The following is a 48,529-nucleotide window of genomic DNA, read 5'->3' as shown; positions in this document are numbered from 1 at the left end:
GCCGTGCCGATCGTCGCCTTGGCGCCGCTGTTGAATTCGATGTATTCCACCACCACCGACACCCCGCGCCGCATGGTCGTGGCCATCGTCGTGTTCTTCCCGATGTTCGTCAGCACCGCCCGCGGCCTGCGTCAGGTGCCACAGGTGCACGCCGATCTGATGACCTCGTATGCGGCGGGCGGCTGGCAGGTCACCCGCACGGTGCGGCTGCCCGCGGCACTGCCCTACCTGTTCACCGGTCTGCGCATCGCGGCGCCGGGCGCGGTGATCGCGGCCGTGATCGCCGAATACTTCGGCGGTCTGCAGAACGGCCTCGGCAGCCGAATCACCTCCGCGGCGGCGAATACGGCCTATCCGCGGGCGTGGGCGTATGTGGTCGGCGCGATGATCGTCGGCCTGCTCTTCCTCGCCGTCGTCCTGATTTTCGAACAACTGACCCGCCGACCCCGGACCATCCTGATCCGCGACATCTTTGGGAGATCGAAATGAGAACTGCCACAGGGCGTTTACGCGCTTGTCTCGCGCTGGCGGCGTTGGCGGCGGCCGCGCTGACCGGCTGCAGCACCACCGACAACGGCTCCGGAACCACCGCGGACGGCCTGACCAAGGTCCGCCTGCAATTGCAGTGGTTCAAGCAGGGACAGTTCGCCGGTTATCTGGCCGCCGTGGACCAGGGCTTCTACAAGGAGCAGGGACTGTCGGTCGAAATCCTCGATGGCGGAACCGATATCGTGCCGCAGACGGTACTGGCCCAGGGGCAGGCCGATTACGCGATCGCCTGGGTACCCAAGGCGCTGGCATCCCGCGAGGCCGGGGCGGGTATCACCGATGTGGCGCAGGTGTTCCAGCGCTCGGGCACCAAACAGGTCTCGTTCAAGTCCGACAACATCACGGGCCCGGCCGCACTGCGCGGTAAGACCGTCGGAAACTGGGGCTACGGCAATGAATTCGAGCTGTTCGCGGGCATGACCAAGGCGGGCATCGACCCGTCGAGGGATGTCAAGCTGGTCCAGCAGCAGTTCGATATGAACGCCTTCCTCGCCAAGGACATCACGGCCGCCCAAGCCATGTCCTACAACGAATACGCCCAGCTGTTGGAGACGAAGAATCCCGCCACCGGAAAGCTCTACAGCGCAGATGATTTCGCCACCATCGACTGGAACGACGAGGGCGTGGCCATGCTGCAGGACGCGATCTGGGCGAATTCAGAGAAGCTGAAGGATGCGAAATACCAGGACCAGACCGTCAAATTCATCGCCGCCTCGCTGAAGGGCTGGGCGTTCTGCCGCGACAATGTCGACAAATGCCGCGATATCACCGTCGCCGCGGGCAGCACGCTCGGCGCCGGCCACCAGCAGTGGCAGATCAACGAGGTCAACAAGCTGATCTGGCCCTCGCCCAACGGTATCGGCATGATCGACAAGTCGGCATGGGATCGCACCGTGAAGATCGCCAAGGAGACCAAGAACCAGGAGGGAGTCACGGTGCTGAAGCAGGATCCCGATGCGGGCGCGTTCACCAACGAATACGTCACGAAGGCACTGGACCTACTGAAATCCGGTGGAATCGACGTCACCGGAACGGGATTCGCGCCACAGCAGGTGACACTGACCGAAGGCGGTAAATAGGTGGTCGATCACGTCTTCTATCCATGGAGCGCGCAGGCGAGCCTGAATCCGGTGCCGATCGTCGGTGCGTCGGGCTCGTGGTTCTGGGAGGAGAGCGGCAAACGGTACCTCGATTTCTCCTCCCAACTGGTGAATGTCAATATCGGCCACCAGCATCCGGATATTGTCGCGGCCATTATCGGTCAGGCACAGAAACTCGCGACCATCTCGCCGACCGTCGGCAACGAGGCGCGCAGCGAACTGGCCCGGTTGATCGTGGAACGCGCGCCGGGCGAGCTGAATCGGATTCTGTTCACCACCGGCGGTGCGGAGGCCGTCGAACATGCGGTGCGGCTGGCCCGCAGCTATACCGGCCGCACCAAGATGCTCGCCGCCTATCGCTCCTATCACGGCGGCACCGGCGTCGCGATCGGGCTCACCGGTGAGCCGCGACGCTGGGGCGCCGAGCCGACCAATGTCGACGTCGTCCGCTTCTTCGGGCCGTATCCCTACCGATCGCCCTGGGGTACGAGCACGCCCGAGGCAGAGACGACAGCGGCGCTGCAACATTTGCGTCAGGTCATCGAATTGGAAGGCCCGCAACACATTGCGGGTCTGATCCTGGAGACAGTGGTCGGCACCAACGGTGTGCTCGTGCCGCCGCCTGGCTATCTGGCCGGTGTCCGGGAACTGTGCGACGAATTCGGCATCGTCTACATTGCCGACGAGGTGATGGTCGGATTCGGCCGGGTCGGTGAGTGGTTCGCGGTCCAAGCCTTCGATGTCGCACCCGATATCATCACCTTCGCCAAGGGTGTGAACTCCGGCTATGTTCCGCTCGGCGGCGTACTGATGGCCGAACGGATCGCGCAACGCTACGACAATACGGTGTATCCCGGCGGACTCACCTATGCCGGACATCCACTCGCCTGTGCCGCGGGCATCGCCTCCATCAATGTCTTCGAACGCGACGGCATTCTCGACCATGTGCGGACCGTCGGCGCGGACGTACTCGGAAAAGGGTTGGCGGAGTTGGCTTCTCGGCATCCGAGCGTCGGCGAGGCGCGCGGGCTCGGCTTCTTCTGGGCACTGGAGTTGGTGCGCGATCCACACACTCGCGAGCCGCTGATCCCGTTCGCGGCCGCCGGTCCAGCCGCCGAACCGATGAACCGGGTCACCGCTGCCGCCAAGGAGCGCGGGCTGTGGCCGTTCAATGCGGGCAACCGCTTCCAGATCGCGCCGCCGCTGACCACCTCGGCCGACGAACTGCGCACAGGGCTGGAGATCGTCGACGAGGTGTTGGAGGTTGCCGACGAATACGTGGGCTGAATCGCCCGCCACCGGCGCGCGCCCGCCAGTGGCGACACGGGGTATCGGTGTCATCGCCGCCGTGGCCGTGCCCGTGTTGGTGTTCTCCACCAGCCGCGACGACTACTTCGGCGATGAGCTCTCGGCGTGAATGATGCCTTCCTGCATTGGGATTTCGAGCACGTCGAGCCAGTTGCCAAGGCGGACAGTCGAATCGGGTATCCGGGCAATACCCGGAACGTCACCGTGTGGAAGTGCACCGGCCTGCGCCACCCGTGGTCGCAGGTATGGCCGACCTGGATGCACCTGTAGGTACGCTGCGACCATGACATCTGGGCAAACCGAGATCTGGCACAACCCGCAGTGCAGCAAGAGCCGCACTGCCACCACGCACCTGGACGAGGCGGGCGTCGAGTACACGGTACGGCGCTACCTCGACGATCCGCCGACCGCCGCGGAATTGCGGACGGTGCTGCAGCGGTTGGGCGCCGAGCCGTGGGATATCACCCGCACCGGTGAACAGATCGCCAAGGACCTGGGCATATCCAGCTGGGGACGCACCGAGGCCGACCGCGAGCGCTGGATCGAGGCATTGGCGGCGAACCCGAAGCTGATTCAGCGGCCGATCGTGCTCACTCCCGACGGCGGTGCGGTCGTCGCGCGCGATGCGAAGACCCTGGAATCGCTGGACCCTTCGTAGCCGAAATAGCCGGTAGGGTCGGCATTTATGAAGGTACAACTGCGTCATAGTCCGGCCTCCGCGGTCGCGCGGTGCTTCCTGGCCGGCGGCGAGCCGATGCGGGTCGAGAGCGGCGCCATGGTCGCGCATTCGGCGGGAGTTTCGTTGCAGGCCAAGGCCGAAGGCGGCATTCTCGCCGGGCTGAAGCGTTCGGTGCTCGCGGGCGAATCATTCTTCGTCTCGACCTTCACCGCACCGCCGCAGGGCGGCTGGGTGGACGTGGCGCCAGCGCTGCCCGGCGACATGCTGAACCTGCAGATCACTCCCGATCGACCGTTCTTCATCAGCCGCGGCGGCTGGATCGCGAACTCGCACGGCGTGCAGGTGGAGGGCAAGTGGGGCGGCTTCGCGAATCTGTTCGGTGGCGAGGGCGGCTTCGGGCTGCGCGCGCACGGCGAGGGTGAGGTGGTCGTCGGTGTATTCGGCGCGATCGATGTGATCGATCTGCAGCCGGGTGAGCCGATCACCATCGATACCGGCCATGTGGTGGCCTATGACCTGGCCATGAACTTCACCATCCGGCGCGCGGTATCCGGGCGGTCCATCCAATCGCTGAAGTCGGGCGAGGGCTTCGTCTTCGACTTCACCGGACCCGGCCGGGTGCTGCTGCAGACCCGCAATCCGGGCGCCTTCGCCGCATGGGCGGGCTCGGCGGCGTCCTCGGGGTAGTCACCCGTTTTCACGACCCTCTTACCTGCTGGACACCTAGCCCGTGCAGAATGCAAATTTCATATCGGGTCCAGCAAGGGAATGTACATGGAGCTCCTCGAAGTCGTCGCGAACCTCTTCACCCAGGTCATGGGTGCTATGAGCGGTAGCGCCGCCTGACAGATCGCAGGCTGATCGGCCCATCAGGTCCTCGACCTGATGGGCCGATGGCCTTTCAGTCCAGTAGCTGGTCGGTGAGGATGCGGGTGTCCGGGACGAACGGCCAGGTCGGGTCGGCCAGATGTGCGCGCAGTTCGGCATCGGTCCACCACCAGCCGTCCACGATTTCCTCCGGCTGATGGCGGATGGGCCCGTCGTAGCGCAGCTCGTAGGCGAACAAATGACAGCGCATCGGTGCGCCAAGCCAGCTGCCGTCCCAGGACGCGCTGGCCCGCAGCGGCAGCGGTGCCGCATCGGCGGGCAGCACGATGCCGAGTTCCTCGGCGAGTTCCCGGACCGCGGTCTGAGCCGGAGTCTCGCCGGGATCGACGACACCACCGGCCAGGCAGTCGTGCATACCGGCGAAGACCATCTTGGTATCGGTGCGGCGGTGCACATAGACGCGTTCACCGTCGCCGGAGCGGACGAGTACGCCCGCACTGGCGTGCCAGCTGCCGTCGCGATAGACGGTGGCGCGGTCGGCCGCGCCGATTTCACGGCCCGCGGCGTCATAGACCGCGATCATCTCCGACTGAGGGTGCACGGACACCGGTCGAGGGTAACCTGATCTCCGCACGCCACCCTGAGAGAGGACCGCCCAGATGGTGCTTCCGCGCACACTGGCGAAATTGAACCGGCACGTGACAAACCCGATCCTCGGCCGGTTGGCCGGGAAAGTGCCCCCGATGAGCATGGTTGTCCACAAAGGACGAAAATCCGGGCGGCCCTACAGAACTCCGGTGTGGGCATTCGAATCCGAAGGTGTGTATCGGATCGCCCTCACCTACGGTCGTGACGTGGACTGGGTCAAGAACGTAACGGCCGCAGGAGGTTTCGAGCTCGAGACCAAGGGCACCGTGGTGCTGCTCATCGATCCGGTAGTAGTGCACGATGCGTCGGCGGCGTGGGCGCCGGTCGGTGTCCGGCAGGCGCTGAAGGTGCTGTCGGCGACGGATCACCTGCAGGCGCGTCCTGCATAGCAGTCCGCATTCCATGCTGAAACCCCTTGTCCGCATGGACAAAGGGGTTCAGCTCATGCGCGTTCGCGTATCGTGTGCTCACTGTTACCGATCGGAATAGTTGAGGAGAACCGATATGGGACGAAGTGTCCCTCGTTCGTTGACTGCCGCGATGTGTGTGGGATTGGGCGGTATCGGTGTGGTCGGCCTCGCGCCGACGGCCGCGGCCGCGCCCTCGATCTACGAACCGAGCATCACCCCGTGCAGTCACCTGTTCACGCCACCGCTCGCACCCGGCCGCCTGGGTGCAAGCACTTATTGGAGCCCGTTTGGCATCGCCGACATCGTCTGCTACGACGACGGTTTGTCGCCGGTGAGTTACTACCAGCGCGACCCGGCGGGGCAGTGGCACGCGATGAACCAACTGATCCCGGGCAACTACTTCATCAACATTTTCGGCTACGGTCACCTGCCCGCGTAGCGGCGAACACCACGCGGCCCGAGGACGACGGCATTTCGGTCGAGATGCCTTCTATGCCAACGGGAATGGTGACACCGCAGGTCGAGCCTACTTGCCGTCGGGGTGGCCGACGTCGACCAGGGCCGTGGTCCAGTCGGCGGCTATGGCGTTCTGGGCGTCGGTCAAGGCGACCTTGCCGGAACATACCAGCGCATGCAACCTGTTCTCGACGGCGTCTTTCGGATTGTTCGGCCCCGCGCCCGCCTTGTGATCGGGTGACGGTGGCTCCACCCACAGGTTGCGCGGATCGTTCGGGTCGCCGCCGAGCTCCAGCGACACCAAGTGGTCGTACTCGGCGTCGTGCAATGGGCCGGTATAGGCGTAGGACTTCGCGTCGGCGTCCTTTTCCCGGTTGGTGATATTGGCAGGCGGGCGGATCGAGGAGGTATATCCGCCCTTGCAGATGGTGTCGCCGAGGTTGTCCGCGGCCACCTTCGGATTGACCGCTCCCGGGGTGCACGCGGGATCGGGCAGTGGTTGCCCGTCGCCCGACTTGCGGTAGTGGCAGCTGCCCGGACCCGGTTGCGCCTGTACCGTGTACGTGCCGGAGGGGCCGGGACCGACCGGCACTTGCAAAGTCTGTCTCGCGGCAGGTGGTTGAATCACCGCCTGCGCAACGCTTTTCGAGCCCTCATGTGCGCAGCTGGCGACCGACAACGGTGCCAGTACCGAAACCAGCAGCGTTTTGCGAATATTCATGACTTACCTCTGCCCGAAACTTCATCCGTGTCCAATTGTGCGACACAGCAGGCATACCGCTGGCATGCGGCACGAAAACATCGCAGGCATAAATGATGTGGCTCCGAGCGGCGAGGCGGCGGCGAGTAGCCGCCCGTCCTTTCGCCGTCTGTTTTCGATCGGGAGTTATGACTCCTCGCAATGTGGACTTTCCAGTGTGTTCCGCGCGCGTTCCAGTACCTGTCGCGGCTCGAAGTGGTCGGCCTGCCACGAGTCGGTACCGATGCCCACCTTGCCGCGCCATGCCCGCACGATCTTGGCGTGCACCGGCCATCGCACGAATCGGCGCATGTCCGCTTCCGATTCCCACACCGTGATGGATCCGCCGCGTCGCGCGGCGGGCCTGCCCCACAGCCACAGTCCCACCGCGCCCTGCATGACCGGCCAGGTGTTCCCCAGCTCGAGCCCGATCTCGTAGATGCTGCGGACTTCCTCCTCGGACCGGGCCAGGAAGTCGGTCACGCTGACGAACACATGCCCGGAAATGTCCTGGCGTGGACCGGGTTTCCACGGCATGAGGACGATGCCGTCCGCGAACGGCTGTTCGGGAATCTCAATAATACGCACATGCGTATAGTACGCACACGCGTACTATTATGGAAAGAGCGCCGCCTCAGCCGTTGCCGTAGATGCGATCGGGGACGACGAGAACGACTGCGCGTCGCTCGGCAGCCATGACCCGGTCATATTCGTCCCAGTCGTCGTGGGTGCCACCCGCCGCGGTGAAAACCTCGCGCAGCAACTGCCGCATCCGTTCGGCGTCGATGTCCGGCATCGGGTCGTCGGGACCCACAATCCACACCGATCCCTCGACGGCCGCCCACGCCCACCCGACACGGACGACAACCGTCATGCGGGCCCGAACACGGAGATTGTCCAATTTGCGCGTACCACCGCGGATCACCATGCCCACCACGGGCTCGCCGGTCTGCGGGTGCGCCAACACACCTGCGTTGACGAGCGAGGACTGAACAGTGCCATCGGCCCGCGAGGTCGAGACGACGCAAAGGCCATGATCGCCAACGATGAGCCGAGCAAAGTCCGCCATATCGGTCACGGCCGAAGTCTATGGATCGAAGAGCGTCGACAACACCCACAGCCGATGTTCGCCGCGTCGGCCGTGAACATGGCCGGACGTGGCGAAGTCGAGATTGCGCGAGGACACTGAAGGCGTAGTACCGAATCCGACTCCAGGAGCAATGTGATGGCACCCGACCGGCCTTTCGGGTTCGATCCGGAAGAATTCGAACGTGCGTTGCGGGAGGCGGGGATCGAATTCCGTGACCTCCTCGGAAAGGCCAGCACGTACATCGATCGCACAAGCATGAATACGGTGGCGTCGCTGCTGGGTCAGTTCGTTCAGCCGGAGCGCACGCGGCCGCCGAAACCGGAGGGCGAGACCACCGGCGAGACCGGCAGTGGAGTGTGGGTCATCTACAGCATCGATGACGCCGGTGAGGCCAGGGTCGAGCAGGTTTTTCCGAGCGAGCTCGAGGCCTTGCGTGCGCATCGCGACAACACCGACACACGCCGTCGCGTGCGGTTCCTGCCTTACGGTGTCCCCGCAACCGTGCTGGACGCCCAAGTGCAGAGCTCTGATTGATCGCTGTACTGGTCACGGTGTATCGGCACGGTAGTCAGCGCTTGTGCTCCGGACTGCCGGACAGAGTGCGCTGGAATGCGCGCAGGTCATCCTCGAGTTTTCGATGCAGCCAATAGTTGCCGACGAAGCCGAAGACGCCAGCGATGGCGAGCCAGCGGATCGAATCGGTGACCAGCGCGACCTCTTCCGGTTTCAGGAACATCAGACTGTGGACGACGCCGATCAATGGAATCGATGCGGCGACTGCGAGGTAGCGGGTGCTGCGGCGGCTGAGGGCGCGCAGGTTGTCATGGTCCTCGGGGGTGGTGCCGTGTAGGAGAAGACGGGGGTAGATGACGCGGACGACGAACAGGGTGACGAGAAAGAACGGGTAGGCGACGGCGATGGCGCCGCAGACGAGCAGTGACGCGGCCAAGTGCACCACTTGGCCGAGGGACAGGTCGGTGTCGCTGTGCAGCGCCAGTGCGGTCACGATCCCGCTGACACTCCATCCGGCGAATGCGACCCAGGCGACTCGGTCACCGACCGACAGGGTGTCCCTTCGCGCCAGCGCCAGCATCTCAGGGGTGAACGTCCTGCCCTTTCTCAGTCCGCGCCACACCACCAGGAAGACCCTGCGGCACAGGTAGTTCGTCACGATCAGGACCAACAGGGGGACGATCAGCTCGAGTACCGGGTTGATGGCCCGCAGGGACTGTCGCTGGTCGTCCGGAATCCACGCCTCGATCAAGGGTCTGTTGTGCACGTTGCCGTACAGCACGCCGAGGAAGCCGCCGGTCGTGCTGGCCAGGGTGACGATCGCTGCCAGCGACCAGGGACCGACTTTCGAACGCAGACTGCTTCCCTGCGGGTCCACGAGATCGCGGGCGCGACGGTCCAGGCACAGTTCGAACTGCTGTGCCAGCTCGTCGCCGCTGCTCCAGCGGTTGTCCCGCTGTGGCGCAAGGCATTTCAACAACACGCGGCGCAGGGTCGGTGGGCAGTCCGGCGGCAGTTCGGACAGGTACCGTGGTTCGATGTCTTGCTGGCGCAGCTCCAGCATGCGTGCCAGCGAGGTTTCGGATTCGCCTGCCAGTGGTTCGTCGTCGAAGGGCCTGCGGCCGGTCAGCAGTTCCCACAGCATGACGCCGAGCGCATAGATATCGCTGCGCAGATCGAGATCTTCGGCGGTGGTCGGCAGCTCCGGATGGCAGGCGGCGAGTTGTTCGGGGGACATGTAGGCCAGTGACCCGCCGAAGTATGCCATCGGATTCGTCCCGGCCACGTGGTTGCTGAAGCTGACATTGAAGTCGGCGAGCTTCGGAACGCCTTCCGCGGTCAGCAGCACATTGGCGGGTTTGATATCGCGATGCAACACCCCGCTGCGCGCGGCATAGTCGAGTGCTTCGGCGAGTCGGCTGCCCAGCCACGCCACCGTTTCCGGCCAGGAATATCCGGTGATATCGCCACGGATACCGGTATCACTCGGGACGATGCCGCCCCGGTCCTGAATGGCGTTATCGACGGCGTCGAGCAGCAGGGCGCCGCTGCGCAGATCCGGTGACCGGGCGCGCACCAGCTTCAGCACCCCGAGCAGCGTGCCGCCCGGAAGGTACTGCATGTACATCAATTTGAGCTCGCCGTTCTCGATCAGCCGATGATCGAAGACCCGCACGATGTACTCGTGATCCAGCTGCGCCAGCGTCTCCGGCTCGGTGCCGCGGTTGTAGGAGATCTTCACCGCGACCAGCCGCTGCATCGACCGTTGCCGCGCCAGGAAAACCCGCGCGAAGGCGCCGCTGCCAACTGCGACGAGCAGGTCGAAATCGTCCACACTCGCACCGGCGCTGATGCCGTTGAGTGATTCCAGAGATCGCGGCGGGGCGATCAGCGTGCTGCGGTAGTTGATCTCGGACCCGGTCGGCGCGGTGGTAGGCACCTCGGTCGGCTGGGTGCCGAGATCCTGGTCGCGTCCGGACCGGCGCCGCACATGGAATTCCTCGTAGGCCAGATCGGGTGGCGTCGGCCCGGTGCGCAACTCGGCGTATTCGGCGCAGTACTGGGCGAGCCGCTTCGGATGGTCGTAGCGCAGCCACCGGTACTCCAGATCGACCTTGATCAGCTCGATCAGGCACATCCGCCGCAATCCCGGCGCATCCGGCAGATACTCCGCGAGGTCCGGCGGCGCACCGGTCTTATCCCAGGTGTCGGCGAACCGCCTGACAGCCGATGCCAGCACGGTGCGAGTTCGGTGGACGGCGTCCGACTCATCCGTCGTCGGTTCCAACTCCGCTCCGATCCTCCGATCATTCCAGAAGGCATCCCCGAGGTGCAGTCTGTCATGGCGGCGAGGCCGCGAACAGGGATTTCCTGCCGTGACAGCGCACGCGGCGGGTCTGGGTGTGCGGTATGTGTCGTGCCCGGCGCCCATGCCGACGGCGGCTCGAACGATGGCCACCGAAGGCAACGGCACCAGCTAGCCTCGCGTCGAATCCTCGACTTTCATTGGTTTACGACGCTCTTGGCGCCCACCATGCGCACCATGCTGAGGATCGGGACCCCGATCACCAAATGTTCGACCGCGGTGGAGATCCCCACCCAGAGGTGGCTCGACAGCGCGAGTGGAATGATCACCGCCGCGGCGGTGAGGATTCCGACGATCCAGCTGAAGAACAATTCCGGTGACGGAGTGCCCAGGCGCAGCAGATACCAGAGCACCCCGGCCAGCAGCGTGCAGATGAAGGCAACGGCCGCGAACCAGTACGCGTCCTGGGCCATCGGGTTCCACACCCCGAAATTGCCGCTCTCGGTCACCCGGGTGGCGATGATCTCGATAATCCAGGCGCACAGCCAGGCCGCGAGCGCGGTCACCACCGCCGCCGCGAACACACCACCAACGAACATGCCGATATTGACGTCCGGTCCCTGCTGTGGCCGAGACTGCCGGTCCGGATAATCGGACTGCTGATATGTGCCGTATCCGTGGTCTCCGCCGTATCCGTGATCCTGGCTATACGCGGGGTCACGGTAGTTCCCCGGCTGATAACCGGCTTCGTAATGCGCAGTGTGCTGGTCGCGCGGATCCCTGGGGTTCAACCGCCGATCACCTCCGTCGAGAGCATCCATGTGCGTCGAGTGTAGGGTGGCCGCGAACAGGCCGCTGCTCGCTTGTCGATTCCGGCGCTCGATTGCGTCGATTCGACCCGATCGGAAGACACACGGACGCTTGACGATTCGTCATGTCGCAGCTTGTGTGTGCCGGTGGGTGAGCGACGGTTATCAGATCGGTTGGGCCTCGATCTCATCGGCGAGCGGTGCCAAGGTGACCAAAGGAATTGTTCGGGTCGTCATTTTTTGATAGTCGGCGTAGCCGGGGTGGGCTGCGATGACGTCGGGCCAGAGTTCGTCCCGCTCGGTCGCTGACAGGATGCGAGCGGTCATCGGCCGGTTCGGGCCATGCTCGAGTGAAACCTGGACTTCGGGGTTCGCGCGCAGGTTGTGCAGCCATGCCGGGTTGGTGGGAGCACCGCCGCGGGACGCGACGATGATGATCGCGTCGCCGTCGATGATCGGTGCGGTGAGGACGACGGTGTGTGGTCGGCCGGATTTGCGGCCGATGGTGGTCAGCATGAGCGTCGGCATGCCTTTGAAGGTTGTGCCGAAGATGCCGCCGCTGAGCTTTATCACCGTGCGGTGGATGGTGTTCAAGGTCTTGAGCTGTCGGTCGGTCGGCATGGCGGCGCTCCTTCTGCTGGCTGAGGCGTGATCTGCTACCCAGCTTCCTGGCGCGACTAGTAGTCGACTTGTAAACCGATGCGGTTGTGCACGGTGGTGATCCACTCTCGGCATCCGCAGCGGCGGGCGAGGCGTGCCGCGGTGGTGTAGTGCTCGGCCGCCTGGTCGGGTTTGCCGAGCATCGCCGCGAGGTCCCCGAGTACGGTGTCCACCGGTCCCGCGGCGTGCGCGCCGGTGTCCGCGCCGGCGATCTGACCGGTATAGGTGCGCAGCTGCTGGTACACCTGCGCTGCTTCGGCGCGTTGTTCGAGAGCCGCGACGGCCATGCCGCGCACGGTGAGGAACAGCGAGCGAAAGAAGTCGGTACGCAGCGGGCGGCGAGCCTGCGTCGCCGCTCGCGCGCCGCGCCGGTCACCGGTTGCCAGCAGCGCCAACGCAAGCGGGTCGACGACGAGGTCGTTGCCCGAAGTTCCGAGTTGGTCGAACATTTCGGTCAACAGCGGTGCGAATTCGCCGATCTGGCCTTGCGTGAGACGGATGGTGAAGAGGGCGATCAGCAGGTTGCCGTCCGAATCGAAGACTTTGTGGCGCGTGAAGAATTCGTGGGCCTGCTGATAATGCTGTTCCGCCGCTTCGAGATTCCCCGTCAGATGGGCCATCATCGCGCGGCCCATGGTGTTCGCGGCTTGGGCCTGACGCCACTGATAGCGGTCGGCCAGCAGCGTCGCGGCCGCGAGTTCGGCATTCGCGCGGTCTATGTCGCCGCGGGCTGCGGCAACTTGGAATGCGGCATTACGTCCGATCAGCGCGAAGGCGGGAAGATCGTTGTCCTCGCCGAGACGGATCAACTCGGTGGCGAGCCGTTCACGATCGGCGAGCGGAATTGATGTGTCGTACACAGAGGTTCGCGCCTGCAATGCCAGCCCGAGCAGTCCAGGATCGCTCAGTCCACGTGCCAGCGCTTCGGCTTCCTCGGCCGCCTCGCGCGCTCGTTCGTGCAGCTCGCCGCCGATCTCGCGGACGAGCGCGACGAGGAGCCGACAGCGTGCCTGCGTTGTCAGCCCGGGAGTCCGCAGCGCCTCCTCGATGGCGGCAACCGCGCGCTGGTCGACGGACCCGTATGCGCGGTTGAGCCAGGGCGTCGGCGTGTCCCACGCGGTGAGCGCCTCGACCAGCAATTCAGGCGTATCGGCCACCGACACCGCGCGGTCGCGCGCATCGCGAGCCGGTAGTCCGGCGCCGGCGGCGAGGTGGCTCCTGCTCATACGCGAAAGCGCGGCGACCCGCTCGGCTGTCGTGTCCGCGCCGGTGATCCGTTCGAGCGCGATGACGGCGCGACCGTAGCTTTCGGCCGCGACATCGTGGGCGAATCGGCGTTCGGCCTGTTCACCCGCCGCGCGAGCGTAGTCGGCGGCCCGCCGTGCCGTCGCAACGGTGAGCGCCTCCCCGAAATGGTGTGCTAGCGCGGACAGGTCGTCCGGGCGGGCCCGCTCGATCGACTCGGCGATGCGCAGATGCCAGCGGCGTCGCCGTATGCGGGGCAGGTCGCCGAGCAAGGTGTCGCGGACGAGCGCGTGTGTGAAGCGAGCGTGGTCGGGACCTGGTTCCTCGAGGAGTCCGGCGAGCACGCCCGCCTCCACGGCATCGAGGACCTCGTCCTCGTCGATTTCGGCCGCGCCGATCAGCACCTCGATGTCGAATGCACGCCCGATCACCGCGGCGAGGCGCAGCACCGACACGCTGACCTCGGGTAGCCGTGCAAAGCGTCGGCGCAGCACGTCGCGGACACCTTCCGGTACCTCCGAAGTCGCCACCAGCGCGCCCTCACTGGCGAGTAGACGAGCGCTTTCGGTGAGGTAGAAGGGATTTCCGTCGGTGCGTTCGGTCAGTGCCTCGATCGTCGCCCGATCGGGATCCTGTCCCGATACCGACCGGATGAGAACCGCCGCATCGTCGAAACCCAGGCCGCGCAGGCGTATCCGCGCCGTGGTCGCGGTGGCGAGCGAGGCGAGCGCGTCTTCGAGAGGCATCCCGATCTCGTCGGGACGGTAGGTGATCACGATCAGGATCGCGGCCGATTTCGCCACGCTGCCGAGCAGGGTGACCGTCTCGGAGTCGCCACGGTGCAGGTCGTCGAGAAATACCGCGAGCGGTTGCTGCCGTGCCGACTCGTCCAGGTACGCACCGACCGCGCGATGCAGCAGGAATCGCCCGACTGCGGCATCGGTGCCGAATTCGCGGTGCCGATCGGCGAGCAACGGCTCCAGCGGTTCGGCGTATCGGCCGGGATCCACTGTGCTCGCGAGCTCGCGCAGCGCCTCCACCCAGGCCCACGCCGGTGGTGCGCCGTCCTCCTCGGGACAGCGGCCGGTGACCACGCGCCAGCCGCCCGCAGCCAGCTCGGCCCGAAACCGCTGCAGCAAGAGAGATTTGCCGCTGCCAGCCTCCCCGATCACGGCCGCGACACGAGGTGCGCCGCCCGCCCGCGCGGCCCGCCGCAGCTCATCGAGTTCCCTTGTCCGGCCGACGAATTCGCTCTGCACCGCAGAGGGCTCGGCGGTCGGCGACGGAAACGAAACCGGTGCGGGTTGCTCGACGGGGATGCGTTGCGCCAGCAAATCGGCCTCGAGTTGGACCAGAGCAGGGCCTGGGTCGATGCCGAGCTGGTCCGCGAGTACGTCGCGGGCGGCACGCAGTGCGGCGAGCGCGTCGGCTTGTCGCCCCGCATGGAACCGCGCCAGCGCCGAAATACGCCACGCCTCCTCGCGCAGCGGATGCGTACTCGTCAACGCATCCGCTTCCGCGGCCGCGGCGGTGTGATCACCCAATTCGACCAGTGTCGCGGCCAGTCGCTCGCGCGCGGCCAGGCGTAGTTCCTCGAGTCGGTTCGCTTCGGGCTGTGCCCACGATTCGTCGCTGAACTCGGCGAATGCCGGGCCGTGCCATCGGCTGAGCGCCTGTTCGAGATTGCGTCGTCGTCCTGCGGGATCCGTTGGCGCGCTGCGTAGTTCGGCCTCGAACTGCCAGGCGTCCACCGCCTCCGGGGAAAGCCGCAAGGCGTATCCCGGCGCCTGGCTCACCAATACGGTAGCCGGCGAGCGCGGCAGCCGATCCGGCTCGAGGAGCTTGCGCAAGTGCGAAATGTAGGCCTGCAACGCGCCGAGTGCGCGCGGCGGCGGCTCCCCGCGCCAGAGATCGTCGATCAGCCGGTCGATCGGCACGACCGCACCGCGGGCCACCACCAGGAGGGCGAGCACGCCGCGCTGGCGTGGGCCGCCCAGATCGACGCTGCCGCGCTCGGTCTTCGCGGCCAGCGAGCCGAGCACCTGAATCCGCACCATGACCGGCCAAGTCTATTGCAAGTGCGCTACAAGCGGATCGACACACAGTGAGGACCATGAACACCGCGACCCGGACCACCGAATGCCCCGATACCACTGACATGGTGCTCGTACACCGCGCCTTCCGCCGCCATTTCGACGCGCTGCCCGGCCTCGTCGGCGGTGTCGCCGATGGTGACACCGCCCGCGCGCGCCGCATCGTCGAGTTCCTCACCGAACTCGATACCGGCCTGCATCACCACCACTCCGCCGAGGACGAGCTGATGTGGCCACTGCTGCTCGACCGGGCGAAGACCGATGGCGCACTGATTCTGCGGATGGAGGAACAGCATGAGCGAATCGCCGAACTGATGGCCCGCGCGGATCGGCAGGCCGAGGAATTCGCGGCCACGGCGCATACCGAGGTGCGCGAGCATCTCGCCGTCACGCTGACATCGCTCGCCGCCGCTCTCGACCAGCATATGGCCGAGGAGGAGGCAATCATCCTGCCGCTCGCCGAACGTGTCATGACCGCCCGCGAATGGGCGGCGCTCGGCGAACGGGGACGCGCCGCCGTGCCGAAGGACCGGCAATTGGTATTCCTTGGCTTCATCCTGCAGGGGGTACCGCACGCCGAACGCCGCAAGTTTCTCGCCGACATGCCGTTCGCCGCCAGACTCGCCTGGCGCTTGCTCGGCCGCCGCGCCTTCGCCAAGGAGTACCGCTCGATCTATGGGACAGATCCCGAATAGATCTTCGCGCAGAGCGCTGAAACCCCTTGTCCGCGTGGACAAGGGGTTTCAGCTCATGCGCGTTCTCGTGGGTCGAGCACTACCTGCGTGCCCGGGGCGGTCGCGACCTGCAGAGTGCGCAGCCGCAGCAGTGCCGGGTGTTCCTCGAGCAGCCGCGCGGTATTGGCCAGCGACCGTAGCGCCGCGGCTTCCGCGCGGGCCCGTTCGAGCTCGGCCCGGCCGCGTTCCTTGGCGAGCACGGTTTCCAGTGCGGCCCTGCGCAGTTCGCCGGGCAGCATCAGGTCGCGGGCGTTCAGTGTGTCGACGCGGATGCCGAGACCCGCTACAGCCGTGGCGATTTCGGCCATATCGCCGACGAGCAGCGTGCGGTCGGTGATGAGTTCGTCGAGGGAATGGCTGGCGACTGCCCGGCGTGCGGCGTCCTGCACCGCCGCGTACAGCACGCTTTCCGGGTACTGCGCACCGGTGGTGAATGCCTCGGGATCGGTGACCTGCCAGTTCAGTGCGTAGCTGACCCGCAGCGACAGCCCATCGCGGGTGAGCAGTTCCTGACCGCTGACATTCAGCAGTCGGGGCCGCATGTCGACGACGATCAGCGTGCAGCGCTTGGCGTCGAAGCGGTGGCGTCCGGGTTCGAGCACTCGCTCGAGTGTGCCGTCGCGGTACAGCAGCGTGCGCTGCCACTCCATGACCGTCGTGTACATGTTTCACTCCTCCCGTGCCTGTGTCGTTGGCTGCCTTGTGGTTTCGGATGTCACCCGGTTCCGGTCACGGGGTCGCGGCGGGGGCGTCCCGCGGCAGTAGCCGCGGAGCCCGCAGAGCCGTTTGCCGTATCCGGCCGGAACCGGGTGCCATCGCGTCGGGAATCGAACCCATCCAGGCTTGGAGCCCTTCACCAGGTGCGAGACCGAGCCCGACACGGGGAACGCGGCTGCGGAGATTCCGCTGCGCCCCTTGACTCGACCTGGAACCACCATAGAGTTCGCGGCTGGCGTGCGCGAATGATTTACCGTCGCTTCGGTTTCACGCCGGGTTTGGGGGCGGCGTCGGCCCGGGCAGCGGCGACACGCCTTGCCTCGGTTGCTGTTTCGACATCGAGGCGGCGGTAGACGAAATGCTGTTGCGCGAGGGTCCAGGCATTGTTCGTGACGAAGTACAGCAGGATCGCCACCGGCAGTAATGCGCCGCCGAGAACCGCGGTCGCCGGGAAGACCCACAGGCTGAGTGTGCGCATGAAGGGCAATTGCGTCGTCGTCCCGGTCTGCCGATCCAGTGCCGCGCGCGCCGTGAAATGCGTTGCGACCGCGGCGATCAGCATGAGCGGCAGCGCGACGAGCGCCACGGTCGAGAGCAGTTCGCCCGCCCCGGCCAGCGTTGCCGACAGCGGTGCCCCGAACAGTTCGGCATGCAGGAAGGACTGCACATCGCCCGGGCCGAACAGATAATTCGCGGTCGCGGCATTCTGTTCGGCCGTCATAGGCGCGGTGCGCCCTAACGGCAGGTAATCGAAGGTCCCGGTGCGGTCGAACGAACGCAGCACATGGAACAGTCCGACGAACACGAAGACCTGGGCGATCATCGGAATCAGGCTGGCGAAGAGATTGACGCCGTTGTCCTTGTACAACTGCTGCATTTCGGTATTCCTGCGAACCGGATCGTCTTTGTACTTCTGCCGTAGGGCTTTGACGCGCGGTTGCAGTCGCTGCATCACCGCTTGGGCGCGCGCCTGTTTCAGGAATGGCAGCAATAGCGCGGCGCGGAGAGTGATCACGAGAAATATGACCGCGACCACCCACGCGAGTCCGCTCGCGGGGCCGAGGACGGCGGCAAAGGCGGTGTGCCACAACCAGAGAATGGCGGATACCGGGTAATAGATGAAGTCGAGCATGAGAGCACCTCACTGTGCAAACGTGCGTACACGCACGTCGATGGGAATGGTCAACCGAATCGCCTGGAAACCAGGCGGCGAGTGATCGCTAGGCGGTGACCGATCCGGGTGCTCGAGGGCGCGGACGTCCGGCGGTATCCGGATTGCTCTGCCGCAGGAAGGAACCCCGGCGGCGCCGCTGCGCCGAGGGCGGCGGACCCGAGTGGGCCAGCGCGATCGGCAGATGTTGTGTGCTCTGCAGCGCGAGCAGCGTCAAGGTCAGCGACGCCGCGATGACACCGAAAACGGCCAGTGCCGCCGGTTCATTCGACGGTGCCGCGACCAGGGCGAGGGCGGGTACGACGAGTGCGAAGACCGCAATCGCCAGCAGATGTACCCGCGAGAACATGCCAAGAGCATACCGATGACGGCACCCGATTGCCGGACACCATCGCTCGTCCCTTGATCACCGAGTTCCTCGATCGCGTCACTGTTACCCTGACAGCGGCCGTGCGGCCGGGATAGTCTCCGTGAGGGATCCGATTCGGGATTCGCAGTCACCCGGGAGCATCCGATGATGAAGGCTCTGGTTACCGACGGGGCATCCACCTCGCCCCGTTCCGTGCACTATGTCTCCGGGTCGCCCGGTGAATTGCCTTGGGAGGGAACGGCATTGCTGCGCGCGGGCGTACTCGCCTTCGGCGGAAGCATCGGCCCCACCGCATTGCACGCCCATCACGCCGTCCGGGTGGTCTCCGCGACTACGCCGGTGGTTGTGGTGGATGCGAGCGGGATTCGGCATCGCGGGACACATGTCATCGTGCCCGCCGACGCACCGCATCGCATTGCCACCGGCGCAGAGCGCGGTACTGCGATCTACCTCGATCCGGAATCCGTCGCGGGCGCGGCCGCCGACCGCAGAGCCCACACCTACGGGTGGGCCGACTGCGAACATTCCCTGCCCATCGATCCGGAGCGGGAACCACTCGCCGAACTGGTCGCCGAGGTCGTCGACGATCTCGAACGCGACAATTCGCACAACATCGAGGACGAGCGTCACGACGCGGTGACCGAGGTGCTGCGCTTGCTGCCGTCCATCGTCGGCGACGGACCGATCCGCGGCGCGGATGTCGCGCGCCGGGTCGGCATTTCGGCGACCCGACTGACCCATCTGTTCACCGAGCAGGTCGGAATTCCGTTGCGGCCCTATATTCTCTGGCTCCGACTACATGTGGCGATCACCCGCGTCCGCTCCGGCGACGATCTCACCGCCGCCGCCCACGCCGCCGGTTTCGCCGATAGTTCCCACCTGACCCGCACCTGCCGCCGCACCTTCGGACTGCCACCCTCGGCGCTGAATCGCCGCGTCGATTGGGATCTCGGCGACGCACCCTAGCTCCAGCCGAATCGTTCAAATCATTCCGGGCACTGTCGACCAGGCTTGCCCATATGACCACAGACCAATGATGGCCAGCGGGTCGACAGCGACGCGGTCAGGGTGCGAAGGCGGCGGATTCGAGACGGCGGGCGAGTCGGGCCGCGGACAGGGTCATGGCATCGGCAGGACGATGCGGGTCGAGGCCGGTGAGTTCGTGTACGCGGGACAGGCGATAGGTGACCGTATTTCGATGCACGTTGAGCTGGCGCGCCGTCGCCAATTGGTTGAAACCGCTGTCGACGAACACCTCGAGGGTTTCCGCGAGCATCGGCTGCGTATCGAGAGGCGCGAGTACCGAGGCCAGTCCGGGCCGCGCCGCATCGCTGACCCCCACCGTGTATTCGAATTGCAAATCCGTTCTGCGACACAGAATTTCGCGGCGTGTCAGGCACCGGCCCAGTTCGGCCAGCACCCGCGCCTCGGCGAAGATCGTCGGGATCTCCGTCCTGCTCGTCGCCGCACCGACACCGATCCAGTAGGGCGGCGCCTGGTCGGGTTGCTGTGCCGGTAGTCGCGCGGTGAGACCGGTGATCGCGGCCGCACCATCGTCGCCGGGTTGCAGCGGGATCAATGCGGTCCACCCGCCCGCGTCCAGTCGCAGGAAGACGCCCGCAATCGCCTCGACCCGGTGCCGCAGCGCCGATGGGTGCCCGCCGCGGGTGCCGCACAGGCGAAATACCGCGACGAGGAACGCGTCCGTGACCGGAATGACCGGATCATTGGCCCACTCCACCGGATCGCGCCCGGTGAGCAGCGCGTCGGCGATGCCGCGACGACGTTCCAGCAGTTCCCAGCGCGGATCGTGGGAGCGCTGGGTGGCCGCGCCCGCGATGCGGGTCATGACCAGCGTGATGTACTTCAGCAGTACCAGCGAGGCGTCGAGCAGCAGCTCCTGCTCGGCGGCGGTGGCCGATTCGCGCAGCCGCTCCCAGAGGAAGGCCGAGCCGAGCCGATATCGGTCCAGCACCTCGGGCAGTGGCGTGCCGTCGCGGAGGCGGTCCATGGCCAGCTCGACGAGCTCTCTGGTGTCCTCTTCGGAGGGGTCGGTACCGCGGCGCAGATATTCGAAGAACAGGTCGACATTGAGTTTCGTGCCGCGCGCGAAATCGGTTTCCACCAGTGACTGCGGTATCCGCGTGTACGGCGGCAGGCTCCGGTAGAAGCCGTCGACCAGCGATGCGGCTCTTCGGTGCAGATCTTCGACGACCCGGGTCCGCGTTGGCGTCACCCGGGAGAGTTTGCCATTGGCGGCGGCCGCACCTTGCTCGATTGCGGCCAAGACCTCCGGATTCTTCGCGAATTCGGCGATCGTGGTCACGGTGCGCCGGTTGCGCCGCGCGAAGGTGCGCACTCTTCATGGTGCGCAGCGCGACCATGTCCGGATACGTCGGGTTCTCGCCCGGATTCGGGTCCGCCATTGATGTCGAAGTCGTATCGTGAGACTCGGCGAGCGGAAGCTGCCGTGACTCCATCGGCGGGGTCCGGTGGTCAGGGGACGGTCGCCTCGCCAGCCGCGGATAGACCTGCGCCGCGAAAGCGAGGAGCAAGCCGTGTTGGACGAGCGCGCAGCCTTGACTGCCACCACCGACGGAATTCTGGAATACATCTGCGCCGAGGAAGTCGAATACGTCGACATTCGATTCTGCGACGTCCCCGGTGTGCAACAACACTTTTCGATACCGGCCGTCGCATTCGGCGCGGATCTGGTCGACAACGGGATTGCCTTCGACGGCTCGTCGGTGCGCGGATTCCAGTCGATCCACGAATCGGATATGTTGCTGCTCCCGGATCTGCGCACCGCGAAGTTGGACCCCTTCCGCGCCGCGAAAACGCTGAATCTGAACTGTTTCGTGCACGATCCGCATACACACGAGGCCTATAGCCGCGATCCGCGCAATATCGCGCGCAAGGCCGAGGAGTATCTGAAGAGCACCGGCATCGCCGATACCGCCTACTTCGGACCGGAGGCGGAGTTCTACATTTTCGAGGCGGTGCGCTACGACACCACGATGAACGGCGCCTTCTACGAGGTGGACTCGTCCTCCGCCGACTGGAACACCGGTGTCAAATACAATCCGGACGGCACGATCAACCGCGGGTACAAGGTGCGTCCGAAGGGCGGCTATTTCCCGGTGGCGCCGTACGACGCCGACGTCGATGTGCGCGATCGGATGTGCACGAATCTGCAGAACGCCGGGTTCGAATTGGAGAAGGGCCATCACGAGGTCGGTACGGCGGGCCAAGCCGAGATCAACTACAAATTCAATACCCTGCTGGCCGCCGCCGACGACCTGCAGCTGTACAAGTACATCATCAAGAACACCGCGTGGGCCGAGGGCAAGACCGTCACCTTCATGCCCAAACCATTGTTCGGGGATAACGGCTCCGGTATGCACGTGCACCAGTCCCTGTGGTTGAACGGCACACCGCTGTTCTACGACGAATCCGGATACGCGGGACTGTCCGATCTGGCCCGGCACTATATCGGGGGACTGTTACTGCACGCGTCATCGTTGCTGGCATTCACCAATCCGACCGTGAACTCGTACAAGCGCCTGGTTCCCGGCTTCGAGGCCCCGGTCAATCTCGTCTACAGTCAGCGCAATCGCTCAGCGGCCGTGCGCATTCCGGTCACCGGCGCGAATCCGAAGGCCAAGCGTCTGGAATTCCGCTGCCCCGATTCCTCGGGTAATCCGTACCTGGCCTTCGCCGCCATGATGATGGCCGGTCTGGATGGCATTCGCCGCAAGATCGAACCGCCCGTCCCGATCGACAAGGACCTGTACGAACTCACCCCGGAGGAGTCCGCCGAGGTCACCCAGACCCCACCGAGCCTCGAAAGCGTGATCGACCGCCTGGAAGCCGATAACGACTACCTGACCGAAGGCAATGTCTTCACCGACGATCTACTCGAAACCTGGATCCGGCTCAAGCGCGATACCGAGATCTCCGAAATCAATGTCCGCCCGCATCCTTACGAATTCGAGCTCTATTTCGACGTATAGGTCAATCGATGTGGAGTTCGCCATTGATGGTGAGGAATGCGGTGGGGGTGAGACCGAACATGGCGCGGAAGGTATCGCTGAAATGTGAAGGGGACGCGAAGCCCGCGTCGACGGCGGCCCGGGTGAGGTCGTGGCCCGCGGCATAGGCCCTGCCGACGCGCAGCATCCGCGCCCATTGCACGTAACGGCGGAAACTGGTGCCGGTCTGTTCGGCGAAGGTGCGCAGGAAGTAGGAGGTCGATAGCCCTGCGGCGCTTGCCTTTTCGGCGGCGCGCTGCTGCTTGGTCGGGTCGGCGCGGATGGCCGTGGCGACGGCGGCGATGCGCGGATCGCGAATGGTCGGCACCGGGATGCTGGCGAGTTCGAGGAGACGGTCGATATCAGGCGCCGGGTCGGCGCACATCGCGATCAACTGTTCCTCGTTGCGGTGCTCGGCGCTGTATCCGTTGACGGTGCGGCGCATACCGCCGAGGCAGCGAGCCATATTTTCCGACGTCGGATCGAAGAAGCAGAAGAGCTTGGGCACATCGGTGTCCAGGATGTGGTGCGTGACCCGCGCGCGAAACAGGAAGCTGCGGGCGGTGATATCCGGCGCATCGGCGACCCGAACCCGGAACGGGCCGTCGAGTCCGACCCCGAGACCGGCGATCGCGGTGGAGTGCGCGCCGAGGGGCATCCCGGGCCCGATATAGACCGCGTGTCCGAGGCGCAGCCAGAGCCGGGCGGAGGCCACCGCCGTTTCGGGAGCGCACGTTTCTGGAAGTGCCGACCGCGCCATATCCGCGACGATACAGAAATTCGCAGGACAGACGGGAGATCAGGGATGAAGCTGGATGGGCAGGCGGAATCGACCTTCGAGCTGCGGGAGGTGACGGTCGACGGCGCGCGGTTGCGCTATGTCGATGTCGGGCAGGGTGATCCGCTGGTACTGCTGCACGGCTGGCCGGAGAGCCATGCCGCATGGCGGCACCAGATCGGGCCGCTCGCGCTATCGCGGCGGGTCATCGCACCGGACTGGCTCGGGTGGGGTGCTTCCGATCGGGATATGGCGCTGAGTTGTGACTACGACAGTGAGGTCGAGCGGATCGGCCGCATGTTGGATGCGCTCGGCCTGGAGCGCGTCGATATGGCGTGTCACGACTACGGCGGGTTCCTCGGATTGGGGTTTGTGCAGCGTCATCCGGAGCGGGTGCGCCGCTTCGCGATCCTGAATTCGCGGGCCCAGGGCATTTTCACACCGCCGTACTACGTGCTGTTCGGCCTGCTGACCGTGCTGGCACGAATCGCACCGCTGCGCCCGCTGATCACCGCGCGGGCCATCCGGTGGGTGCATCGCGTCGGTCTCGCGCCGTACGTGCGCAACGGATCCTTCGACAGCGAACAGCTGCGCCGATACCTCGCCGTACTGGACACGGCGGCGGGTCGCCGCTGGAACGCGCACTTCTGGTCGGGCTATCGCGTCCGGATCCGCCCGGAATTGGCTGCCGGACTGGGGTCCATCAGCTGCCCGACAACCGTCATCTGGGGCGACCGCGACCCGGCCATTCCGTTCCGCACCGCCCAGGAACTGGCCGCGGGAATCCCCTACGCCACGCTGGTCCGCATCGACGGCGGCAATCACTTCATCATGGAAGAACGCCCCGACGAGGTCACCGCGGCGTTGCGCGCGTGGCTGCTGCGCCCGGCCAGTGAATAGTCGAGCGACGAAAATTGTTATCTGAGCCGCGGGCCAGCAGAAACGCCGACGCTGCCAGCTCGTGGTCGCGGTCAGGCAACCCGTCGGTGAGACGCGCAGTCGCGCCGCTGTCGGCGTTCGCGATCATCTGGGGAGTTACCGATGTATCGCACCTACCTATGACGCGATGATCTCCATGGAACACGGCGTGGTGGGCTTCTAATGCGCCATACATGAGGGAACAGTCGGGGGAAGAATGAACGACAGGCCGCCTGGGGCAACGACCGTATTGCCAGGCGTACCACTGCATTCCACCGTGTCGACCGCGTTGCGGGCTGCGGGCGGACGGGCGGCCACGGGACCGGTGGACACGAGGGAGCTGCTGGTCGCGTTGATGCGTGCCGACGCCCCCGTGGCATGGCATCGCATCTGGCTCCATGTCGGAGACGCCGATGCCGTGACGGGCAAGGTAGTCGTCGATCCCAACACCTGCGGCGAACAGAGCTGGGAGGACATCCAGCTGACGCAGACGTGCTCGGTGGCTCTCGATGTCGCTTGGCGCTTGACGTGTCGGTACAACATGTGGCCGCTACCGGTGGGAATTCTGGCAATCGGTCTGGTCGCCGATGATTCCAGCGCTGCGGCACAGGCCTTGCGCGACGGCGGACTGTCACGCGAGGAGTTGCTCGACTTGCTGCAGTCGGACATCCTCGGCGTGCCGTTGATCGGACTGGACACGATCCTGCCGACTGTATCGGCCGAGTCGCATGCGGCACATGCGGCTCGGAGCGGGCCACCGGCCGGGCCGCCGCCCAGCGCCCCGATGATCGCGCCCACCGACGTAGACCCCGAATACTGGCGCCGGAGAAGGCAAGTGGATATCGCGGTACTCGTCGCCGCGGTGTTGATGATCGTCGTGTTATCGGTGGCATACGCGATCAGGCACGATCGGGGATCCCACCGGTCATCGGGCATGCAGACCTCGACGTCCGTTCCGGCAGCGAAATTCGACCTTTTACAACCCATGGATTGAAAGGACAAATTCACATGGTCGCACGCAGAACAGTTCGAGGGTTTGTCGTCGCATCATCGGCCGCAGCGGCCATCATCGCCGTCCCTGCGCTCGCCGAGGCGACCATCATTCCGCCCAGCAGTGCAACCCTGACCATCGCGGGCGACACGGTCACCGCGACATTGCGCCAGATCAGTACCGATCTCGCCGACGGCACCGTGCAATGCACTCTGATGATAGACGGTGACCCACAGCAGAATTCGCTGTCCGCGCGCGAGGCCGCCCCAGCGGATTTCACGCTCAATCGAGCTGTGACCACGGGCGACCATCTCGCCATCACCTACTGCGCCGACTTCCCCGCTGGCTCCGATACGCCCAGCTCGTACCCAACGCTGGCCTGCGCCAAAGTCACCCTTCCCGCCGGAACAGTCGAATCCCTGCCGAACGACCGCTGCTTCCTGACCAACTGACGACCACCGCACATCGACCCGAAACCCTTTCCGGACGAAGGGGTTTCGGGCCGTCGAAGCACCGACTCTGGGCGTCACCATTCTAAATCGCCCGCCGGGCGGTCATCCCACTGAACTGGACAGCGCGCGCAAAGTGGTCGCCAGCGAAAACGTAACTTCGCGATATTTCATGTAGTGCGATTATCACCTAGGGATCATCGAATGCATCGGTATCTGATCGGTAGATAATAGGTACCCTACCGAATTCTCGACAATGGGAACCCGGTTCATGAATTTGTGGCATTAGGCTGCTGTGCGTGAACATCACAACACCGTCCTACGCCGACGTGCAGGCACATTACGATCTCTCCGATGATTTCTTTGCCCTGTTCCTGGATGAGTCCCGCACGTACAGCTGCGCATATTTCGAAAGTGACAGCTATACGCTGGAGCAGGCCCAGGCGGCAAAGATCGACCTTGCGTTGGGGAAACTCGATCTGCGCCCGGGAATGAAACTGCTCGATATCGGATGCGGGTGGGGCTCACTGATGGCGCGTGCCCAGGATCACTTCAGCGTTGATGTAATCGGTCTCACGCTCAGCCGTAACCAGCACGAATATGTTGCCACCCAGCTCGCCCGACGCGCCGAAACCGGCGGCGAGGTCCGGTTACAGGGGTGGGAGGAGTTCGAGGGCCGAGCGGACCGCATCGTGAGCATCGGTGCCTTCGAACATTTCAGGCAGGAGCGCTACGAGGCATTTTTCGAGTTCGCTTACAACATTCTCCCGACGAGCGGACGTATGCTGCTACACACGATTGTCGTGAGCGGTCGGGACAAGCTGCACGAACGGGGTGACAGGTTGTCGCGCGACGATCTGGCATTCATGCGCTTCATCCGTGACGTGATATTTCCCGGTGGCCAGCTCCCCCTCGCAACCGGCAGCGGGCCGCTCCGGGGCGTGCGCGAATATGCGGAGAACGGCGGCTTCACGGTGGAGCGAATGCATTCTCTGCAGCAGCACTACGCCAAGACGCTGGACGAGTGGGCCAACCGGCTCGCCGATAACCGGGTTCGCGCTGTCGAACTCTGCGGTGAAGATATTTACGACACTTACATGCGGTATTTGACCGGATGTGCGAACGGATTCCGCCGCGGCATCTTCGATGTTATGCAGTTCACTTGTGTCAAGAATTGACGGTGCCCCTGACCGTCGACCGACGCCGCGATGCGGCGCGCACCACACGGAATGCCCTGCAGGCACAGCTGGATCGGTACCTTCCGGACGAGGCCTATCGCAACTACTTCCGTTGGGCGCTGTCGGCGCGTAATCCCGAGCGGGCGTTGTTCTGCCGCATCATCGCGCTGACGCAGCTCGGCAACCTGACCGCGGCCATGCTCTCGGGGCTGCCCGGCAAGGATGATTGGCACACCAGGCTGCGCTGCGCGGTGCCGGTGAACCTTTATCAGATATTCGAGGTGGTCTCGGACAATCTGGGGCTCGGGCTGGCCACCGTGCCGCCGGGCGCGGACAGCGAATTACGCGACCTGCTCCTGGATTTCAATGCCATCGCCGTCGCCGATCTGTGTCGGCCCACCGACCGGCCCGCTGCGGATCTGCTTGCCGAGCTGGCTCCTCGATGCGCGCGACTCGGCGGCGCCGAACGGAATCTGGTGCCGCATTTCCACGCCGCGGTCGCGCGCCGGTACGCGGGCGAGGGGATCGGGCCGAGCAGCGATGCCACGACCGCGGCGCTCTGGAGTGGGTTGGCCGCCAACCTCGAATCCGGCCGCGACGTCCTCGCTTCGATCGCGGGCACCCGGACCGAGGCCCTCGTTCGCGCCAGGACGGTGCAACGATATTCGGCCGTCGGGCGCACGCTCACCGCGCCCGATCTCACGCGTGCGGACCTGGTCGCCTCCGGCCGAGATGCGATCCTGGTCGTCCCGACGCTCGGATATTTCGGCGCGGTGTTCAACGAAATCTCCCTGTCGGACAGGGGATATCGCACCGCGCTGGATTCCGGCCTGCTGGAGCGGGCGTTCGATACCGCGGCGCTGCTGGTACGGCTGCAGAACGACATCGGCACGACACTATTGCGACAGTCGGCTGGTCAGCGCGCCGAGTTCGTCGCCAAGTGCCGCGCGACCTACCCGAGCGAGTCCCATGGCACGGCCATCGACCTGCTGGTCCGGGCGGCAGCGGAGCCCGAGCTGAATCGGTTCCGGAAGGATCTGCGCCACGGCGAGTTCAACATTTGCCTGTACGAGGTGCACCGCTGCCGATTCGCTGGACGAGGGGCTGGCGGTGTTTGTCGACGCACTCGACTACTATGCCGACCTCTATCGGTCGCAGAGTGAAACTCTGGCACAACGCCTTTCCGACCTCGAGGCAATTCTGTCCGATCGCCGGATCATCGAGGTGACCCGGCGATTCGTGCGCTTCCACCAAACCCTCTACTCGCACCGATACGACGATCTGGCCGGTGACTATGCGATCTGAAACGACTGAGCGCTGGGCCGACGTCCCGACCGCGCCCGGCCGGGTGCCCGTGCTCGGACACCTACCCGCTCTGGCGCGGCGGCCGCTGGTCTTCGTCCGGGAATGCGGCGCGCTCGCACCGATGACGCGGGTGTACCTGGGTCCCCTGGCGGCGTATATGGTGAGCAACCCGGATCTCGTTCGCGCGGTGATGGTTTCGGAAACATCGGCCTTCGTCAAGGGCGTGCACTACGTGAAACTCGCTGGACTTCTCGGGGATTCACTATCCACGCTCAGCGGTCCGATACACCGGGAGCGGAGACGCCTGGTGCAGGCGGCATTTCAGCACCGGCTGGTCGACCGGCAGGCCGCTATGATGCGGCACGCGACGCAGCGGCTGATCGCCGACTTGCGGCCGGGCGATCTGATCGATGCCGCTGCCGCCATGCGGTCGCTGGCACTGACTGTCGTGATGCGGGCGCTGTGCTCCATCGAACCGACGGCAACCGACGCCGCGCTGATCGAACACGACCTGCCGTTAGTGCTGCGGGGTGTTGCCTGGCGCGTGTTGCTCTCCGCGACGGGTCTGGAACGTCTTCCGCTGCCCGGCAACAAGCGATTCGACGCCGCGAACGCCAGATTGCGGGATACGGTCACCAGACTGGTCCAGGCGTACCAGAACATCGGCGCCGGTCAGGACGACCTGCTCTCGGCGCTGCTGGCCGCGCGCGATGCCGATAGCGGAATCGGTCTGACCGACGATCAGATCCGAGACGAGATGGTGAACCTGTTGTTCGCAGGCACCGAAACCACTGGTAACGCGATGTCCTGGCTCTGGCACGCGGTGGCGGCCAACCCCGAAGTCGAGTGGCAGCTGCATGCCGCCGCGGTCGTCGGGGATCCCGATTACCCCCGACGGGTGATACGGGAGACCTTGCGGTTGTATCCGCCGCCGTGGCTGGTATCCAGATATTCCGTTCGCCGCGTCCGTCTCGGCGCGCACGAAATCCCGGCAGGTGCCCATATCCTGTTCAGCCCCTATGCGATTCACCGGGAACCGGCTCACTATCCGGACCCCGAGCGTTTCGATCCGGACCGTTGGCTGCCCCAGCGGGCGGGCACGATGAACCGCGCTGCCTACCTCCCGTTCGGCACAGGCCCGCAGAACTGCATCGGGCAGCGGTTCGCGATGCTCGAGATGGTCACGGTCGTCACCACCATCGCACGGCGCTACCGACTGGTCCCGACCCATAAGACCGCCGAAAAAGCCTCCGCCACATTGATTCCCGACAAACTGCTGATGCGAGTACACCCTTGGAGCGACTGATCTTTCCGGTCATAGCAGGTGAGATTCTCAGAGGAAGCTTCCGCCGCCGTTCACCGCTACCGTCTGCCCGGTGAGGAAACCGTTGCCGATCATCATGAGGACCGCCTGACCGATCTCGTCGGGTGTGCCGATGCGGCCGACCGGCAGCCGGTCGGCGACACCCGATTCCTTCAGTGGCACAGCCATTTCCGTGTCGATGAGTCCAGGTGCGATGGCATTGACCGTGATCCCGTCGGCGGCAAGGCGCGCGGCGTAGCCGCGTGTCAGCCCTTCCAGACCGGCTTTGGACGCGTTGTAATGCACACCGATGCCGCCCGCGCCCCGAGCCGCTACGGACGAGACGTTCACAATCCGCCCCCAGCCTCGTTTCCGCATCCCGGGGATTACCGCTTGGGTGCACAGAAACGCTGACTTCAAATTGACCGCCAGCGTCTGGTCGAAGTCCTCTTCGGTGATGTCGTCCACGCCACGGATAGTGGCGATTCCGGCATTGTTCACCAGTACGTCGACAGGACCGAGCTCGGACTCGACGCGCTCGGTCATCGCATCCACCTCGGCCCGCACGGCAACATCGGCCTGCACCGCGATCGCTGCGCCTCCGGCCCGTTCGATCTCGGCGACCGTTGCGGCTGCCTCGTCCTGTCGATTGCGATAGTTGACGGCAACCGCCGCCCCAGCACCGGCCAGTGTCTGCGCGACGGCCCGACCGATGCCGCGGGATCCGCCGGTGACCAGAGCTACACGGTTGACGAGTACGTTGCGTTCGTCCATGACAGCGAACATAAGCCTTGGAGTGCGCTCTAGGTCAAGGGCCCGGAACCTGTTCGTTGTGACGGCGCGTGACGGTGGCGTTCGCCGGTCCCGGGGTCAGCGTGTGCGGTCGTAGCGCAGTTTCACGGGCCGCTCATGGCCTTGGCGGATGGGTGATCGGAGGCTAACGTCCGGCGAGTTCGGCGACGACCGGTGCGAACCGTTCGGCGAAGTCGGCGCCGAAGACGAAGTAGGAGAAGCCGATCTCCTCGCGTCGCCGCTGGATTTCCTCCACGGCTGCCGCTGGGTCGTCCGGGAGGACGGTCACCGCATCCGCAGCGCGCAGTGCGGCGGGGTCGGTGTCGGGAGGTGCCATGTGTGGTGCGACGGAGTCGCCGATTACCGGCACGGCGAGTGCGAGTTCGACATCCCCGCGGGCCCGGACATCCTCGGCAAGCCGTGTGACCTCAGCCCGGGGCTGGGCTCCCAGCGCGAAGGTGACAGTGTCCGCGACTTCGGCCGCCAGCGCCCGCGCCTTCGGTCCCTGTACGGCAATCGCGACGGGCGTATGACGATCGGGGCCGTCGAAGCCGCGCAGCTTCTCGACGGTCTCGCGCACCTGGGCCAGGCGCTCCTTCGGTGGCACGACGGGCATGCCCTTGTCGCGTAGCTCATCTTCGATTCCCGGCCTGCCGGTACCGATGCCCATCTCGAAACGGCCGTCGGTCAGTAGCGAAAGCGAATGCGACTCCCACGCCGTCAACCAGGCCGGACGCAACGGAGAAGCGTACACCCAGGTGCCCACGCGCAGGTCGGTCATGGTCGCGACGGCGGCCAGCATGGGAGCGGGCGCCGGTTGCGTGAGCGGGAAGTCGGGCACCAGAAATGTCGAGTACCCGCTGTCGGCGATGCGGCGCACGCGATCTCGCCACGTCGGCAGATCGGTTCTGAGCGGGGCAACGACCCCGAATCGAAACGGTCTCGCCATGGTTGAACTCCTGTCTTTCGGCCTATCCAGACGAATCGACGACGGATCCACCCGAAATTCATCGGTGCAACCGAAATCGTGTATGTGCTGAGTACGGTCTGGAGATCATTTCGTCATAGGTAGTTGCGGCGCATCGGTGTTTCCTGTGCGCCTTCCGGCTGGCGCAGTCGATGGCGTCCAGGCATCGCAGACACCTACGGGCTACTGATGCCTTCGATCTACCTAGACGATGATGCTTGTGCTGATCGGCTGGAGGTCGAGCAACACAAGTGCGCGTCAACGGGGAGTTGCGTCGACTCGCCCTTGCTCGCCACCTCGCCAGATCGCATGCCGCCGGGCGAGTACATGGCGGGGTGTCACCGGATTCCCGTCGACGTCCCCTTGCCGAACTCGCACGCATGCTCAACAGCCAGAAATGAAACCAGCAGTTTTTGACGCCCAGGGAGAGGGATGGTGACGGGTCCTATTCCACACCACCAATCGCCGGTCGAACCCGACGATCGACGGGTTCCGTTGTTCAGTCCGGAATTCGCCGCGGATCCACACGAATTCTACCGGCAGATGCGCCGACGCTATGGCGCGCTGGTACCTGTCTATCTAGCTCCCGGGGTGCCCGCCACCCTGGTAATCGGGTATCGCACCGCGATAAGAATCCTGCACGACCCGGAGCACTTTCCGGCCGACCCCCGGGCTTGGCAGAAAACGGTCCCGGCCGAGTGTTCGGTGCTTCCGGTCCTGGAATGGCGGCCGAATGCGTTGCGCAGCAGCGGAATCGAGCATGCGCGTTATCGACAGGCCAATACGGCGAGCATCGACGAGCTCGATCTACACGCACTGCACGCCACGGTTGAGCGCCTTGCCGCGCCGCTTATCGACAGTTTCCCCGATGCAGGCACGGTCGAATTGGTCGACGAGTACGCCTTTCCGCTCGCCTTCGCGGTCGTCAACGCAATGATCGGCTGCCCGCCCGAGATAGGGCACGAGGTGGCGGCCGGTATCGCGGCGCTGTTCGACGGTATCGACGCCGAACGGGGCAATGCGATACTTGCCGAGGCGCTTTCGCGGTTGATCGAGCTCAAGCGAGCCGAACCGGGTGACGACATCGCCACTCGATTACTCCACCATCCCAGCAAGCTCGACGATGTGGAGTTGATCCACCAGCTCGTGGTTCTCTATGGCGCGGGGATCGAGCCGCAGCAGAATCTGATCGTCAATACGTTGCTCCTGATGCTCACCGACGACCGATTCGGTGGCGACATACTGAGCGGCAGCCTGTCCACCCGCGATGCACTCGACGAAGTCTTGTTCACCGATCCGCCGATGGCGAACTTCTGCGTCACCTATCCGCGCCAGCCGGTCCTGATCGATGACGTCTGGCTTCCCGCCGATCAGCCGGTCGTGATCAGTATGGCCGGTTGCAATAACGATCCCGCGATCAGCGCTGGTGAACATACCGGCAACCGTTCGCATCTGGCGTGGAGCGCTGGACCGCACGCCTGCCCCGCCCGCACAGCCGCGTACCTGATCGCCCAAGACGCTATCGACCAACTCCTCGACGCGGTGCCCGGAATGCGACTGGCGATTCCCGCCGAGAACCTGACTTGGCGGCCCGGGCCCTTCCATCGAGCTTTGTCGGCACTCCCGGTTGTCTTTCCCAGGTAGGCAATGGGATTCGACCGCCTACTTGGTGCCACTGATGCGATGACTTGTGTGGGCCGGTCGGCCGTCGGTCATCGCATCAGTTGGCCGCAGACCCGCCTCTCGTCAGTCCGTGCGTGCGGTGATCACCACGGTTTCCCTCGATAGCACCGGACGCAACTCGATGGCGGCGCGGGCACTGAGTTCGACGGTGATTCTGGCATGTCCGGTCGCGTCGGCGGTCACCTCCGATTCCACCGCACCGTGGGCCAGATACCGGCCGCCGGGAGTGAGCTGATCCAGTAGCAGTGCGAAGCGACCCGATCCGCGACCGGGATACAGCACTGCGTCCAGCCCGTAGCCGTCCGAAACTGCCTTTGCCACAAGGACATTCGGATGAGGTAGGTCGAAGATTCGGGGCCCGGCATTCCATTGCGGTGGTCGTGGGCGCGACATCATATCGGTCAGCGCGTAGGGGCGGCCGAGTCCGCCCAGGCCGAGCATGCCGTTGGCGTGCAGGGAGGCGGCGTCGAAACTCCACACGCCTGCCTGGTTCTCGTCTTCGACGAATCTCAGCTGCTCGGTGGCCGCGCTCCAGAGTTCGGCGCACCAATCGGATTCGCCGCATTCCTGTGCGAGCAGCATTGCCGCGGCGAATGATTCGGCATTGGTCGGTGCTTGCGAGCCCCAGTCCGCGACGATCGGAGATTCGGATCCGCCTGATCCGAGCTGATGGAAACGGTCGGTGGTCAGCCACTCACGCAGCAGTATTTCCCATGCGCGCCATGCGAGATCGGGCAGCAGCGGTGCGACGAATGCCGCGACCGCCGCGGTGGTCGCGGGCCCTCGGAATGCGCGTGCGGTGAAGCCGAATCCGGAGGCGATGAATGAGACGATATCGCCGTCCGCGGCGGTGAATTCGGCTTCGAGACCGCGTTGGAAGCGGCGGGTGATATCGGCGGCATGGCCGGTTCCGGCCAGCGCGTCGAGTGTGGCGACGCCCGCCGCGCTCACCGCGTTGCAGTACGGGAAGATCAGCCCATGCTTACGGCCCCGACCCACCGGAAGTGGTTCGCACGGCCATAGGCACAGCTCGCCGCCGAAGTTTCGGATCACTATGTCGTTGATGGTTCGGTGGTCGTAGGCGAATTGTTCGGTGGGTGACCAGGAAAAGTTCAGTGAGCCAGGCGTGTCGAAGCGACGGTCACCGGTCGCCTGTCGGAACATGGCCAGCTGCAGGTTCAGGTAGCCGGTGAACATGATGTTCTGCGGCACGTCGATCGGATCCGCGCGTCGCGCTCGAAAATCCCAGTTGCCCAACAGATTCTGGTGAAACCAATATCCCCAGACCGCCTTGTCCTGCATTCGTGTGAGCACGTCGAGTTGCGCGCGGTGCAGTGGTCCGCGCAATGCGGGCGCGTGTGCGTAACCGTACATCGCCAGCGCCCAGCCGAGGGCGTTGAGCTGATAGCGGTACTGCTGCAATGGGCCTGCGCCCTCGGCGTCGAAACTGTCCCAGCTGTCGAGCGGCTGCGTGGCGATGCTCATCAGAGAGCGAAGCAATCGCAGTTGATCCGCGTCGGCTTCGGTCACCTCAGGCGTGCCCGTCCGGTGGTCGAGTGGCATCGGATTCGTCCGTGCCGGACGCCTCCGCTCGGCCAGGTAGTTTTCCCGCTCGATCCCGAGTCGACGGGCGGCGCGGTGGCGGATCTGCTCGCGTATCAATACGAAGGCCGAAAGTCCCACGGCGACAACGGGAGCACCCCACCACACCCAGGTCATCGGTCCCGGCATGTCATCGTGGACCTGCGCCAGTGCCGCGGAAGCCGCAGCGGCGCCGAGCACGATCGCGGGCAGGGTCACATGATCCGACCGCGCCACCGAGCGGAAGGCGAACGCCCAGCCCGCTGCTGCCAGGACGCCGATGAACGCGGCAATATGACCGGCCGCCACCACGATCGTCGGAATGACGACGACCGCGATGGCCAACAGTGGTGCGACCATCCCTGCGATCAGCAGGCCGCGGCCGCGCCGTACCGCCGAACCCGCGAGTGCGATCTCGGCCCAGATCACCACGGCATGACCGACGACGACCGTGATGGCGAACGAGTGGTCCAGCGGCGGCATCGCATACAGCAAACCGGCGCCCGGGATGACGAGTCCGGCTCCGAAGGCCCGCCACGCAGCGGACAGTCCGAGGGTGTGCGGAATAGCGACCGCGGCTACCCAGGCGAGCGCGGTCAGTGCGAGCGTGCGCCGCAACCATCGGGTGGTCGCGGGTCCGCGTAGGCGAATATTCGATGCGGACTCCCGAACCGGTGCGGCTGTGCTCATGACAACTCCTGTGTTGTGTGCGCCGCCGATGGCCGGGTGGGCACGAAATGTACTGTCGTATCCGAGGACTCGACAAGGTGACCGGAAAGGGCAACCTCGAGGGGGCGACGGTTCGGCTGTCGGACCGGACGACGGGCCCGAAGGGTGTGGTAGACACGCACACCGCGCGGCCCGAACACCACGAGCCCGGCGAGTAGGACACAGCACACCATGGCTCGTCGCACCTCCAATCCGCGGAACTCCAGAATCGGTGAATAAGTAGGCTGACGGCATCGGTGATCAGGTGGATACGCGCGCTTCTGTTGCGTACTGACGAAATGGAAGTTATCTAGGTAGTAGCCGCTGATAGGTAGTCGCAGAGAATCGACTACCTGCGGTGATATCCGCAATGCGGAATTCTGTGGTTTCCGCCGGGGCCAGGATTGTGGCGAATACGCCGGTCCAGCCGGTGCACGAGCTTGCCAAAATCGGCAGGCTACCGTTGTCTTCGCTGCTGGGGTCGGCGGGCGGCCGCCTGCGCGACCTGTTCCCGTGTATCGGTGGGAACGAGGGTGATGATGTCGGCTCGGGAGTTGATCATCAGTTTGCTGAAGATCGAGGCGATTTGGGCGTCGACGGTTTTGAACGAGCTACCGCGGCTGGCCGCGATCGCGGTGTTGGTCCAGCCCGCCGCGGCGAGTACGGCGACTTCACGTTCGGCGGTTGACAACTCGCTCCATTTGGATGGGCGGTGTTGTCGGACCGGATGGTCGACTGCCAGCTTGTTCAATGACAACGCGCCCAGTGCCAGTCGAGCCACTTCATCGAATTCGGGGCGCAGCATCGCGCCTTCTTGCTCCGCGGCGGCGAATGCCTTGTGTCCGAGGACATCTCGTGCGGTGGCGATGGCATTGTCGGTTTCGGTCGCGAATGGTCCGAGGTTGGCGATATTCACGCCGAGGCGCTGGCGAAACGTGCGGACACCACCGATGAGGTTGGCTATCTCGGTCGCCAAGCTGAGCGCCGAATCGGGTTGGGTGGCGTGCTCGACGCGCGCGTCGGCGATCAATCGTGCCAGCGTCCACGTCCGGATATGTACCGACCAGATTGCTCCCCACTGGTCCCGCATCGACAGTTGGCTGGTCAGCGCGGTGCGTCCGACGGCCAATGCCTCGTGTGGATCACCGTGTTTGGTCAGCGCGATCGCCCAGGCGAGTTCGGCCCAGGACTGTGCCCATCGGGCGCCCGATCGAGTGGCAAGGTCGAGATAGGCCTGTGCGATCGGCAATGCCTGTGCGGCGGTGCCGAGCAGTCCGGCCGCCAGGGCCTGGAACAGCTCGCTCATGGCCGCGGCGCCGCGATCGCCGAAGCCAAGGAATCGTTCGCGCGCGCGTGCAAGCACCGCCACCGAGCGTGGATCGCTGGCGAAGAGCAGTTCGGTGCCGCGAGCGAAGTCGACAGGTGCCGGTAGTCCCAGATCGGTTGTCGGATCGTTTCGCCAATTCGCGCCGACTTCCGCGTCCGGGATGCAAGCGGCGACGCATTCGTCGAGTATCCGTGCGGCATCGTCGTGTACGCCCTGGCACATGGTGACCCATGCGGTCAGCGCCATCGAGGAGGTTTGCAGTTCGACCGGTTGCGGATCGAGACTTCGGGTGGCGTCCAGGGCCCGCACGGCCCAGCGACGGGACTCGCGCAGGGAACCCATGAAGAACGGAAGCCGCAGGGCGATCAACCCGGTCGCGATCTCCAGTCCGATCGCGGACTCCCCGGGTGTGGTGAGGCTGCTGTCCATCGCGGTGAGCAGGTTGTCCCATGCCGCGCGCGCCCAGTCCAGCAGTTCTTGTTCCGCGGGACCGAACCAATCCGCCCCGGCGTGGACGGCTTTGTCCCGGTAGTAGCGACGGTGCCTGGCCGACAACCGTTCCCATTCCCCACCCGCCGACCGCTCGCGTAGCCGCCGCTGCGCGAAGACCCGCAGGCTCTCCAATAGCGAATATCGGACGGCGTTCGGCGTCAGATGCATCGTGACCAGCGATTGGTCCACGAGGCGTTCCAACAGGCCCTCGATTTCCTCGCGTGCGATGCCCGCGCCGTCGTCGTCGGCACACACTGCCTCGATCGCTTCGAGTTCGGCGCCCACATCGCGCCCGGACGGGCCGTGGACGTCGTCGGGATTGGTGTCATAACCGGCGGCGAAGACCGACAGCCGCTCGAAAAGCAGCCGTTCGTCGTCCTGGCAGAGGTTGTACGACCAGGCGATGACATCGTGAATGCGCCAATGCCTTTGGTCGGCGCCGACCCGTGGACCATGCGACCAGCGCAGTCGCCGGTCGCTGTCCTCGCCGCTGAGATCACGCAGGATCATCGGCAATGGTTGACGCATCAGGCGGGCCGCGGCGAGCCTGATGTAGAGGGGATGGTTGTGCACGTGCCAGCAGATCGAGTCGGCGACCGCGGCATCGTCATCGCCCGCGATGGGGTGGCCGGTCAGCTCCGCTCGTGCGCGGAACAAGGCCAGCGCCTGTTCGCGTGACAGCGCGGGGACGGGCACCAATTGCTCGTCGACCCAGCCGATCGCCTCGCGGCTGGTGGCCAGCACGGTCAACCCGGGTACCGCGTCCAGCAAGGCGGCGATCACCTGACCGACACCGTCCAGGACGTGCTCGCAATTGTCCATCACCAGAATCGTCTGCAGGTTACGGCTGGCGCCGTCAGTTCTGGTGAACGTATCGATGAGGGCATCCCAGGTCGATCGGTTCGAGAAGTCGACGTCGATGATCGAGTGCGCGAGTTCGTCCTCGACCGCCGTCGCGTTCGAACCCGCCGGGAGTCGGGCCAGCCGCACCCAGTGGATCGGCACCCGACGAGCCTTGTGATAGCGGTGGACGGCCTCGGTCGCCAACCGCGTCTTACCGATTCCGCCTGTCCCGATCAAGGTGATCAACCGCGTCGATGACAGGAACAGCGACGCGATCTTTTCCAGCTCGCGTTCTCGTCCTACGAAATCACTGGTCGTCGCTGGAAGGGAACCGATACTGGCGGGACGTTGTGCTGACACATCGAGCAGGGTAGTCGGCCGATCGACCATGTCGCGATCAAATGGTCGACTACCGACAATATGCCGATGCGCGAAATCTACCTATTCATTGACGATTGCCATACCCGGAGGTGTATCGACCTCGGGCGGATTCGGTGTGCGCCGAGCAGGTATTCCGAACTGACGGACATTCATGAGTGAGGCGGCAGAAACGTTGGATGGCGTGCCGATTCGACCGGCGGCACATTCCATCGGGACGCCTATCGGTATTTCTTATCGCGGCCTCTGGCGGTGTGCCAGCGTTGCGCAGGCGGGTCATCGAATTGCGATCCACGGGTCTGCTTTCACGACGAAGATCATCGAGAAGGAGGTGGCGGAGCTGGGCAAAGCGGTGTCCACACACCGGTAGCCCAGTTCTGTTACCCATCCTGTCGGGTCATCCGGAATGTGATCGGACCGAACGACGCTCGATCGGCTAACAGGTCCAGGCGACCACGGTTACCAGTTGATCGATGTAGTGAACGGTGCGAATGCCCCGTGTCCGAACAAGGTAGATCACCAGGATTTCCCGATAGGTAGGCCGAGCGCATCGGTAGTAGTCGAGCAAGGGGGCGGAACTCCAGGCGAAATTATCTCAATTCGGGCCACGTAGACGCCTTGTTTGTCCGACTTCGCCTGTGAAAGTCCGAGTTGATCTGCTTCGGCCAACCATGCACTCCTATACGGTTATCGATCCTGGGCGACCGGGCGCAGTCATGCACTTGCGTTCCCGATGATTCGGACGCCGCTGGCGGCCATTTCCGCGATGTAGCGCTCCAGCAAACGTGCGGGTGTCAGTCCCTCGCGTGCATGGCGAGCTGCTGCGAGATCGGCCGGAGCGGTTGCTTTCTCGTCGATGGCCGCGGCCAGCTGGATCGACCAAGGAGACCACCGTGCAACCGAACGGACGGCATCCCGCAGGGGTATACGAGGACATCTACCGGTACTGCTACGTCCTCGGCCCCGAGGGCATCATCATCGGGCTCGTCGAGGAGTTGACGGCGGCCAGCGGGTAGGGCGGGGTGCCGATACCGACGATGCGGAGGTTGCCCCAGGGGTCGCGCTCCTGGAGGCGACCCGCGGTCGGCACGCCGCCGGGCAGGGTGAGGAGGACTTCGGCGCGTCCGGGATCGGGCAACTCGTGGCCATCGCTCGCGGCGACGCGTCCGTACCAGTGGTAGTGGCCGTCGATCGGATCCGGATGCCCGCTGAGGGTGACCTCGACCGGGACCTGCACATCCGGAGCATCGAGCAGGGCCGGGCCCGAATAGTCGTGTGCCGGTTCACGATCCGCTGGCACGGTCAGATCGTAGTGGCCGGGATCGGGTCGGCGCATGGTGCGCCAGTAGGAGACGCTGGAACCCGGCCAGGCGGCCCGATTCACCCCGTGCTCGTCCAGGTACCAGCTCTGGCAACCGCCCGAATTCCAAACGGTGCCAGCGAGTTTCGACTGCATCCGCCGGTTGAATTCGTGTTGGGTGGCGGCGCGGACCTTGATCCGACTGTTGGCGGTCTTGCGCAGCAGCTCCAGGCATTGGCGGATATAGCGAGCCTGCGCCTCGATCATGAAGACGATGGACTGATTTCCGCCACCGGAATTCGGGCCCATGATGAGGAACAGGTTCGGGAAACCGTGCACGGCGACGCCGAGGAACCCTGCCATCCCGGTGCGCCAAGCCTTTTTGAGCGTGAGCCCATTCGCGCCGACGATGTGCTGATCGGCGAACCGATCGGAGATCTTGAACCCGGTCCCGTACACGATGGCGTCGAATTCGTGCTCGATACCATCGGCGGTGACGATCCCGGACTCGGTGATCGCGGCGATCGGAGAGGTCAGCAGCGCGACGTTCTCCCGCTGCAGGGCCGGATAGTAGTTATTGGATACCAGGATTCGCTTACACCCGAGCCGGTAGTCCGGTGTGAGGCTGCGACGCAGTTCGGGGTCGGCAACTTGGCGACGCAGATGCGCCCGCGCCACCGCCTCCGCGCGACGCATGAGCTCCGGATTCATGAACGCCGGGGTCAACGACTCGTAACCCCAATAGATCGCCCAGCGGTACAGTCGTTGCGCACCTGGGAGATACCGGAACATCCGATGCTCCACCGGCGACAGCGGCCGATCCGGCTTCGGCACGATCCAGTGCGGTGTCCGCTGGAACACCGTCACCTGCTCGGCCCGCTTCGCGATCTGCGGCACGAACTGCACAGCACTGGCACCCGTTCCGATGACAGCGATCCGCTTGCCGGTCATATCGAAATCGTGATCCCACTGCGCCGAATGAAAACTGCGTCCCCGGAACGTATCCCGGCCCGGAAAGTCCGGCACGCTCGGTTCGTGTAGCGGCCCCGGCGCCATCACCACTGCGCGGGGCTGGAAGTGCCGCCCGTCCGCTGTGCGCACATGCCAGCGGTCTGTCTCGTCATCGAAGTCGAGTGCCACGACCTCGGATCGCAGCCGAATATGCTTGCGGATATCGAATTTGGCCACGGCGCGGCGCAGATACTCCAGTATCGCCGGCTGCCTGGCGAACATGCGGGTCCACTGCTGATTCGGCTCGAACGAGTAGGAATACATCAGCGACATGACATCGCAGCCGCAACCAGGATAGGTATTCGCTCGCCAGGTGCCGCCGATCTCCTCGGCCTTCTCCAGCACGACGAAGTCGTCGAATCCGGCCCTGCGCAACTCTATGGCCATACCGATACCACCGAAACCGGCTCCGACAATGACGATTTCGGGCTCGGTCATGCGTAAAGCCCTCGCAAGCGCCAGATTCGCTTACCCATCGGACCGATCAAGCCCTGCTTGTCCAGGAACGCGCCGAGATTCGCGGCTCCGGTACCGAGCGCCTTCTTGGCATACGGGTTATTCGTCGCGATCCGCCGCGCCGCGCGACCGTCCAGCCCGGCCCGGTCGTACATGTGTCGATTGGTCATCAGGTAGACGAACAGGGGGGCGGCCACCGCAACACATAAACGGGTGTAGGCCAATTCGGCCCGCGACATGGTCGGCACCCGCCGCGCCAGTGCGTCGCGGGCGAATCCGATATGGCGTGCCTCCTCGGTGACATGGATCCGCATCGCCCGAGAAACCAAGGGCTGCAACTCCGGATCGTCGAGGGTGCGTCGCTGGATTGCGTCGAAGATCTCCTCGCCGACGAGTGCGCCCACCCAGGTCATCGATCCGCGTAGGAAAAGCGGGAGAACTCCGATGGCGAGTCGGCCGGGCAGCCGCGGCCAATACGGACGCGCTTCGATCCGGTCGATGAGCTTGCCGAACATCATCATGTGCCGACACTCGTCGCCCATTTCGGTGAGGGTGTAGTGCGAATGCCGGGTGGTCGGATCATCGCGCATCAGTTCCCGCAGCAGCAGGCGGTTGAGCAGATTCTCGAACCAGATGCCGACGGAGAGTACGTTGGCCAGTTCCTGGCGCGACAGTTCCCTGCGCTGCTGCGGGGTCATCGACTCCCACAGTGCGGTGCCGTAGAGCGAAACCACCTCCGGCGGCAGGAACAGTTTGTCCGGATCGAGCGGCGCGTCCCAGTCCATATCGACGGCAGGTTCATACGACTTCTTCACCGAACCGGTCAGTAGGCGCTGTGCGAAGGATTCCTGTGGGATGACTGCGGCCTCGTTGCCCATGTCGGCTCCAACTCTCAAATACCTGATACAAGCTGTAACATTCAGATTAGTGAGACATACTGTCACGGTCAATAGCATTCCGGGTATCGTGAGCTGGTGAGCGGTACCAGCGGAAAGCGCGACTCCGCCGGGTCGGATGGTCGCAGCACCCGATGGCACGGCCACAAGGCCCGCCGTCGCGCGGATGTCATCGATGCGGCGATCACGGTTATCGAAGAGCAGGGTGTCGAGGTGTCCGTGCAGGCGATCGCGGACCGGCTGCATCTGCCGCGGCCAGTGGTGTACCGGCATTTCGACGGGCGCGCCGATCTCGATGAGCAGATTCGTCGGGAGATCCTGAATTCACTGCTCACCGCGCTGATGCCGACCCTGCAGCCGGACGGCACCCTGCGCGATGCGGTGCGGGGTGCGATCGGTACCTATGTCGGCTGGGTCGAGCGTCATCCGAATCTGCACCGATTCCTGGGTGATGCCGCGCCGCAAGGGGATTCGTCGCAGGCGCTGACCGGTGCGCGCGATCGCATCGGTGGTCGGCTTGCCGACATGTTCGCAATATCGTTGGCGCGCTTCGGAATCGATCCGAATCGGGCGCGTCCGATGGCCTTCGGTATTATCGGATTCGTCGACGGTTTCGTGAACAACTGGCGCTGCGATGCCGCGACAACGCTGACCTCCGATCAGGTCGAGGGCATCCTGACCGAATCGGTGCTCGCGCTTTTCGAGGGCAATGCGCGCAGTCTCGGCGTTCCGCTCGAACGCGACACTATCGTCAAAGATCTACTGAGCCGCGCGGAACCCGCACGGTCCCAATAGAATCCGTCATCTCATCAACCAGCCCGCACATCGGCGGGTGAGGAATGGCATGACGCCCCATACCATTGCCGCGACGGCGATCGGCACGATCGCCGCCAGTCGCAGCGGCGGCGCCAGCGGTTCGAGCAGCGGCGCTGAGATTGTGACGAGAATGGTCAGCAGTGGATAGATGCCGATGACCGTCAGCAGCCACAGCTTCCATTTGGCCGGACCCGCGGGTTGCGCGGCAGGCCTGTGGCTTTCGCTTGTCGGCTCCTGATTCATCGTGCGGCCGCCTGGATTTCGCTGACCAGCCGAACGGCTTCGGGTAGTTCGATGTGATCGTCCGGAAAGTTGCCCAGGTGGCTCCCGGACGCGGTGAGCACCGCCGTCGCCTCCAGTCCGCGCACCAGCAATCCGACATGTTCGACCGGATCGGGCACATTGACCGGATCGTCCGCGGCCGCCAATACCCGGAACTCGCGTGCCGCCCCGCGAATGCGCGCCCAGTCGAACGGTTCGGCGAAGAATTCGGCCAATATGTCGTAGCCGACCGCATGTGCCGCGGTGGAGACCAGTAGCACCCCGGCGAATTGCCCGTATGCGGCGACATCGTGCTGCTCGAGCATGCGCAGCACATTGACGCCGCCGATGCTGTGGCCGACCAGAACCGTATCGCTCGCCGGACCAGCCGCGGCAGCTGCGTCGGCGAAGGTTTTGCGCCACGAATCCAGCCGGGGTGCCGCCGGATCGGGCAGGTTCGGGATCGTCACGGAATGCCCGAGCGCGGTCAACTCCGCTGTGAAATAGGGAAACCACACGCTGTCGTCGCGGGCTCCGAGACCGTGATTCACCACGATCGCACTCATTGTCACTCATCTCCTAAATCGAAACGCTCCGTAGCGTTTCGCAAAACGATAGCAGACGAATACACTGACCGCCATGGCGACGGGAAGTGATGCGACACCGCGGTCCGGCGGTCGGATCCGCAGCGAATCCGCGCGCGATGCGGTGCTGCGGGCGACGGCCGAACTGCTGGAGGAGCAGGGCTTCGGCAAGGTGACGATCGAAGGCGTCGCGGCGCGTTCGCGAGTCGCCAAGAGCACGATCTACCGCTGGTGGAAATCGAAGGCGGTCCTGGTCATGGACGCCCAAGGCGTCGTGGTCACCCAGCGCATGCCGGATCCGGATACCGGATCGGTCGAGCAGGACCTGACCATCTTTCTCCAGGCGCTGTACGGTGTCGTCGAATATCCGTTGCGGGTCAAGGCATTACGCGGCCTGATGGCCGAGGCGCAGCTCGACCCCGACTTCGCCGGACCGTTCCGGGACTGGGTGCGGACGCGGCGAGATGTGGTGGCGCGCATAGTGACGCGCGGAGTCGCCCGGGGTGAACTCGCCGCCGACCTGGATATCGAGTACGCCACCGATCTGATCTTCGGACCGTTCTGGTATCGCCTGCTCGTCGAACACGCACCGCTGCGACCGGAGCAGGCGGCGATCGATATCGCGCGACTGCTCACCGGACTCCGCGCTCCGCTCGGCCGATCAGGCTCGGTGGAATTCGATTGCGAGGGAGAGTAATTCGGCCATGTGATCGCCATCGGTACGCGACAGGCGCATCGCCTCCTCGGGTGCGAAGGCGCGGACCTCGAGAATGTTTTCCCCATCCGCGGGATTGGTCGGCGCGGATTCGAGCACCACATTCGCGGTGCACCACAGCCACGCCCTGTGCGGATGCGGCTGCCAAGGATAGTGCGGCGCAGGGCGATCGGTCCTCGCGTGGTGGGCGCCGAACGGCCGCACCGCCCCGACCGGGCGGGCACCGGCCTCCTCCATGAGTTCGCGGCGCACGCACGCGTCGATCGTTTCGCCCGCCTCCCGGGTGCCGCCGGGCACGATCCAGATATCGCGATCGTCGCGGCACAGCACAATATCGGCGCCGACGAAGCAGACGACGTGGATATTGGTGACCAGTTCGTCGGGTGGCAGCTCGATGGAGAACTGGACGTCCAGACCGCCCCATTCCCAGCGGGTCGGTTTGTGCAGCAATGGATATCGATCGGCGAGCGTCACACCGACTACGCTAGCCACCTACTCGGTTCCGGACTTGCCGATCTGGAAGTGGATGTGATCGATATGGGCCGCGCGGCCGGTCGTGGCGGGTAGCGGGTGGTCGTCCGGATGGTCGGGATGCAGGATGAAACTCGGATCGCCGATACCGGAGATGGCGGTCGCGGGATCGGGACTGTCCGAGCAGTCCTGCCATTCACCCGCCGCGAAATCGTAGACGCTGCGGAAGAAGTCAGCGACGAACAGATCGCCGTCCGGATCGCCGAGCGGGCTCGCATCGGGTTCGTCGAGCCGATAGCGCACCCGGGATCCGGTGCCGCGCGGCCACGTACCGCCGGGTGTCACGGCGGTCTCGACGGTGCCCCAGTGCGCTGCCACGGTGATCCTGCGCGATACGTCGCCGACCGGCATGGTCACCCCGGCTAAATCCACTGCGCGGCCCTGGCCGTGGCAGTCGTCGGAATGCGTTCCGCGGCCATTTATTCCGAGGGTGTGCAGCTGGGTCACGCCGAAATTCGCGGACAGGAAGCGGCAGAATCGCACCAGTGCCAACGCATTTCGCGGATCCAGGTGTTGCGGTGTCGCCGGGGTGTCGCCGTGGCGGATGACCACTCCGGCGAGACTGCCCGGCAGTGGTCGGCCGGACGGTGGGTCGAAACCTGCGAATCCGACCAGGGCCGGTGAAGCGGGCCCGTCGAAGCGGATCAGGTCATCCTCGGCGAGCCGTTCGAGTTCGGCGAACGCGTGCTCCTTACTCATTGCTCGGGCCGGTTCCGACACTACGCACCTCCTGTGCATCTGAAATCGATACGTCGACGCAGTTCGGTGACGTCGCGTCAGCATCCGGCACCGACGCCAAAAGAACACGAGTAGTGCCCTACTCGTGTTCTCCTGGTCAGCATTCGGCTGGATTCTGCTCGCGTTCGCTGCGGTTTCGGGTGTTGAACTGCGGCGATGTACGCCAGCGCCGCGGTGGGTCAGTGTTCGCGGGCCAGTGCGCGGTAGCTGAGATTCCACACCCACTCGACCGGACCACGCTCGAACCGGCGCAACCACAGGTGCGCGACGGCCACGATGATCAGCGCGACCAGCAGGTAGATACCAACCGTGAACGGCACCCGAGCGTTCGGGGAGACGCGCGCGGCAAGCCCGAAACCCCACCCGTAGCACAGCGCCGAAGCGACCAGATTCTGCAGGATGTAGCAGCTCAGCGCCATCCGCCCGACCTCGGTGAGTCGCCTGCCGACGAATCCGACCCGCGGACGCCGCAGATAGGACTCCGCGACCAGCGCGAGCAGGCCGAAGGCGACGAAAGGGGCGGTGCCGTACCTGGTCAACAGGACCAGATCGCCACCGCCGAACACACCGACCGCAAAGTCGATCGGCGCGGCAACAGCGAATCCGATGATCATGAGCCGACGACGGATCCGCGCCCCCTCCGGCCGGAACACTCCGGCCCGGAACAACCGTGCACCCGCGAGGAACAGTGCGATCGACATCGGGAAGACGAAAATCGGCTCCAAGCGGAACATGCCCGCATTCTCGAGTCGGAACAACACCAGATCCCAGAACGACCCGTCCGCATAGGGATTCGGATCCAGCGGCTTGCGTGGCGTCGAATCCTGTTGGTTCGCAAGGGCCATCGCGATGCCGATGAGTGTCAGCACGGCGATGTGGAATCCGGCCGTTGTCGTCAGCCAACGACGTTGCGCGCGTTCACTTGTCGCGAGAATGAAGGCAACCACCAATCCGGTGACGGCATACCCCGTCAGCACATCGAATTCCGCGACGAACACAAAATTCAGCACACCGTCGAGGAACAGCAGTCCGGCCCGCCACGGATAGCTGCCCGGCCATCGCCGACCGCCGCGCACCGCCGAGCCCTGCTGGATGGCCAGACCGATGCCGAACATGATCGTGAGCAGTCCGAGGAATTTGCCCTGTGTCAGCTGCTGCAGCACCCGCTCCGACCACATCCAGCCGGTCGTCGGGCCGCCCAATTCGTCGATGTACCCGACCAGGCCCTCGGGATGGGTGAGGATCCAGATATTGGTGCCCAGCGTGCCGAGGATGGCGATGCCGCGCAATACGTCCAGGGCGGCCAACCGCGGCTTGCCTGCGGTGCCCGTCTCATCCGACTTGCGCTGGTGCCCGGTGATTTCGGCGATCGAATCGGTCATGTTCCGAATATCCCGGCCGCCACGGCCTGCCCGTATCCTCCGGAAGTACCACCGTCGGTATGACATCGATGTCACCCGAGATCGCCGATGCCGCCGGTCGCGACCGACCGCGGCCATGCGTCGCCTAGGCTCGACGGTATGCAGCGCATCATCGGTATCGAGGTCGAATACGGCATCTCCACACCCACCGAGCCGTCGGCCAACCCGATTCTCACCTCCACCCAAGCGGTTCTCGCCTATGCCGCAGCGGAGGGGGTGCCGCGCGCGAAGCGCACGCGCTGGGACTACGAGGTGGAATCGCCGCTGCGCGACGCCCGCGGATTCGACCTGAGCCGGATGAACGGCCCGGCCCCGGTAATCGACGCCGACGAGGTCGGCGCGGCGAACATGATCCTCACCAACGGCGCCCGGCTCTACGTCGACCACGCCCATCCGGAGTACTCCGCGCCCGAGGTCACCGACCCGCTGGACGCGGTCATCTGGGACAAAGCAGGCGAACGGGTCATGGAGGCGGCCGCACGGCACGCGTCGAGCGTTCCGGGTGCGCCGCGGCTGCAGCTGTACAAGAACAATGTCGACGGCAAGGGCGCCTCCTACGGCACCCATGAGAACTACCTGATGAGCCGGGACACCCCGTTCAACCAGATCATCGTCGGGCTCACCCCGTTCTTCGTCTCACGCCAGGTGATCTGCGGTTCCGGCCGGGTCGGCATCGGCCAGTCCGGTGATCACGCCGGATTCCAGCTGTCCCAGCGTGCCGACTACATCGAGGTCGAGGTCGGCCTGGAGACCACGCTCAAGCGCGGCATCATCAATACCCGCGACGAACCGCACGCCGATGCGGACAAATACCGTCGCCTGCACGTCATCATCGGCGATGCCAACCTCGCCGAAATGTCCACCTACCTCAAGGTCGGCACCACCGCCCTGGTGCTGGACCTGATCGAGGCGGGCGAGGACCTGTCCGATCTGCAGCTGGCCCGCCCGGTCACCGCCGTCCACCAGATCAGCCATGACCCGACCCTGCGCGCCACGGTGGCGCTCACCGACGGCCGCGAACTCACCGGCCTCGCGCTGCAGCGCATCTACCTGGACCGGGTGGAGAAGTTCGTGGCCCGCAGCGGCAACGACGACGCGCGTGTCAAGGACATCCTGGAGAACTGGGCCAACGTGCTGGATCTGCTGGAGCGCGATCCGATGGAATGCGCCAACCTGCTGGACTGGCCCGCCAAGCTGCGCCTGCTGGAGGGGATGCGCAAGCGCGAAGGCCTGAGCTGGGCCGCGCCCAAACTGCACCTGATGGACCTGCAGTACTCCGATGTCCGCCTGGACAAGGGTCTCTACAACCGCCTGGTCGCCCGCGGCTCGATGAAACGCCTGGTCAACGAGCAGCAGGTGCTCGACGCGATGACCAAGCCGCCGACCGACACCCGCGCCTACTTCCGCGGCGAATGTCTGCGTCGATTCGGCGCCGATATCGCGGCGGCCAGCTGGGATTCTGTGATCTTCGACCTTGGTGGCGATTCGCTCGTGCGGATCCCGACCCTGGAACCGCGCCGCGGCACCAGGGCCCATGTCGGCAAGCTCCTCGACGGCGTGAATACCGCCGCCGAGTTGGTCGAACAGCTGACCACCTAGCCAGTCGCGCGAATAAGCCCAGGTAGCAACGATTATCGCGATCGCAACCACGA

General features: G+C 65.0%; 47 protein-coding genes. 23 read left to right on the top strand and 24 right to left on the bottom strand.

Features of this window, described 5'->3' with window-relative positions; all coding sequences use genetic code 11:
* The 6 genes from NA5_RS22655 to NA5_RS22635 form a co-directional block, all read left to right on the top strand.
* Positions 1-489, top strand: a 489-nt coding sequence (locus tag NA5_RS22655; RefSeq protein WP_157110575.1) for an ABC transporter permease, incomplete at its 5' end; no start/stop codon positions are given.
* Positions 486-1,628: an ABC transporter substrate-binding protein gene (locus NA5_RS22650; protein WP_062989245.1), complete on the top strand. Its 1,143-nt coding sequence runs from the start codon at positions 486-488 to the stop codon at positions 1,626-1,628. The genes NA5_RS22655 and NA5_RS22650, both read left to right, overlap by 4 nt.
* Positions 1,629-2,936 carry an aspartate aminotransferase family protein gene (locus NA5_RS22645; protein ID WP_062989243.1) on the top strand — a complete coding sequence of 436 codons (1,308 nt, stop codon included), beginning with the start codon at positions 1,629-1,631 and terminating at the stop codon, positions 2,934-2,936.
* Between the two features lie 126 nt (positions 2,937-3,062).
* Positions 3,063-3,227, top strand: a complete 165-nt coding sequence (locus NA5_RS40545; protein ID WP_174555259.1) for a hypothetical protein — start codon at positions 3,063-3,065, stop codon at positions 3,225-3,227.
* Positions 3,228-3,240: 13 nt separating this feature from the next.
* Positions 3,241-3,615, top strand: a complete 375-nt coding sequence (locus NA5_RS22640) for an arsenate reductase family protein (protein ID WP_062989242.1) — start codon at positions 3,241-3,243, stop codon at positions 3,613-3,615.
* 27 nt (positions 3,616-3,642) lie between these two features.
* A complete protein-coding gene (locus NA5_RS22635) occupies positions 3,643-4,323 on the top strand; it encodes a TIGR00266 family protein (RefSeq protein WP_062989240.1) in 681 nt (226 codons plus the stop codon).
* Between the two features lie 214 nt (positions 4,324-4,537).
* On the opposite strand, the gene NA5_RS22630 is transcribed toward NA5_RS22635, so the two are convergent.
* Positions 4,538-5,047: an NUDIX hydrolase gene (locus NA5_RS22630; RefSeq protein WP_062989238.1), complete on the bottom strand. Its 510-nt coding sequence runs from the start codon at positions 5,045-5,047 to the stop codon at positions 4,538-4,540.
* Between the two features lie 76 nt (positions 5,048-5,123).
* Between NA5_RS22630 and NA5_RS22625 the strand changes: the two genes are divergently transcribed.
* Together NA5_RS22625 and NA5_RS22620 are read left to right on the top strand one after the other, a co-directional pair.
* Positions 5,124-5,501: a nitroreductase family deazaflavin-dependent oxidoreductase gene (locus NA5_RS22625; protein WP_062989236.1), complete on the top strand. Its 378-nt coding sequence runs from the start codon at positions 5,124-5,126 to the stop codon at positions 5,499-5,501.
* 115 nt (positions 5,502-5,616) lie between these two features.
* Complete coding sequence (locus NA5_RS22620) at positions 5,617-5,961, top strand: hypothetical protein (RefSeq protein WP_062989234.1); 345 nt, start codon at positions 5,617-5,619, stop codon at positions 5,959-5,961.
* Positions 5,962-6,048: 87 nt separating this feature from the next.
* On the opposite strand, the gene NA5_RS22615 is transcribed toward NA5_RS22620, so the two are convergent.
* The 3 genes from NA5_RS22615 to NA5_RS22605 form a co-directional block, all read right to left on the bottom strand.
* Positions 6,049-6,699: a hypothetical protein gene (locus NA5_RS22615; protein ID WP_062989232.1), complete on the bottom strand. Its 651-nt coding sequence runs from the start codon at positions 6,697-6,699 to the stop codon at positions 6,049-6,051.
* 165 nt (positions 6,700-6,864) lie between these two features.
* Entirely contained in the window at positions 6,865-7,305 is a 441-nt protein-coding gene (locus tag NA5_RS22610; protein WP_062989230.1) for a hypothetical protein, read from the bottom strand.
* A 46-nt stretch (positions 7,306-7,351) separates the two neighbouring features.
* Entirely contained in the window at positions 7,352-7,795 is a 444-nt protein-coding gene (locus NA5_RS22605) for a pyridoxamine 5'-phosphate oxidase family protein (protein WP_062989228.1), read from the bottom strand.
* A gap of 147 nt (positions 7,796-7,942) precedes the next feature.
* Between NA5_RS22605 and NA5_RS22600 the strand changes: the two genes are divergently transcribed.
* Positions 7,943-8,341 carry an Rv0313 family protein gene (locus NA5_RS22600; RefSeq protein ID WP_062989226.1) on the top strand — a complete coding sequence of 133 codons (399 nt, stop codon included), beginning with the start codon at positions 7,943-7,945 and terminating at the stop codon, positions 8,339-8,341.
* Positions 8,342-8,375: 34 nt separating this feature from the next.
* On the opposite strand, the gene NA5_RS22595 is transcribed toward NA5_RS22600, so the two are convergent.
* The 4 genes from NA5_RS22595 to NA5_RS22580 all read right to left on the bottom strand — a co-directional run bounded on the left by NA5_RS22595 (position 8,376) and on the right by NA5_RS22580 (position 15,396).
* Positions 8,376-10,607, bottom strand: a complete 2,232-nt coding sequence (locus NA5_RS22595; protein WP_062989224.1) for a serine/threonine-protein kinase — start codon at positions 10,605-10,607, stop codon at positions 8,376-8,378.
* 215 nt (positions 10,608-10,822) lie between these two features.
* On the bottom strand, positions 10,823-11,446 hold the full coding sequence (locus NA5_RS22590) for a hypothetical protein (RefSeq protein ID WP_062989222.1): 624 nt from the start codon (positions 11,444-11,446) through the stop codon (positions 10,823-10,825).
* Between the two features lie 153 nt (positions 11,447-11,599).
* Entirely contained in the window at positions 11,600-12,055 is a 456-nt protein-coding gene (locus NA5_RS22585; protein ID WP_062989220.1) for a nitroreductase family deazaflavin-dependent oxidoreductase, read from the bottom strand.
* 56 nt (positions 12,056-12,111) lie between these two features.
* Entirely contained in the window at positions 12,112-15,396 is a 3,285-nt protein-coding gene (locus NA5_RS22580) for an ATP-binding protein (protein WP_062989218.1), read from the bottom strand.
* A gap of 56 nt (positions 15,397-15,452) precedes the next feature.
* Here NA5_RS22580 and NA5_RS22575 point away from each other — a divergent pair, with 56 nt between their 5' ends.
* Positions 15,453-16,127, top strand: coding sequence for a hemerythrin domain-containing protein (locus tag NA5_RS22575; protein WP_062989216.1), 675 nt, complete (start codon positions 15,453-15,455; stop codon positions 16,125-16,127).
* Positions 16,128-16,180: 53 nt separating this feature from the next.
* On the opposite strand, the gene NA5_RS22570 is transcribed toward NA5_RS22575, so the two are convergent.
* From NA5_RS22570 to NA5_RS22560, 3 genes are all read right to left on the bottom strand, one after another.
* Positions 16,181-16,831 carry a slipin family protein gene (locus NA5_RS22570; protein ID WP_062989214.1) on the bottom strand — a complete coding sequence of 217 codons (651 nt, stop codon included), beginning with the start codon at positions 16,829-16,831 and terminating at the stop codon, positions 16,181-16,183.
* A 302-nt stretch (positions 16,832-17,133) separates the two neighbouring features.
* The gene (gene yidC / locus NA5_RS22565) at positions 17,134-18,015 is read right to left on the bottom strand and encodes a membrane protein insertase YidC (protein WP_062989212.1); all 882 of its coding nucleotides are present in this window, start codon (positions 18,013-18,015) and stop codon (positions 17,134-17,136) included.
* Between the two features lie 88 nt (positions 18,016-18,103).
* Positions 18,104-18,403 carry a DUF6412 domain-containing protein gene (locus NA5_RS22560; protein WP_062989210.1) on the bottom strand — a complete coding sequence of 100 codons (300 nt, stop codon included), beginning with the start codon at positions 18,401-18,403 and terminating at the stop codon, positions 18,104-18,106.
* Between the two features lie 168 nt (positions 18,404-18,571).
* Between NA5_RS22560 and NA5_RS22555 the strand changes: the two genes are divergently transcribed.
* Positions 18,572-19,390 (top strand): AraC family transcriptional regulator, encoded by an 819-nt coding sequence (locus tag NA5_RS22555; protein WP_084484349.1) that lies wholly within the window; start codon positions 18,572-18,574, stop codon positions 19,388-19,390.
* Positions 19,391-19,487: 97 nt separating this feature from the next.
* Here NA5_RS22555 and NA5_RS22550 read toward each other — a convergent pair whose 3' ends face one another.
* Positions 19,488-20,783, bottom strand: a complete 1,296-nt coding sequence (locus tag NA5_RS22550) for a PucR family transcriptional regulator (protein WP_062989208.1) — start codon at positions 20,781-20,783, stop codon at positions 19,488-19,490.
* A 220-nt stretch (positions 20,784-21,003) separates the two neighbouring features.
* On the opposite strand from NA5_RS22550, the gene glnA reads away from it, so the two are divergent.
* Positions 21,004-22,437 carry a type I glutamate--ammonia ligase gene (glnA, locus tag NA5_RS22545; RefSeq protein ID WP_062989250.1) on the top strand — a complete coding sequence of 478 codons (1,434 nt, stop codon included), beginning with the start codon at positions 21,004-21,006 and terminating at the stop codon, positions 22,435-22,437.
* A gap of 1 nt (position 22,438) precedes the next feature.
* Here the strand turns inward: glnA and NA5_RS22540 are convergent, their stop codons facing one another.
* Complete coding sequence (locus NA5_RS22540) at positions 22,439-23,215, bottom strand: AraC family transcriptional regulator (protein WP_062989206.1); 777 nt, start codon at positions 23,213-23,215, stop codon at positions 22,439-22,441.
* A 45-nt stretch (positions 23,216-23,260) separates the two neighbouring features.
* Here NA5_RS22540 and NA5_RS22535 point away from each other — a divergent pair, with 45 nt between their 5' ends.
* The 7 genes from NA5_RS22535 to NA5_RS22505 all read left to right on the top strand — a co-directional run bounded on the left by NA5_RS22535 (position 23,261) and on the right by NA5_RS22505 (position 29,380).
* Positions 23,261-24,133, top strand: a complete 873-nt coding sequence (locus NA5_RS22535) for an alpha/beta fold hydrolase (protein WP_062989204.1) — start codon at positions 23,261-23,263, stop codon at positions 24,131-24,133.
* Positions 24,134-24,428: 295 nt separating this feature from the next.
* Positions 24,429-25,145, top strand: coding sequence for a hypothetical protein (locus tag NA5_RS22530; RefSeq protein ID WP_062989202.1), 717 nt, complete (start codon positions 24,429-24,431; stop codon positions 25,143-25,145).
* A 14-nt stretch (positions 25,146-25,159) separates the two neighbouring features.
* A complete protein-coding gene (locus tag NA5_RS22525) occupies positions 25,160-25,594 on the top strand; it encodes a hypothetical protein (protein ID WP_062989200.1) in 435 nt (144 codons plus the stop codon).
* A 296-nt stretch (positions 25,595-25,890) separates the two neighbouring features.
* The gene (locus tag NA5_RS22520) at positions 25,891-26,769 is read left to right on the top strand and encodes a cyclopropane mycolic acid synthase family methyltransferase (RefSeq protein ID WP_062989197.1); all 879 of its coding nucleotides are present in this window, start codon (positions 25,891-25,893) and stop codon (positions 26,767-26,769) included.
* Positions 26,770-26,771: 2 nt separating this feature from the next.
* Complete coding sequence (locus NA5_RS22515; RefSeq protein ID WP_062989195.1) at positions 26,772-27,932, top strand: hypothetical protein; 1,161 nt, start codon at positions 26,772-26,774, stop codon at positions 27,930-27,932.
* Positions 27,880-28,074 carry a hypothetical protein gene (locus tag NA5_RS22510; RefSeq protein ID WP_062989193.1) on the top strand — a complete coding sequence of 65 codons (195 nt, stop codon included), beginning with the start codon at positions 27,880-27,882 and terminating at the stop codon, positions 28,072-28,074. The genes NA5_RS22515 and NA5_RS22510 overlap by 53 nt, the downstream gene beginning before the upstream one ends.
* Complete coding sequence (locus NA5_RS22505; protein ID WP_062989191.1) at positions 28,064-29,380, top strand: cytochrome P450; 1,317 nt, start codon at positions 28,064-28,066, stop codon at positions 29,378-29,380. Before NA5_RS22510 ends, NA5_RS22505 begins: the two co-directional genes overlap by 11 nt.
* Before the next feature lie 27 nt (positions 29,381-29,407).
* Here NA5_RS22505 and NA5_RS22500 read toward each other — a convergent pair whose 3' ends face one another.
* Together NA5_RS22500 and NA5_RS22495 are read right to left on the bottom strand one after the other, a co-directional pair.
* On the bottom strand, positions 29,408-30,151 hold the full coding sequence (locus NA5_RS22500) for an SDR family NAD(P)-dependent oxidoreductase (RefSeq protein WP_157110572.1): 744 nt from the start codon (positions 30,149-30,151) through the stop codon (positions 29,408-29,410).
* A 163-nt stretch (positions 30,152-30,314) separates the two neighbouring features.
* A complete protein-coding gene (locus tag NA5_RS22495; protein ID WP_062989187.1) occupies positions 30,315-31,118 on the bottom strand; it encodes an LLM class flavin-dependent oxidoreductase in 804 nt (267 codons plus the stop codon).
* Positions 31,119-31,568: 450 nt separating this feature from the next.
* Here NA5_RS22495 and NA5_RS22490 point away from each other — a divergent pair, with 450 nt between their 5' ends.
* The gene (locus NA5_RS22490; protein ID WP_062989185.1) at positions 31,569-32,780 is read left to right on the top strand and encodes a cytochrome P450 family protein; all 1,212 of its coding nucleotides are present in this window, start codon (positions 31,569-31,571) and stop codon (positions 32,778-32,780) included.
* Between the two features lie 102 nt (positions 32,781-32,882).
* Here NA5_RS22490 and NA5_RS22485 read toward each other — a convergent pair whose 3' ends face one another.
* The 4 genes from NA5_RS22485 to NA5_RS22465 all read right to left on the bottom strand — a co-directional run bounded on the left by NA5_RS22485 (position 32,883) and on the right by NA5_RS22465 (position 41,793).
* Complete coding sequence (locus NA5_RS22485) at positions 32,883-35,090, bottom strand: linalool dehydratase/isomerase domain-containing protein (RefSeq protein ID WP_062989183.1); 2,208 nt, start codon at positions 35,088-35,090, stop codon at positions 32,883-32,885.
* 475 nt (positions 35,091-35,565) lie between these two features.
* Positions 35,566-38,130: a helix-turn-helix transcriptional regulator gene (locus NA5_RS22480; protein ID WP_169811343.1), complete on the bottom strand. Its 2,565-nt coding sequence runs from the start codon at positions 38,128-38,130 to the stop codon at positions 35,566-35,568.
* Between the two features lie 967 nt (positions 38,131-39,097).
* On the bottom strand, positions 39,098-40,897 hold the full coding sequence (locus NA5_RS22470) for a DUF4873 domain-containing protein (protein ID WP_062989177.1): 1,800 nt from the start codon (positions 40,895-40,897) through the stop codon (positions 39,098-39,100).
* The gene (locus NA5_RS22465; RefSeq protein ID WP_062989175.1) at positions 40,894-41,793 is read right to left on the bottom strand and encodes an AurF N-oxygenase family protein; all 900 of its coding nucleotides are present in this window, start codon (positions 41,791-41,793) and stop codon (positions 40,894-40,896) included. Before NA5_RS22465 ends, NA5_RS22470 begins: the two co-directional genes overlap by 4 nt.
* Before the next feature lie 96 nt (positions 41,794-41,889).
* Between NA5_RS22465 and NA5_RS22460 the strand changes: the two genes are divergently transcribed.
* On the top strand, positions 41,890-42,606 hold the full coding sequence (locus NA5_RS22460; RefSeq protein ID WP_062989173.1) for a TetR/AcrR family transcriptional regulator: 717 nt from the start codon (positions 41,890-41,892) through the stop codon (positions 42,604-42,606).
* Positions 42,607-42,612: 6 nt separating this feature from the next.
* Here NA5_RS22460 and NA5_RS22455 read toward each other — a convergent pair whose 3' ends face one another.
* A complete protein-coding gene (locus tag NA5_RS22455) occupies positions 42,613-42,870 on the bottom strand; it encodes a putative antibiotic biosynthesis monooxygenase (RefSeq protein ID WP_062989171.1) in 258 nt (85 codons plus the stop codon).
* A complete protein-coding gene (locus NA5_RS22450) occupies positions 42,867-43,454 on the bottom strand; it encodes an alpha/beta fold hydrolase (RefSeq protein WP_062989169.1) in 588 nt (195 codons plus the stop codon). Before NA5_RS22450 ends, NA5_RS22455 begins: the two co-directional genes overlap by 4 nt.
* A gap of 73 nt (positions 43,455-43,527) precedes the next feature.
* Here NA5_RS22450 and NA5_RS22445 point away from each other — a divergent pair, with 73 nt between their 5' ends.
* Complete coding sequence (locus NA5_RS22445; protein ID WP_062989167.1) at positions 43,528-44,169, top strand: TetR/AcrR family transcriptional regulator; 642 nt, start codon at positions 43,528-43,530, stop codon at positions 44,167-44,169.
* On the opposite strand, the gene NA5_RS22440 is transcribed toward NA5_RS22445, so the two are convergent.
* From NA5_RS22440 to NA5_RS22430, 3 genes are all read right to left on the bottom strand, one after another.
* The gene (locus NA5_RS22440) at positions 44,134-44,661 is read right to left on the bottom strand and encodes an NUDIX hydrolase (RefSeq protein ID WP_062989165.1); all 528 of its coding nucleotides are present in this window, start codon (positions 44,659-44,661) and stop codon (positions 44,134-44,136) included. The two genes, NA5_RS22445 and NA5_RS22440, sit on opposite strands and share 36 nt — an antisense overlap.
* Positions 44,662-44,679: 18 nt before the next feature.
* Positions 44,680-45,417: a hypothetical protein gene (locus tag NA5_RS22435; protein ID WP_062989163.1), complete on the bottom strand. Its 738-nt coding sequence runs from the start codon at positions 45,415-45,417 to the stop codon at positions 44,680-44,682.
* Positions 45,418-45,635: 218 nt separating this feature from the next.
* Positions 45,636-46,838, bottom strand: a complete 1,203-nt coding sequence (locus tag NA5_RS22430; RefSeq protein ID WP_084484347.1) for a DUF418 domain-containing protein — start codon at positions 46,836-46,838, stop codon at positions 45,636-45,638.
* Between the two features lie 138 nt (positions 46,839-46,976).
* On the opposite strand from NA5_RS22430, the gene dop reads away from it, so the two are divergent.
* Entirely contained in the window at positions 46,977-48,476 is a 1,500-nt protein-coding gene (gene dop / locus NA5_RS22425) for a depupylase/deamidase Dop (RefSeq protein ID WP_062989247.1), read from the top strand.
* Positions 48,477-48,529: the final 53 nt, after the last annotated feature.

This window comes from Nocardia anaemiae NBRC 100462 (genome assembly GCF_001612725.1).
Taxonomy (GTDB): Bacteria; Actinomycetota; Actinomycetes; order Mycobacteriales; family Mycobacteriaceae; genus Nocardia; species Nocardia anaemiae.
Note: the sequence above shows the minus strand (reverse complement) of the source record. Positions and strands in the feature narration are given on the sequence as shown.

Excerpts from the sequence above, each read along its gene's own strand:
- NA5_RS22650 (WP_062989245.1), top strand. The coding sequence starts at position 486 with ATGAGAACTGCCACAGGGCGTTTACGCGCTTGTCTCGCGCTGGCGGCG.
- NA5_RS22640 (WP_062989242.1), top strand. The coding sequence starts at position 3,241 with ATGACATCTGGGCAAACCGAGATCTGGCACAACCCGCAGTGCAGCAAG.
- NA5_RS22635 (WP_062989240.1), top strand. The coding sequence starts at position 3,643 with ATGAAGGTACAACTGCGTCATAGTCCGGCCTCCGCGGTCGCGCGGTGC.
- NA5_RS22630 (WP_062989238.1), bottom strand. The coding sequence starts at position 5,047 with ATGATCGCGGTCTATGACGCCGCGGGCCGTGAAATCGGCGCGGCCGAC.
- NA5_RS22625 (WP_062989236.1), top strand. The coding sequence starts at position 5,124 with ATGGTGCTTCCGCGCACACTGGCGAAATTGAACCGGCACGTGACAAAC.
- NA5_RS22620 (WP_062989234.1), top strand. The coding sequence starts at position 5,617 with ATGGGACGAAGTGTCCCTCGTTCGTTGACTGCCGCGATGTGTGTGGGA.
- NA5_RS22615 (WP_062989232.1), bottom strand. The coding sequence starts at position 6,699 with ATGAATATTCGCAAAACGCTGCTGGTTTCGGTACTGGCACCGTTGTCG.
- NA5_RS22600 (WP_062989226.1), top strand. The coding sequence starts at position 7,943 with ATGGCACCCGACCGGCCTTTCGGGTTCGATCCGGAAGAATTCGAACGT.
- NA5_RS22590 (WP_062989222.1), bottom strand. The coding sequence starts at position 11,446 with ATGGATGCTCTCGACGGAGGTGATCGGCGGTTGAACCCCAGGGATCCG.
- NA5_RS22585 (WP_062989220.1), bottom strand. The coding sequence starts at position 12,055 with ATGCCGACCGACCGACAGCTCAAGACCTTGAACACCATCCACCGCACG.
- NA5_RS22580 (WP_062989218.1), bottom strand. The coding sequence starts at position 15,396 with ATGGTGCGGATTCAGGTGCTCGGCTCGCTGGCCGCGAAGACCGAGCGC.
- NA5_RS22575 (WP_062989216.1), top strand. The coding sequence starts at position 15,453 with ATGAACACCGCGACCCGGACCACCGAATGCCCCGATACCACTGACATG.
- NA5_RS22570 (WP_062989214.1), bottom strand. The coding sequence starts at position 16,831 with ATGTACACGACGGTCATGGAGTGGCAGCGCACGCTGCTGTACCGCGAC.
- yidC (WP_062989212.1), bottom strand. The coding sequence starts at position 18,015 with ATGCTCGACTTCATCTATTACCCGGTATCCGCCATTCTCTGGTTGTGG.
- NA5_RS22560 (WP_062989210.1), bottom strand. The coding sequence starts at position 18,403 with ATGTTCTCGCGGGTACATCTGCTGGCGATTGCGGTCTTCGCACTCGTC.
- NA5_RS22555 (WP_084484349.1), top strand. The coding sequence starts at position 18,572 with ATGAAGGCTCTGGTTACCGACGGGGCATCCACCTCGCCCCGTTCCGTG.
- NA5_RS22540 (WP_062989206.1), bottom strand. The coding sequence starts at position 23,215 with ATGGCGCGGTCGGCACTTCCAGAAACGTGCGCTCCCGAAACGGCGGTG.
- NA5_RS22535 (WP_062989204.1), top strand. The coding sequence starts at position 23,261 with ATGAAGCTGGATGGGCAGGCGGAATCGACCTTCGAGCTGCGGGAGGTG.
- NA5_RS22525 (WP_062989200.1), top strand. The coding sequence starts at position 25,160 with ATGGTCGCACGCAGAACAGTTCGAGGGTTTGTCGTCGCATCATCGGCC.
- NA5_RS22505 (WP_062989191.1), top strand. The coding sequence starts at position 28,064 with ATGCGATCTGAAACGACTGAGCGCTGGGCCGACGTCCCGACCGCGCCC.
- NA5_RS22500 (WP_157110572.1), bottom strand. The coding sequence starts at position 30,151 with ATGGACGAACGCAACGTACTCGTCAACCGTGTAGCTCTGGTCACCGGC.
- NA5_RS22495 (WP_062989187.1), bottom strand. The coding sequence starts at position 31,118 with ATGGCGAGACCGTTTCGATTCGGGGTCGTTGCCCCGCTCAGAACCGAT.
- NA5_RS22490 (WP_062989185.1), top strand. The coding sequence starts at position 31,569 with ATGGTGACGGGTCCTATTCCACACCACCAATCGCCGGTCGAACCCGAC.
- NA5_RS22485 (WP_062989183.1), bottom strand. The coding sequence starts at position 35,090 with ATGAGCACAGCCGCACCGGTTCGGGAGTCCGCATCGAATATTCGCCTA.
- NA5_RS22470 (WP_062989177.1), bottom strand. The coding sequence starts at position 40,897 with ATGACCGAGCCCGAAATCGTCATTGTCGGAGCCGGTTTCGGTGGTATC.
- NA5_RS22465 (WP_062989175.1), bottom strand. The coding sequence starts at position 41,793 with ATGGGCAACGAGGCCGCAGTCATCCCACAGGAATCCTTCGCACAGCGC.
- NA5_RS22455 (WP_062989171.1), bottom strand. The coding sequence starts at position 42,870 with ATGAATCAGGAGCCGACAAGCGAAAGCCACAGGCCTGCCGCGCAACCC.
- NA5_RS22450 (WP_062989169.1), bottom strand. The coding sequence starts at position 43,454 with ATGAGTGCGATCGTGGTGAATCACGGTCTCGGAGCCCGCGACGACAGC.
- NA5_RS22445 (WP_062989167.1), top strand. The coding sequence starts at position 43,528 with ATGGCGACGGGAAGTGATGCGACACCGCGGTCCGGCGGTCGGATCCGC.
- NA5_RS22435 (WP_062989163.1), bottom strand. The coding sequence starts at position 45,417 with ATGAGTAAGGAGCACGCGTTCGCCGAACTCGAACGGCTCGCCGAGGAT.
- NA5_RS22430 (WP_084484347.1), bottom strand. The coding sequence starts at position 46,838 with ATGACCGATTCGATCGCCGAAATCACCGGGCACCAGCGCAAGTCGGAT.
- dop (WP_062989247.1), top strand. The coding sequence starts at position 46,977 with ATGCAGCGCATCATCGGTATCGAGGTCGAATACGGCATCTCCACACCC.